Below are 57,671 nucleotides of genomic sequence, written 5' to 3'. Positions count from 1 at the left end.
TTCACCGATTACCTGCTGGACTACACCGGTGGATACCAGGATGGTGGATACGGAGGCACGAGCTGCACTTCAGAGGAGGCACCCTGTACCGTTGACGGCAGCCGGATCGTCGCGCTGGCCATTTATCCGGAACCCGTCGACGGTGGCTTCAACGAAACCATCGAGATCGACTACCTGAGTTTCGGGGTCCCGCTAAATGCGGATGCCGGCCCGACCGGTGTGATCGATTACCGCGATGACCTGGACGGAGCGACCGACCAGTTCGTCGGCCAAGCAGCCGGCCTAACGTACTCGGTAACGGACGGCGTACTGGAAATCGTCGGTGACGGATCGGCTATGACCTACCAGACCGTCCTTTACAACGTACGGACCGCCGACGGGGATCCCCCAACCGCCGACGTGCTGAACTCCGACAACATGCTCTACGTGCGTGCACGGACGGCAAGTGGAGACGTCGCCAACGTGCGCATCGACCTGATCGACCAAAACAACTACCATACTACTCTGGCGGGACGGACCGCCAGTGTCGAGGGAAGCGACTACCAGATTTACCAGTTCGATTACGAGGACGGTTATCGGGATGGCGGTTACGGTGGCACGACCTGCACCCAGGAAACGCAGCCCTGTCCGGTTGACGGTCAACGGATTTCGAGCCTGGCTATCTATGTTGATCCAACCACCGGTGGGTTCAACGATACGCTGTTTGTCGACTGGCTGAGTTTCGGGAGCGAGCTGTCTACTTCCGTAACGGAGTCCCCATCCCTGACCGGAGTGAAAGTGTACCCCAATCCAGCGCGCGACCAGCTCAACGTCGACTACCATCAACTGCAGGCCGGCGAAGTACACGTCGAACTGGTCGATGGCCTGGGCCGCACCGTGCGCCAGAAGCAAAGCGGATGGCAAGCGGCCGGAAGGCAGACTATTCCCCTCGAGGTGGTTGACCTGAATGCGGGTATTTATTATTTGCTGTTGCGCACGGCGGGAGAGCGTAGGTTCTCCAGCCTCCCGGTAATCATACGGTAAGTCGAGGCGGGCAGGTGGCCGGTCGAATGGAAGCACCTAAGACAACCGATTGTAAAATAATTGCTTACATATTAAACAATTTGCTTACATACGTTGTTATATTAGTGTATTTTGATTTGATAACAAGCGGGAAATAATATTTAGCATATACCACTAGTACCGCACTAAGACATACCTAAAAATGAATAACCTGATTTTAAGCTCGACCTCGATCACCGGAACCAACGTCACCAACCAAAAAGGTGAAAGTCTCGGTGAGATAAAAGACCTCATGATTGATACCGAAACCGGTACCGTAAATTACGCGGTACTCTCATTCGGTGGCTTCCTGGGACTAGGCGATAAATACTTCGCCATCCCGTTCGAAGCATTCAGCGTGAATACCACCACCGAAAAGTTCGTCCTGAACGTCAACAAAGACCGACTGGAGAACGCACCCGGATTTGACAAGAATAGTTGGCCCAAAACCAGCGATCACCAATACTGGGAAAGCCTGTACAAGCACTATGGCGTAGAACGCCGCTCTTACGTAGCGCAGCGCCAGACCGCCTAACATTCGGCTGAGTGGACTTCCACTAACCTAAACCCCTCAAATAGCCCCTTCCGACACTTGTCGGACGGGGCTTTTTCTATTTGACGGCCCACACGACAGGCTGTTACCGCCGCGGTGCGAACTATGGCATGCGCGTCCTCCGCATCTGCGATAGGAAGCAGTAATTGGTTGGATCGCGACGGTGCGCAGGTAAAGAAGATTGTCAGGAGAGCGATCATGGTCGAATACCTCATACCCAATTAACCATGCCTCCGTTTTTAGCCGCAACCTAATGGGGGGCAGTCCGTTAGAAAGAAAACACATGTTCGGACTATTTAAGAAGGACCCCATCAAGCAACTTGAGAAAGAGTACAGCCGCCTGCTGGAGGAGGCCATGGCCCTACAACGAGGAGGTGATATCAAAGGTTACGCAGCTAAATCCGCCGAAGCCGAGGCCGTGATGGATCGTATACTCGAAATGAGAAAAGACGGGAAAGGCTAATGGCGCACAAGAAAGCGAACTTACCTACCAAGATCTGCGCGGTGTGCGGACGTCCATTTACCTGGCGCAAGAAGTGGGCCGCGGTGTGGTCGGATGTACGCTACTGTTCCGAGCGGTGTCGCCTTAACAAACCCCGCGACTAGCGGGTCAACGCTACTTTATGTACAACCGACCACACGAGATAGACCGGCCGGTGGACGAAAGTGAAGACAACTTCGCCTTTCACCCCAAGAACATTTACCTGTCGCTGCTACTATTTTCCCTTAGCATGTTGTTCCTGGCCATGACGGCGGCCTTCGTGTATACGCGTATACAAAGCAACCTGCCGCCGATTCAGTTGCCATTGCTCTTCTTGTTGAATACCGTCATACTGCTCGGTAGCAGTTATACCATGGTACGCGCGAAACAGGCTTATCGGGCAGACGATACCCATGGGTACCAACGCATGCTGTGGTACACCCTTTACCTGTCGCTCTTCTTCATGGTGATGCAGGGAATAGCCTGGTATCAGTTGTTTAGCCAGCAGATATACATCACCAGCGACAACTCCGCCGGCTACCTTTATGTAATATCGGCACTCCACTTCGCGCACGTGATCGGTGGTCTGCCTTTTTTGGGCCTGTTTTTATACCGGGCCCGGAAATATATGCGCGAACCCGTCAGTGTCTTGGTTTACTTCAGCGACCCCGATAAACGGCTCAACCTGAGGTTATTGACGATCTACTGGCACTTTCTCGACGCCTTATGGATCTACCTGGTTTTATTCTTTTTGATCAACCAGCTTATCTGGACCTATCTTTGATCTATTAAATAGAATAAGATTATTTATATTAATAAACCAATTAGTCAGTTTCGTCACCCCCTTTTACCGGCCTGTATCTAATACTCTTGTAATCAGCTAATTATAAGATTGGCACGAAGTTTGATTGCTATAGGGCGACAGACAAGAAGACTTTGATTATCCACGAGTTTACTACTCCTTTACATTTTGATTTTGGCTACATTCTGACACTGTGAACATAACACCTTTCCTTAAACACTTGAACCCTGCAAGCACCCGGAGCGAACTCCGGGTGCTTTTTTATTTGGCCTCTCCGCTCCAGCGAAGATAAGCCTTCAAAAAATCCTCTATATCCCCGTTGAGTACGGCGTCCGTCTGACTGGTTTGCCAGTTGGTGCGGTGATCCTTCACCCGACGATCGTCGAGCACGTAGCTCCGTATCTGGCTGCCCCATTCATTGGATGTCTTACCGGCTTCTATCTCATCCTTTGCCGCCCGCTGTGCTTCCAGCTCCCGCTCGTAGAGCCGACTCTTTAGCATATTCAGCGCCCGCTCCCGGTTCTGATGCTGACTGCGCTCTTCCTGACATTCCACCACGATGCCTGTTGGTTCGTGCGTCACGCGCACTGCCGACTCCGTTTTGTTGACGTGCTGACCACCCGCACCGGAGGCCCGGAAGGTATCCCAACGAATATCAGCGGGATTGATCTCCACCTCGATGGTATCATCCACCCGTGGGTGCACGAATACAGAGGCAAAACTCGTCTGCCGCTTGCCCTGCGCATTGAAGGGACTGATGCGAACCAGTCGGTGCACCCCGTTCTCTCCCTTCATCATACCGTAGGCGAAATCACCGATGATTTCCAGGGTAGCCGATTTGATGCCCGCCACGTCGCCCGGCGTTTCGCTGGCCAGGCTCACCTTATAGTCGGCATACTTGTCGGCGTACATGGTATACATACGCATCAGCATCTCGGCCCAGTCGTTACTCTCCGTTCCGCCCGCTCCGGCGTTGATCTCCAGAATACAACCCAGCTCATCCTCCGGGCGGTTTAGCGTAGCCCGGAACTCCGCGTCGTCCAGTACGGCGAGGGTTTCCTCGTAGCGTCCGGCTACTTCTTCCTCGGTTCCTTCCCCTTCTTTCAGAAACTCCTGCAGAATTTCCAGCTCGTCAACTCGATCGGCAACCTTCTGGTACTGGGCGACCCAATTCTTATGGCTCTGTAACTCCTTCATGATCGTTTCGGCGGAGGAGGAGTCGTTCCAGAATTCCGGATCTAGACTACGCTGGGTAAGATCCTCGATTTTGAAGCTGCGCGCCTCTACGTCCAGGTAACCGCGCAGAAGAGAGAGTCGGGATTGAAGGTCTTTGAGTTGATCGTTGGTCATAGTATTCGGTAGGTGGCGGGCGCAAGGAAGCCCGGCCCGCAATTAGCGGACCGGGCTTCCGGAAGATTCGTAGTTGGATTTACTTATTCTTCATGAAGTCATCCAACTTGTCTTTGTGGATCATGACTTCCTTGTAGGAGTAGCTGCCCGTTTCGGGGTTCTTGATGGACTGGACGACTTTTACGTAGTCGCGTCCGGAACCGGCGTTTGCCGCCCGCTGTCCAACGCGTGAGTTCTTTGATACCTTAGCCATAGTTGCTTTCTTTTAGTCGGAAAACGGCCGGGAGCCACCGACGGTTGAGGTGTTTACTTGATTTCCCGGTGCAGCGTCATACGCCGCAGGTTGGGATTGTATTTTTTGAGCTCGAGGCGACCCGGCGTGTTCTTACGGTTCTTCTCGGTGACGTAGCGGCTGGTACCGGCGACGTTGGTCTCTTTCTGTTCGGTGCACTCCAGAATGATCTGGTTGCGGTTTCCTTTGCTCTTCTTAGCCATGGTGACGGAGATTAAAGCTTAATGCCGGTTTCGATGCCCTTGCTTTCCAGCTTCTTGATGAAAGCGTAAACACCCAACTTATTGATGGTACGCATGGCGCTGGTGGATACACGGAGCGTCACGAATTTATCGAGTTCGGGTACGAAAAAGCGCTTCTTCTGAATGTTGGGTACGAAACGGCGCTTGGTTTTCCGGTTAGAGTGGCTAACGTGGTTGCCGCTGACCGGCTTCTTGCCCGTGAGTTTGCAGACTTTAGACATAGCGAAATGGCGTTGCTATCAAAAATACCCACCTGAAACAGGCGGAAAAAAAAAGCAGACCGCAGCCTGCTCTGAAGTTATTGGTGACCGCGTCAGGATTCGAACCTGAAACCTCTTGATTCGTAGTCAAGTGCTCTATCCAGTTGAGCTACGCAGCCATACGCCCCTTTCGGAAGCGGTCGCAAAGGTAAGTATATCTTTTTTAATCGCCAAACCCTTCGCCCATAAAAAGATCTTACGATTGTCTTTCCAGCGCCCAGTTCAGTAGTCCGCCTACGGCATCAATGGCGGTATGCAACAGTATCAGCGGCCACAGCGTGCCGGTGCGGTAGTAGAAAAATCCGAAAAGCAGCGCCATGGCCACGATCTTGATCACCGCCTGGGCACCCTGGTAATAATGCGCCAGGCCGAAGGATACGGCGGGAAACAACAGGGTAACCGCCGCCGCCCAGGGCTCCGAACTGGTGAGCAGCTCGCGCAGATAGGTGATCATGAAGCCGCGGTAGACGATCTCCTCCCCTACCCCGGCGGCCAGGCACAGAAACAAAAAGTGGAGGTACTCCCCGCCGTTTGCCGGCAAAAAACCCAACTCCCTGAATTTTTTCCTGGTTTCGTCCTGGCGTTCTGGGTTCCCGATCTCACCGTACAGGTCCACACCGTACAGTACCAGGAACAGGAAAATAACGCCTACCGCTACCGAATCGTAGGGAAGTTCCCCCCACCCCAGGCCGAATTCGGAGTACGGTCGGCCGGTGAAATACCAGACGATCATCACCAGGGCGGCCAGGCTAAGGAGCAGGCTGCCGTTCGCGTAATACATTCGCACCTTGAGCCCCGACGTCCAGCGAAGGGAGCGCGCGGACGTGCGTTTTCCCGTCGTAACGAAAAGAACCGTAGGGATAATTACCCCGAGTAGAAGGAATACGACATGAAGGGCCAGGGACACGGGGCAAAAATACGTAGCCGGCCTACCTTTATCGCCTTTTTGAACCCAAACACCTGATCTTCCCCTTGCAGGCCGCCGTCCTCTTCAATCTTTTCGAGTTTCGTACCGGCATTTGGCTGACCAAAGCCTACGTCGTCGGGCTAGACGGCGGGGGACGTCCCCGCGTCGTACACACCGCCGCCCGCCAGGGTACCACGGCAGCCTACGGACTGGAAAGCAGCGATGCGCTCGAGGAAGCACTAATCCTGGCCGAGCAGCTACGCGAAAAATCCGTGGCCGAGCATTTTCGGAAGGGGGCAAAGAAGATGCCTACCCTGGCCGGCCTGATTAAGACCGGTAGCAAGGAAAGGGAATCGGTCCTGCGCTACATACACGCCCGTACCGCCGCCTTGCTCGAACGCTGTCGCGCGGAGGAATTTTTTGTCACCGCCAATCTCAATCCCCGCTCCTCTCCCGCTTCCCACCTGCTCTCCTTTGCACCCCAAGCCTGGGAACCGTTATTACAATTCAGTCTGTTACCGGAGAAACTGGAATACCGGCTTCGGCTATCCTCCCCCTCGGGCGAATCCAGAACGATACGCCAACTCGATCCCCGTGTTATTACCAACCGGCCGACGCCGGGATGGATCCTGGTTGACAAGCGCCTGGTGCCCCTGCGCGATCTGAAGGGGGATGCCGTACGGCCCTTCCTGACGCGGGATGTCGTGGACATCAGCCTGGAAAAGATCGGCACCTATATCCGTAAGTTCATCGCGCCGGCGGCCCGCCACCACGAGATTACAGTTGACGGCTTTCCCTACGAAACCGTGACAAAGCCAGACGGCCTGCGCATCGCCGCCCGTCCACATCCCTTTACGGAAGGCTATCTTATTTACGTCTCCATCGTTTACGGTGATCAGTCTTTCCCGTTTGGCGACCCGGAGTCCGTAGGGGTAAGTTATACGCTTCGCGCGCCCTACCGACTAACGAGGACGGTGCGCGATTTTGCCGCGGAAAAAGAGTTACTGCGTCCCCTCACTGACCTGGGGCTATCGCCTACCGAAGGCAACGAAGCCCTGTCGCTTTCTGCCCGCCCGGGTACCTATGAAAACCTGGCCTGGCTCCTGCGGGAAGCAGCATCCCTGCGTAACGCCGGTTTTGACATTCTGACGCCCGAAGACGCCGGTCAGCGCTTTACCGAAGTTGAGGGCACCTTGACGGTTTCCGCCGAGGAACGTGGGGACTGGCTAGACCTGCGCGGCACGGTGATCGTAGGCGATGAAACGATCCCCTTTCCGTCCCTGGTCCGCTACCTGCAGCGGGGGGAACGTCGCTACCCCCTATCCGATGGGACGATATTCCTGATTCCGGAGGACTGGTTTACGACCTACGGTCCCAGCTTCGAACTGGCCCGCATCGATAAGCAGGGCGTGCGCATGGCCCGTAGCCAGGCGCCCCTGCTCCAGCGGTCAAAGATTAAGGTCGACGAAAAAGAAATTACGCCTCCCGATCCCACCGGACCGATTCCCCCTACCGACCTGCGCGCGGACCTGCGGGGCTACCAATTGGACGGCGTACGCTGGCTCGTCCAGCATTACCACGAACGCCTGGGGGCTTGCCTGGCCGACGATATGGGTTTGGGAAAGACCCTCCAGACGATTGCCGTGCTTCTTTATGCCAAAAACCGGCTGGGCGAGACGGAGCGGCCGGACGGACAGCAAATGGACCTCTTCGGCGGAGCGGGGGCCGACGAGTCGTTTCTTCGCCCGTTGCGCGCCCTGATTGTCTTACCCGCCTCCCTTGTATACAACTGGGAAGCGGAGATCCGTCGGTTTGCCCCCACGCTTTCCGTACAGGCAAATGTGGGCACCCGGCGGCTACGGGACGCCCGCGTGCTGAGTCGGTTTGACGTTGTCATCACCACCTACCAGACGGCCCTGCGCGACAAAGACATACTATCCAGAATAGACCTGGAATACATCGTCCTGGACGAAAGTCAGCAGATCAAGAACCGGCAGAGCAAAGTCTTTCGGGCGCTCAGCGGCCTGGATGCCCGGCACCGGGTAAGCCTGTCGGGGACCCCGATCGAAAACTCCCTGAGCGACCTCTGGTCGCAAATGCAGTTCATCAACCCCGGATTGCTACGGGGATTTGCCTTCTTCAAGAAGAACTTCATGGTACCGATTGAGGTACACGACGACGAGTTGCGCAAGCAACAACTTCGTGAGTTGGTGGCTCCGTACTTGCTGCGGCGGACTAAGGCGGAGGTAGCGCCGGATCTGCCGGATCTTGATATTCAATTATGCTACTGCACCATGACCAAGGCGCAGCACCGGCTGTACGAACAGGAGCGCTCGGCGGCCCGCAATGCTTTGCTCGGCACCGCATCCGGAGAGGAAAATGCGAGCTACAAGTTGTTGGTGATCCAGGCACTTACCCGGCTCCGCCAGATTGCCAATCACCCCGTTCTGGCCGAACCGGATTACGATAAAGACAGCGGCAAACTGGAAGAAGTGCTGGAACAGTGGGAGACTATCCGGAGATCGGGCCATAAGGTGCTCGTCTTCAGCAGCATGGTGGGTTACCTGGAGTTGTTTCGCAATCACGTGGAAAGGGAAGGGCACCAATATGCGTGGCTGACCGGTGCCGTCAATAGTCGACAGCGGGCCCGGGAAGTGGAGCGTTTTCAGACCGAACCCGGGGTAGGCACCTTCTTCATCAGCATCAAGGCGGGGGGGACCGGGCTCAACCTCACCGCGGCGGACTATGTCTTCATCCTTGACCCCTGGTGGAACCCGACAACGGAAGCTCAGGCGATCGCCCGCGCCCACCGCATCGGACGCAGCGGCAAGGTGATTGCCCGCAAGTTCCTGACCCGCGGCACCCTGGAAGAAAAGATATACCAACTGCAGCTCCGAAAACGGCAGCTGGCCGAGGATATCATCGGCAGCGGAGAGGCGCTGGACCTGGATCGGGGCGAGATCGCCTTCCTCCTCGGAGGGGAAGAAGGCTAATCCCTACCTTGTGGGCATGAACGAGCAGGAGTTGATTTCAGACGAGGAACCGGAGAACGACGAACCACCCGTCCTGGGCAGCTGGAAAAATTTTTATACGGTTGTCCTGGTTCTACACCTGATGCTGCTGATTGCCTTTTACCTTTTTTCCCGTGCCTACACCGTTTAAGACGAACGCTCACCCCTTCGTAACCCAAGCTGATCTATGAAGACACTTGACTGGTTGGTCATGATCGGCACCCTTGCCGCGATCGTGAGTTACGGAGTTTACATGACCCGTAAGGTCGATAACGTAAAAAGCTACCTGCTCGGCGACCGGGATTTAAAATGGTGGACCATCGGGCTGTCGGTGATGGCCACGCAGGCCAGTGCCGTGACTTTTCTAAGTACCCCCGGCCAGGCCTATAACGATGGCCTCGGCTTTGCCCAGTTTTACTTTGGCTTACCGATTGCGATGGTGGTGCTTTGCATCTTCGTACTGCCCATCTATTACCGGCTGAAGGTCTATACCGCCTACGAATACCTGGAAGGGCGATTCGACTTACGGGTGCGAACGCTGACCGCTTTGCTGTTTCTGCTGCAGCGGGGGCTTGCGGCGGGCATCACCATATATGCACCGGCAATCGTGCTATCCACGATCCTGAACTGGCCGCTTAGCGTCACGATACTGGTGATCGGGGCCGTCGTGATCTTTTACACGGTGGTCGGGGGCACCAAGGCCGTCTCCGTCACGCAGAAACAACAGATGATCGTCATTCTCTGTGGCATGTTCATCGCGGGCGTGGTGGTGGTCCTCAAGCTGCCCGAGGGGATCGGGTTCAGTGACGCCATCGGCGTGGCGGGGCACCTCGGTAAGCTTCAGGTCGTCGACTTGGAATTCGACCTGAACGACCGGTACAACATCTGGTCGGCCCTCCTGGGCGGAACCTTTCTATTCCTATCGTACTTCGGTACGGACCAGTCGCAGGTCCAGCGCTATTTAAGCGGAAAAAGCCTGGCCGAAAGTCGATTGGGCCTGCTCTTCAACGGCATCTTCAAAGTTCCGATGCAGTTCCTGGTTCTCATGGTCGGCATCCTGGTGTTTGTATTCTTCCTCTTCCAGGCGCCGCCCGTTCACTTCAACTCGGCGAACCTCGATAAGCTCCGGGCATCCGAATACCAACCCCAACTCGAAGAGCTGGAGGCCGAATACAGCATTATCGGTGAGGAAAACCGCGTAGCCAGCGTAGCCATGGCCGAAGCCCTGCGTCGTGAGGACGAGCCCGCCATTGCCGAGGCCCGTACCGAGGTGGAGCGTACGCTACGGGAAAGGGACAATATCGCAACGGCCGTCGATTCGTTGATCACGCAATACGATCCCGAGCTGATCACCGAAGACCGCGACTACGTCTTCATCACCTTCATCACCAAGTACCTGCCGGTCGGGCTGGTCGGGTTATTGCTCGCGGTCATCTTTTCCGCCGCTATGTCCAGCACGAGTTCGGAGCTGAACGCCCTGGCAACCACCAGTGTGGTGGATATCTACCGCCGGTCGTTGGTCACCGATCGGGATGACGCCCATTACCTGTCCGCCAGTAAGTGGTTTACGGTCGGCTGGGGCATGATCGCTCTGGGTTTCGCCGCCGTGGCTAACCTGTTCGACAACCTCATCCAGGCCGTCAACATTATCGGCTCCCTGTTCTACGGGGCCATCCTGGGTATCTTCGTCGTGGCCTTTTTCTATAAACGGGTAGGTGGACGGGCCGTCTTCAACGGCGCCCTGCTCGGACAGCTCTTCGTCACCATCACCTTCGTCCTTAGTTGGATCGGGGTGATCGATCTGGCATTCCTTTGGTTAAATTTGATCGGCTGTGTACTTACGGTCGTCTTCGCGCTGCTTCTCGAGAATACGAATAAGGCCGCTACCTTGACGGACCCAAAGAAAACCATGCAATAACCGGCACCTCCATGAAACCACACTGGCTCGTAGGTTTGGCTCTGTTACCCGTGGGGTATGTTGCTCGGAAATTCCGCAACGACCCCCAGTTCGGGGCATCACTGGCGGAGATGAAAAAGGATGACTACCAGGGTACCGCGGCCTGGAAAATGGGGCGCTTCCGCAATCTGGACAAAACCAAGCTACGGGAGGACATGCGCAGCCTCCTCGGTGATTTGTACGGATACCTAAAGGCAAAAAACACCCAGCCTACCACCCCCCTGCCCGTGGCCGTTGCGGAAAAGACCAGCACCCCCGATCCGGATCAGGACTATGTCACCTGGTACGGGCATTCGGCCCTTCGGCTGGAAACGGCCGGCCGCACGGTACTCATCGACCCGATGCTCGGTGAATGGGTGGCCCCCGTTCCCTTCTTAGGGCACCGCTTCCCCTACAAGGATTACCACCCGCTGCAGGGCATCGGCAACATCGATCTTATGCTGTTCTCCCACGATCATTACGACCACCTGGACTACGATACCCTGATGGCCGTAAAGGATCGCACGGCTGCCTACCTGGTCCCCCTCGGCATCGGCGCTCACCTGAGGAGTTGGGGGATCGATTCGGAGAAGATAACGGAGATCGACTGGTGGGAAACGGTCAACATAGCCGGCCTGGAGATCACCGCCACGCCCGCCCGCCACTTCAGCGGCCGTAGCCCTTCCACCCGGAACAAGACACTGTGGTGCGGCTTCTTCATCCGCACCGCCCACCATAAAATCTACTTCGGTGGGGATAGCGGCTACGGTCGGCACTTTAAGCAAATTGGCGAACGGCTGGGCCCCTTCGATCTGACGATGCTCGATTCCGGCCAGTACCACGATCACTGGAAGAACGTCCACATGCAACCCGAGGAAGCCCTCACGGCTAATCAAGATCTGGGCGGCAAACAATTACTCCCCATTCACTGGGGCGGCTTCAGCCTATCGGATCACCCCTGGTACGATCCCGTGGAACGCATCATGGCCGCCGACACGGAGCAGTGCGTGCTCACCCCACTGATCGGCCAGCGTTTTGCCGTCGGCGACGGGACCGACTGCCGGGACCGCTGGTGGGACCGCAGCGGGCTGACCCGCGAGGAGTAAACTTCGGGCCGTTCGGATGTTTACTACCTTTGCGGGGTAAACGCCAAGAATATGTTTGACAACCTAAGTGACCGCCTGGAAGGGGCCTTCAAATCGTTGACCGGAGACAACAAGATTACCGAGATCAACGTGGCCACCAGCCTTAAGGAGATTCGTCGCGCGCTGGTAGCGGCCGACGTCAACTATAAGATTGCCAAGGAATTCACCGACAAGGTGAAAGAAAAAGCGCTGGGTACGGAAAACGTCCTGCGCGCCGTCAAGCCCGGCCAGCTGATGGTCAAAATCGTACAGGACGAACTGACCGAACTGATGGGCGGGCAGTCCGTCGGGATCAATGCCAAGGGCGATCCGGCCGTCATTTTGATCGCGGGCCTGCAGGGTTCGGGAAAAACCACCTTCAGCGGAAAGCTGGCTAAATTCCTCAAGGAAAAGAAAAAGGATAAGGTACTGCTCACGGCCTGTGACGTGTACCGCCCCGCCGCCATCGATCAGTTGACCGTGCTTGCCGGTCAGGTCGGCGCCGAGATCTACAAGGAACCGGAGAATAAGAACCCGGTAGAGATCGCCCTCAATGCCATCGACTACGCCAAGCAGAATAAGTTCGACGTCGTCATCGTCGATACCGCCGGTCGCCTTTCGGTGGATGCAAAGATGATGCAGGAGATCAGCGACGTCCGCCAGGCCATCAGCCCCAACGAGACGCTCTTCGTCGTCGACTCCATGACCGGTCAGGACGCGGTGAATACCGCCAAGGTCTTCAACGAGCGCATCGACTACGACGGTGTCGTCCTTACCAAACTGGACGGCGACACCCGCGGCGGTGCGGCCCTTTCGGTCAAGTACACCGTCGGCAAACCCATCAAATTCGTCAGCACCGGCGAGAAGATGGAGGCCCTCGACGTCTTCCACCCCGACCGGATGGCGCAGCGGATCCTCGGCATGGGTGATATCATCTCTTTCGTGGAACGGGCCCAGGACCAGTTCGACGAGGAGGAGGCCAAGCGCCTCGAGAAGAAGATGAAGAAGAATAAATTCGACTTCAACGACTTCCTCAGCCAGCTGGCCCAGCTGAAGAAAATGGGGGACATGAAAAGCCTTTTGAACATGATTCCCGGCATGTCCAAGGCGATGAAAAATATTGATATCGACGATACCGCCTTCACCCGCGTGGAAGCTATCATCTATAGCATGACTCCGGAGGAGCGACGTAGCCCCGAACTTCTGAACCTGAGTCGTAAGAAGCGCATCGCGCGCGGTTGCGGACAGGGGATGGATGACGTCAATCGCTTCATCAAGCAGTTCGACCAGATGCGTAAGATGATGCACAAGCTGTCCAACAACCCGATGATGGCCCAGATGGCCGGCAATTTCAAGGGAAAAAGGTAATCAGCTAATCACTCCCTGCGTGTCTACTGCAGTTGCCTGACATGGGGTAACGAAAAAACAATAGCATTTTTTAGGGTGACCAATAGAGCCTTTAGGGCCACGGAACCGGCGCGGATAGCTTACCAACTCAATTCGTTAAAAACCTTTTAACGATCGCGTAATAATCCTTGCGGTACGCCCGTTTTTAAGGTGAGTTCAATGATAAATTGGAATCCAGCTACATAATCTTCATGTATGTAGTTATCGTGTTTTGTTCATAGTGTCTCTCTAGCGTCGGTGCTCGGTCCTGTTTTTGGAAATGATTTAGGCTTATTTGGACCCGAGCACCGACTCCACTATCACACGAAAAAAAAGCTAACCGGGGCTTATGTGTCCTGGCACCAGTTCTCCATGTCCTCTGGAGCGTGGATGACTATACTCGTGGATACGAATGCATCTTTATTCGTTCCCGAAAAAAAATCTAATCAGCGGAAAACCGTTCAGACGGCCATTCCGTAGATGTGTTGTGTTTTTGTTCAATAGTGTCTCTCTCTAGCGTCGGCGCTCGTTTCGGTTCAGGAAAGTGTTTAAGAATCATCCCGAATCGAGTGCCGACCCACTATTCCCCCCCTTCCCCCTTTTAGCGGTATCGTCCACCATCTATCCATGGGTAGAAAGCTATTCCGTGTGATGATTGGAAAGACCAGTATTAAAGCGGAGGATTACCGAGGGAATCGTCCCTTTAGGGGGAAATTAGAATATTTATGCACCCTACGTACGAATCTGCAATTGCCATTCGTTCATCTACGAAAGACCCGCTATTCACATAGCGCAGCAACGATCTAACCCTCCTTTATTTATTCCACGTTCAAGTTGTTTCGGCGAAAAGATCGCCATTGCATCGGCTTTCTTACCTGGCCTGGAATTTTTTCGGGTATGGTAAGATTGCCGCATGTTTAGTCCGCCGCCCATAGGGCACCAATCCCTTGCTCCCACAATTTTTGGTTGAAGGCCGGAATCCGGTCCCGTAGCAAGCTCCTCCCCTTCTCCTTGAGCGATGACCATTCCTGATTCAGCGTTTCCATCCGTTCCCGCGTAGGGTCGTTTACGCGGGGAATACTGCTTTCCGCATGATTCAAGGCGAAGAGATAGTTCGCCGTGAACCGGTTGGGGAAGTTCTCGACGTCATCGTAGGCCTTGGATTTGCGCTGAATCATCAAGTCGTCCCAGCCGTTGATGTCGGCCCGCAACTGGCGCGCCTCAGCGAGCAGCTCCGTATGCCCGTCCGCTTCGAGTCGTTTCAGCAGACCGTCGAGCTGGCCTTTGACGGCCTGAAGGTCATTCACCATCCGGTGCATCTCGTTCAGACTGGATTCAGCCGCCATCATGAAGTCATCGTAATCAGTGTAATCTTCCCCCGTCAATTTGTAGGTCGGGTTTTCCTGCACCGTTACGTCGGTGCTTTCGCTGACCGATCCGGACTGTAAGGTTGCGGTATAACGGCCCGGTCCGACCCGCCGCCCACGGAAGCTGCCCTCGATATAGGCGGAGGGTGCGCCCACCAGATTATCGTGTCGCAAATTCCAAACGAAGCGGTTGAGGCCGTTTGCGGTGGGCAGGGATGTTGCGGCGGGTGGTCCACCGGCGTAAGTTTCCGTGGCAGTCGGGTCGGAGGAGATCACCCGGACCGTATCTCCTTCCGCGTCGGTAATCGTGAGTGTCACCTCGGCGGAGTCCCGATCGACCGGTAGATTATAGTAAAGCACGGCTCCGCTTGCGGGATTGATGCCCTCCAGAGAGCCTGTCCCGTCAAAAGCGGAAGTACTGCCATCCATCGGACTGCGGTGGCTGCCCAGCACGACCGGAGCCGGGGTATACAATTGCACCATATCCGGCTGCCCGTCGTACTGCCGTACCAGCTCCAGGTCATCCAGGATCCAGAATGCCCGCCCCGATGTCGCTACGATGAGGTCGTCGTGGGCAATCTTCAGATCGGTAATGGGGGTTACGGGCAGGTTGAGGTTAAAGCGTTCCCAGTGATCACCCCCATCGAAGGTGACGAAGGGGCCGGTTTCCGTACCCGCGAAAAGCAAGTCCTCCCTTTCGGTATCCTGCCGAACCACCCGGGTATAGGAACCCTCTGGCAGATCGCCCGTGATCTCCGTCCAACTGCGGCCGTAGTCAGTAGTCCGCATCAGGCGCGGGCGGTGATCGTTGAATTTGTATCGTGTCGTAGCGATGAAGGCGGTACCGGGATCGTGCGGAGAGACCTCGATCGCATTCACCAGGGTTTCCCCCTGGCCGGCCGGCGTCACGTCATTCCAGCTGGCACCGCCATCACGGGTCACCTGGACTTTCCCGTCGTCGGTTCCGACCCAGATCACGCCCGCTTCGTGGGGGGAATCCGTCACGTAACTGATCGTGCCGTAATTTTCCGCGCCAACCGCCTCGTTCGTGTATGGCCCGCCGCCGTTACCTTGTTTATCGTCTTGATTACGGGTCAGGTCAGGACTGACTTCCGTCCAGCTCTTCCCCATGTCCGTGGTTTTCAGCAGCAGCTGTGCGGCGTGGTAAAACGTATTGGGCTCATGGCGAGACCGGATGATGGGCGCGTTCCAGTTAAATCGGTATTTCATGTCCCGGGCTTCCCGGCCGAGGTACTGAATCGGCGCGGCCATGATGTTGGTGCTGGCGTGGGCCTCATTGTCCAGAACTTCGATCGTACCCAGATAGCTTCCTCCGAGTACGAAGCGCGGATCGTCGGGGTCGAAGGCCAGGAAGGCGCTTTCGCCTCCGGCCGAGGCCGTCCAGTCGCTCTGCCCGATTCCGGAGCTGCCCGGCGACATGCTGGCGATAGCCACCGAGGTGTTATCCTGCTGTCCGCCGTAGATCCGGTACGGATATTGATTATCTACGTTGATGCGGTAAAACTGACCGGTGGGCATATTATCCTGGGTTGACCAGCTATCCCCGTAGTTAAAACTGATGGCCGCCCCCCCGTCGTTGGCGATGCAGAGGTTCTTCGGGTTCTCGGGATTGATCCAGAGATCGTGGTAGTCGCCGTGCGTGCCGCTTAGTGACTCCCAGCTTTTCCCGCCGTCGATCGACCGCAGGGCGCCGGCGCTGAGCACGTACACGACATTCTCGTTGGTCGGATCGACGAACAGCTCGGTGTAGTACCAGGCCCGCTGGGTAAGCCGGTTGTCGTCACTTACGCGCGACCAACTGTCTCCCCCGTCATTACTGACAAAGAGTCCACCCTTATCTGCATTGGAGTCGCCTTCGATGAGGGCGTATACTTTGTCCGTATTCGACTGGGCAACGGCGATGGCCATCTTACCCATTTCCTCCGGCAAGCCTTCGGTCATTTCCTCCCAGGAGTCGCCGCCGTCAATCGATTTGTAGAGCCCGCTGCCGGGGCCGCCACTTACTACCTGCCATGGCAATCGCTGGTGGTGCCACATGGCGGCGTAGAGCTCCCGGGGGTTCGAGCGATTCATGCTCAGTTCCACGGCACCGGTTAGGTCATTTACGTAGAGCAGGCGCTCCCAGCTTTCTCCCCCGTCCGTACTACGGTATACGCCGCGCTCTTCGTTCGGCCCGTACAGTTGCCCCTGCGCGGCGACGTATACGACATCCGGATCGTCAGGATGAATCAGAATGCGCGAGATGTGCTGGGTTTCCTTCAGCCCCAGGTGACGCCAACTCTTTCCGCCGTCGGTACTCTTATACACGCCGTCACCGTGGGAGGTCATGACCCCGCGGGGAGCATGCTCGCCCATACCGACGTACACCACCTGTGGATTACTACGAGCCACGGCCACTGCTCCTACCGAGCCGGTTCCGAAGTACCCATCAGAGATGTTTTCCCAGTGCTGTCCCGCATCGGTGGTTTTCCATACCCCGCCCCCGGTGGTACCCATGTAGTAGGTCAGGGGATCGCCCACTACACCGCTGGCGGTGACGGAACGGCCGCCACGAAAAGGGCCGATGTTACGATATTTGAGGGGTTCAAGAAAATCGGTTAACTCGGAACTGTCCGCGGGGGCCTGGGCCCAGGCCCAGGAGCAGAGAAGGAGCAGGCCGATGGTTGAATAGGTTTTCATCTGGAAGGATTGAGCCCCCAAGGTAGTAACTGACCAAAATTTCCTGCAACCCCGTTTCATTACGCTCCGCCCAGCCATCGTCACGACCCGGAATTGCCACGGCATTTTGCACCGTACAGCAGGTAGGATCAGCATACCTCGTTTCGGGGCTATTGAATGGCACCCTATTCAGCCTCTGATGCCCCGGGCAGCCCGTTGTAGACCGGTCGATAGGAGGTATTCTATCACCGAATACCGTGCATTGCTTAAGCAGCTTGGCCGAGGCTTAGCGACCGGAAAGAACGACTCATAGATGAATCATTTGGTAGAGGCGGAATAGAGACGAGTTGAGGGAAAAATTCGAAACACGCATTCCGCCGTTGCTTCAATACCGAAAAATGACAACCCGCGGATTATGCATTAAAAACACCGCCTAATCAAAATTAATCACAACGTTAAAGTCTGAAGATGGCATACCAGGATTTCCTAATTTCTCAACTTTCGGGATACCTTGTGAAGGCTAGGATAATACGGTGATACCTAATGCTCTTTTGTCTTTAGGTATCCGCTGATAAGCTCATGTATCCATAGCTTCCGCTTACCTCCCCACTGACATGACCCACATAACCGCAATATGCGTCCGCTTGGCCTAATCATTTTAAGTGGACTACTCGCTGTCCTGGTAGTATCCTGTGATCCGGATACCACCGAACCGCAGCCCCCCGCCCGGCTCGTCGGAGAATGGAAGATGGTATCTTCTACCGGGCTGATCACCTACCTTTCCCAGGATTCGGCCGAAGCTTCCCGTTTTATCGATACGCGAATGATCGAGCCATCGAATTACCGGCTAAGCTTTCACGAAAATCCCCAAGAAGTCACTTCCCTCGGCGCTACCACCCTGGAACGGAGCTACAGGAACGGCGGCGAACGGGACACCTTAATCAACGCCGGAAACATCAATGGCCTAGTCAGCTGGGAACTCGCGGGGTCGACCCTCACCCTTACCGACGAACAAGGCTATCGCCAGGCGTCCACCGTCGTCACCCTGAACGACAGTGAATTGGCGATTTCATACGATGTCATCGATTCCTTCTACATGCCCTATTACCTGACCCGCAGTCAGGCCACTCAGATTTATCAGCGTAGGTGACCCTTCCCTTCCGATCGGCCGCTTCTATGCATTTCATTCTTTTTACCCGCTCACCCCCTTACACTATGCGCACACTTGTATACCTCCTTTTTTGTCTTCCCATCCTCCTCACCTCCTGCGACAAGGACGAGGTCAGCACCTATAACGGCGACATCGTCGGAACCTGGAAGATGGAAGCCGGATCGGGAGCCGGACAAATCACCACTTCCTTCGGCGGCAGTGAATTCAATTCCGATTTGACCCTGCTGATGGTTCAGCCTACCACCTACGAAATCGAGTTCACCTCCAGCAAACAGTTCAACGTAAGCGGTTCGATGAATATGGAAATGACCTTCGATATGCTCGGTCAGACGACCTCCCAGGTGGTGAACATGGCCGATATATTCTCCAACGGAACCTTTGAGGTCACCGGCGACAAGATGGTGCTGACCGCTAACCAGGGAGAGGAGCGCCAGGAAGTGACCATCGTCTCCCTCACGGATACCAATCTGCAGATCGAAGCCAGAGGAGCCGTCACCCGGTCCGTTGGCGGAGCAACTTCGGTGACCGATCAGGTAATCGACTACTTTTTCGTACGGGTAAACTAGCCCGGTCGGGAACCGAGGTCGGGCCGTAATTCCCTGCTATCGCGCGGCGGTTGATATATTGGGCGGCAGGCTATACCCACCATCCATGATCCTCGACGCCCACCAACATTTCTGGAACTACGACCCGGTACGCGATGCCTGGATCGACGAATCCATGCAGGCTATCCGACGCGATTTCCTTCCGCCGGATCTGCAGCCATTGCTGGACGCCAACGACGTTGACGGATGCATTGCCGTCCAGGCCGATCAGTCGTACGAAGAAACGGACTTCCTGCTTGGGTTGGCCGGACAGTATGCCTTCATCCACGGGGTGGTCGGCTGGGCGGACCTGCGCAGCGATAGCCTGGCCGATGAACTGAGTAAGTACGAGAAGGCGGAAAAACTGGTCGGCCTGCGCCACGTCGTGCAGGCCGAGCCGCCCGAATTCATGGACGGGGAAGCCTTTCGCCGGGGAATAGCCAAACTCCGGTCGTTTGACCTCACCTACGATATTCTCATCCACCACGATCAACTGGCGGAAAGCGTTCGACTCGTCGGTGCTTTCCCGGACCAGTCCTTCGTCATCGATCACCTGGCCAAGCCCGTGATTGCCGGCCAGCCCGACCGGCAGTGGGTCAGCCAGATCCGGGCCGTGGCGCGCCACGAGAACGTGTGGTGCAAGCTTTCCGGCATGGTAACGGAAGTTCCGGGCCGGGATTGGACGCCGCAGCTGCTCCGGCCCTACGTCCGGGAAGTGTTAGAGGCTTTCGGACCGCGACGGGTCATGTACGGCTCCGATTGGCCGGTGTGCCTCGTTGCGGCCTCCTACGCCGCGCAAATGGACGCCCTGAAGGAAGCTTGCGCGGACTTGTCCGATGACGAGCAGCGCGCGATTTTCGGGGAAAATGCCGCGGAGTTTTACGGTATCCCTGCACGGTCTGTAGATTGAGCGGCTCAGAGAAAGCTATGAACCGACTATCCGCACTGCTCCCCACCGCCGCCTCGATCGTTGTGATCGGCATTTTATCCTGCGCTCCGCCGCCCCCTGAGCCCCCCGAGCCCTTCGGGGCTTTGCCCACGGAGACGCAGATGGAGTGGCTGGCCATGGAAACCAATGCCTTCATCCACTTCACCACGAATACCTTCACCAACCTGGAATGGGGCTTCGGTGACGAAAGTCCCGAAATCTTCGCCCCCACCGAGCTCGATACCGATCAGTGGATGAGCGTCCTGAGCGAAGTAGGGTTTATGGGGGTGGTCCTGACCGGCAAGCACCACGACGGCTTCGTACTCTGGCCCAGCGCATATACCGACCACTCGGTGGAGCAATCCCCCTGGATGGATGGCGAGGGCGATCTGGTGGGCATGGTCGAGGAAAGCGCGCGCGCCCACGATATGAAGTTCGGCATCTACCTCTCCCCCTGGGACCGCAACCGGGAGGACTACGGCGACAGCACCTACATCACGTACTACCGTAATCAACTACGGGAGGTATTCGAGAACTACGGGCCGATCTTCGAAATGTGGTTTGACGGGGCCAACGGCGGTGACGGCTACTACGGCGGCGCCAATGAGAAGCGGGCCATCAACGGCCGCTATTACTACGACTGGCCCACTACGCTGGGGATGGTCCGCGACCTGCAGCCCGATCCTTCAACCATCATTTTCAGTGACGCGGGGCCCGATATTCGCTGGGTGGGCAACGAGCGGGGCTTCGTGGGCGACCCGAACTGGAACACCATCGATACCGATACCCTCTACGCCGGGAAAGCCGGAATCGAAGACCTGCTGAACCACGGGACGCCGGGTGCCAAATCCTTTATTCCCGCCGAGGTCGACGTTTCCATCCGCCCGGGCTGGTTCTACCACCCCGAGGAGGACGATCGCGTGAAGACGCCCGAGGAGCTATTCGAGATTTACCTGACCTCCGTGGGGCGAGGGTCGGTACTGCTACTGAACGTACCGCCCGATCGCCGCGGACTTATCCACGAAAACGACGTTGCTACCCTGCGACGCTGGCGGGAACTGATCGACTCAACCTTCGCCAATGACCTGGCAGCCGACGCCATCGCCCTGGCGGATCACCACCGCGGTAACCACGAGGCTTACGCCGCAGCCAACCTGCTGGACGGTGACCCCGAGACGTACTGGACCACCGACGATACCACCACCACGGGCCGCATTACCGTCAACCTCCTGGAACCCAAATCCGTATCCTACGTCCACCTCCAGGAGCATCTTCCGCTCGGACAGCGCGTGGCCGGCTTCCGGGTACTGGCGATGGTCGATGGCCGGGAGCAGGTGATCGGGGAAGGGAAAACGATCGGCTACCAGCGAATTCTCCCCGTAGAACCGGTGACCGTCAACGAATTGGTTATCGAGATCACCGAAGCGCTGGCACCACCTATCCTGACCCGCCTGTCCGTATATTGAACGAACGCAGGGCGGCGGAGCGCAGGTAGAAAGCTTAAACGGAAATACCCTAGCTTTGCGCCACGTTAGACCAGCACGGCGTCCGTATCCTATTGTTTACGGCCCACAGCTTTACACCCCTCGAAGACTTACGCAATGAGCAACAAATTAGGTTTACCGCTTGAAGACAGCCCCTACCGGCTGGATGATAATCCACCTATCTTCATCCTCGGCTGTCCACGTAGCGGCACCACCTTCCTCAGCCAGTGCGTTGGCGGCATTAAGGGGGTGGAAGAGTACGTCGGTGTACTGGCACCACCCCGGATGATGCACCTGGTAGGCAGTATGTCGGAAGACGGGGAACGCTTCAACAATCCCAACCAGGCCGCGGTCAAGACCCTGATGCAATCCATCCGCGATATTTTCTGGCAGTCGTTCTGGCGCCGGCGCTACTACCGTGGCGAACGGCTGAAGAACGTGTACGAGCGGAATAACACCATCGGCGAGTTCCTCAAACCGCCGAGCATGGACAACGCCATCTTCTGCTATAAGGAACCCTTCCTCTGTTTCGCCGCCGAAGCATTCGCCGCCGAATTCCAGAATGCACGCTTCATCCACATCATCCGGGACGGCCGCGACAACGCCGACTCCATGGTCCGCCGCTACCCGGATGCGCTGACCGATCGTATCCTTAAATCGCCCGAGCTGGCCGAGAATAAGGTGTCCGAAGTCGGTGTGTACGACATGGTCGACGGGACCATCGTTCCCTGGTGGGTACCGGATGCCGACCGCGAAACCTTCATTAGTGCCGACCCCTACATCCGCTACGTCATCATGTGGCGGGAGATGGTCCTGCGCGCACGCTGCCTGGCCCCCCTGGGCCCGGACCGCTACCTGGAGGTCAAGTACGAAGACTTCGTGAGTAACCCCATCGAGGAAGCGGAAAAGATCCTGGGATTCCTGGGCAATTCCATGTCCCCTACCCTGCGCAAGCGGCTTGGCAAGGCGCGTACGGGTTCCATCAGCATTGCCAAGCAGAACCAGGGAGATGCGAAATACCAGGCGGCTACCGATGCCGCGGAGGACTTACTGCGGGAGATCGGTTACGCCGTATAGCACTAATCAACGCCCCTGTCTTCGGTCAGCCGCACCGCGGATGCCAGCCCCGGCACGGGTAGCTCGGTAATGGCGGCTGCCACGGTGCGCGCGTTCAGTTCCGCTCCGAAGCAGGTCGTGTGGGTGTGATCTTCCCCGAAGTATCCGGCCCACAACCGTTCCTCTCCGATGCGGTCGTACACTTTCGCCACGCGCTCGTTGAGATCGATGAAGTAGGCCCCCTCCTCGCGGGCAACTGTTTCCGCCCATCCGCCGTAGCCGTTCGCGGCTCTTTCCACCCGACCATTGTGCCACTTGTTCCGCGGCACCATCGAGCAGATGATTGGGGTAACCCCGATCGCGCGGGCGTCGCGCACGTATTGCCGCAGGTACCAGCCGTAGGTATGTACGGTATCCGGCTTCCCAGTTGAGGCGCGGATTTCAATGGCGGTATCCGGACCGGTGCCGGGCAGGCTACCGCGTTCTTTCTGGTCGAATACGGGGCCACCGTCGTTGTGCCCGAACTGGATGAGCAGGAAGTCGCCCTCTTCCAGGCCGGAGAGCGCGTCGGCCCACAAACCTTCCTTGTAGTAGGTTTTGCTACTCCGGCCACCCCGGGCGGCATTAACGATTTCTACCGAGGAAGAATCGAAATAGGGACTGAGCACCTCGCCCCAGCCACACAGATCGGTGTCTTTGGCGCCATTCTTTACCGTGGAGTCACCAATCAGCAGCAGCTTGCTCGTCCGGTTCTTTTTGCGGACGGGGAAGTACGGGGAAGGCCGGTGTTGGGCTTCCGCCAGCGCGGCCAGCTCAGTCGTCAGGTCGGGCAAGTCGGCCGCCAGATCGTTTGCTTCGCCCGGATCGTTGTCCAGCCGGTAAAGCTCCCAATCGCGCTCCGGAGCGGTACGGATGGTCTTGTGCGGTCCCCGGCGGATAGCCTGCTGGTACCCACCCTCGTGAAATTCCCAGTAGAAGGTGCGGTCCATCTCCGACCGTCCGTCGGTATCCCCCGTAATAACCGGCCAAACGTTGCTCCCGTCGACACGCTCGGTGGGATCGACGTTCGCTACGGCACAGAGCGTCGGGAGTACGTCCGCGAAGGTCCAGGGGACGTCGCTTACCTCACCCGCGGGTACGTGTCCCGGAAAGCGAACGATCATGGGCGTCCGTAGTCCCCCTTCGTACATATCCCGCTTGTGCCCGCGCAGGGGGCCGGAGCTGTCGAAGCGGCCTTCCCACCGCTGGGCGGCGCCGTTGTCGGAACAGAAAAAGACGATTGTCCTGTCCGTTAGTCCGTTTGCTTCGAGTCGATCAAGCACCTTCCCCACGTCCCGGTCCAGTCGTTCCACCATGGCGGCGTAGACCCGCTCGTCGGGCGTCCAGGATAGTGAGTCCGCGAACCGGCCGAGGGTATCGATCTCGTAGTCGTCGTGGGGGAGTGTGTAGGGCAGGTACAGGAAAAAGGGTTCCTGCCGGTGCTCGTCCACGAAGCGCAGGGTCTCTTCCAGGAAATGATCCTGTACATAATCCCGCTTGCGGTGGCCCGCGTTGTCCGGAAAATCGATGCGCTCGTTGTTCCGCCAAACGTAATCGGGAAAGTAGGTATGCGCCCGACGCTGGTTAAGAAAGCCGTAGAAGTAGTCGAAGCCCTGGCGATCGGGCAGCCCTTCCGTCGCGGGTTCGCCCAGCCCCCACTTCCCGATCATACCGGTGGCGTAGCCGGCTTCCTGCAGTAAGCTCGCCACGGTCGTGTCGGTGGTCCGAAGCGGAATACGCCCTGCGGCCCCTCCCAACCCTACTACCCCGCCGACGCCATTATTCCCGCGTACGGTCGTGTGTCCCGTGTGCTGTCCGGTCATCAGTACCGAGCGGGAGGGAGCGCAGACCGTGGAGCCGGCGTAGACCTGGGTAAAGCGCGTACCCTGCATGGCGAGTCGGTCCAGATTTGGGGTCCGGATCACCGTCTGCCCGTAGGATCCCAGGTCGGCGTAGCCCAGGTCGTCGGCCATGATGAAGACGATGTTGGGGCGGTCGGTCAACTGCCCCAACACCAGTGTCGTCCAGGCGAGGCAAACCAATAGCGTGGTGTACCGTCGCACTATTCCCATTCCTCGGCGGCTTCCAGCGCGGCGAGATCGGGCCGCTTCGCCGCGATTTCCAGCGATTCCTGGTAAAGCGCATTCAGGTCACCCAGTTCCTGCCCGGAGCCCTCGCGAATGAAGACGGGGGTTTTATGGGCCGGTGCGTCGACGGTGACGTACTGGCCGCCTTCCATCACGTTTTCCGGGTTCCAGGCATCGATCCATCGTTCGCCGGCGGGCAGGTAGAGTCGGTGCTCGTCCACGCCGCTTTCCCAGACTACGGAGACCAGAAAGTCGGGCCCGAAGAGGTAGGTCTGCCAGTCTTCCCAGGCTTCTTCTTGATCGGGGTATTCCAGGAACAGGGGGCGGGCGATGGGCGTACCGGTCTCGCGGGCAAGTTCGGCCTGGTCGCTCACGTAGTCGACCAGTTCCATGCGGAGTTTTGAATACAAGCGCCAGGTGGCGATGAGGTCTTCGTCGTAGATGGGGTCCTCCGGGTTATTCCAGAGTCCCTCGTTGTTGGTCGGGCCAATTTCCATAATCGGCGAGAAGCAACCGAGCCCCAGCCAACGCTTGGTGGTCTCCTGGGTAAAGTCACCCCAGTATCCGCCGATGTCGGACCCCCAGACCGGGTAGCCCATCACGGCGCAGCGCTGCAGGGCGATGACGGCCGAGCGCAGGCCCTCTGGCTTGCCGTTGGTATCACCGGCCCACATGCTGCCGAAGCGGGCACTGCCCGTATACTGGGCGCGGGGGAACAGGACGAAATCATCCCCCAGTACCGGCTCCACCGCTTTGTAAGTGGCCTCTACGTACTGCCGCGGGTAGTCGTTGAAGTTCTCGCGGTAGGTTGTACCCGCCGAGGTGGTCAGGTGCAGGGAGTCCTGCAATTTCTCTCCGTCGGCCCGATCCAGCTTGAAGCCTTTGACGCCCATGCGCGCCAGTTTGCCGGGGCCGTTTTCCGCCCACCATTGTACGGCTTCGGGGTTGGTGAAGTCCATGAGTACCTGGCGGGAATCCTTCCAGCGGTTACTCTGCAGGTCGAAGTCATTCTCCTCGGCGTAGTCCGCCATGTCGCCCATGACGAAGGGCCCGATCCACAGCATCAGTTCCGCACCGTGATCGTTCAGCCAGGAAATCATCTTTTCGGGCTGCGGGAGTCGCTCCGTGTCAAAATCGTAATCGTCGAACCCCCGGACGCCGGGTCCCCACGGCCGGTCGATCCAGACGGCCGTAAAGGGAATATCGAAGGCTTCCATCATGAGCACGTCTTCCACGATGTCGGTGTTGTAGGGCGCCGTTTTTGGGGTGCCGTCGAAGTAGGTCGCCTCGTTGAAGTGCTCGTCGCGCCACCGCCACGGACCGAGTGCCCAATCGGGCGGCACCAGGGAAGGACCGGTTTCGAGGGCGTGCTGCTGTACGATCTCCTTTACGCCCTTTCCCAGGTAGAGCTTGTACGCCAGCTCGGGTCCCTCGAAGGAAACCTGTACGGTATTGGGATGCTCTTTGGCAAAGTCAAACACACCGGGCCAGGTGCCCTCGGCAAAGAAACCGTAGCTGGCCGATGAAATATAGAAGGGCGCGTAGGCCGATACGGTAGGCTTTAGGTGCATTTCCACGCGTTCGCCGCGCAGGTTCAGGCCGGTAGTGATGCCGTCCTTCCAGGATTCGTCCTGATCGCCGTCGACCACCCGCTCGAAGATGCCGGTGAAGTACTCGTCGCTATCGGCCGCGAAATTGACGTGCCAGTGATTGTGCCCCTCCAGCTCGCTGTCGGTGGTAAGTCGGAGGCCAAGGTCTTCCCCGTTTCCGGAGTTGATGGCGAGCGTCACCTCACCGGCGTCCGTCGTCCAGGTGTAGGTATAGTCGGTGCCGTCCTGTTCGGAACTCGATGGTTGGCCGCTTACCCAGGTTGTCGTGCCATCGCGCTCGAAGCCGATGCTCCCCACGCTCGCGGAGGGAGCATGAAGAATTACGGAGTCACCCGCCGGATTGGCAATGGCCAGGCGGGGATATCCGTTCGCGTCGAGCGACATCCCGACCGGATCGCCTTCCCCGTCGGGGACGTTGGTCGCGCAGCCCGTCAGACCGGCCAGCAATAGAAAAATTATGAAGGAGGAGACTAAGGATTTCATAGATAGATATTTGGAATATTCGGAGAGGCGGGGTCACTTAACTGCGCTGTTTAAGCTTGTAAATTTCGCTACCGGCGAGTAGGAAAGCCCCGAGCCCGTAGTCCTCAAAATCGGGGATCTTATCGTAGCTCAGGGGTTGGCCGTCCTTCGGTTCCTTGCCGGTACTCTGGACGTAACCGAGGAAGCCGTTGTCGTGCAGCGCCTCGTCGACCATCGCATTCCAGGCCCTGGCCAGGGGGGGCATGTACTTTTTCCGGTCCAGCAGCTTGTGGTTGATGCCCCAGGCCATCCCGTAGGCGAACATGGCCGTACCCGAGGTTTCCTTTCCCCCGTAGTGGTTCGGGTCGTGGAGGCTGACGTTCCAGAAACCGTCTTCCCGTTGCACCTTCAGAACGGCGTCCATCATATCGCGGAAGTCGGCAATGTACTCCTCGCGGTGGGGATCGTCTTCGGGCAGGATCTCCAGTACGCGGGCCAGCGCCATGATCACCCAGCCGTTGCCGCGCGACCAGTAGCTGTCTTCCCCGTTGGGTTCGGTATAGGGCGGGTCGAAGTCGGCGTCCCGCCACCAGAGGTGATCCTCGGGGTTGTACAGCCCATTTTCACCGTGCTCGTTCTTCGTGAACGCGTACATCTCGTACATCCGCTCGAAGTAGCTTGGGTCGTCGTACAGCACCCCCAGCTGAGCGAATACCGGCATGCCCATCTGAATGGCATCGATCCAGTCCCAGTCGTCGATCTTGTCCGTGGCCATCATGCTGTCGATGGACGCCTTGATGTACTCGATGCGCTCGGGCTGCGGGTCGATCTCGTAGAGTTCGATGTAGGTCTGTCCGGCGGCTTGATTATCCGCGTTGCGCGTATAGGTGTTTCCGTCGCGCAGGTTCCACTCGTGGAAGTCGGCCCAGTCCGTGGCGTACTGATAATATTCGGGCTGGGGATCAATGTCGTGCAGCGCCATCAGCCCCTGGTAGTAGACGGCACGGGTCCAGATGTTGCTCGCGCGCGATTGATTGGTCACGATGCGCTTACCGGTGTCCGGCCACTTTTCCATGAAGTAGGCGTTGGCTTGCCGCATATCGGCCAGCGTCTCGTCTGGTTCGGGTAAGTCGGCCGGCCGGTGGCAAGCCAGGAACAGCAGGGGTAGTAAGAAAAGGATGTGTTTCATGATTTTTGCAAGATGATTCTTGATTGACAGGGGCCGATTAGACTCGGAAATTTCATTTAGGGTCTTACCAGGGTTGCGGCGAGCAGCCCGATAACCACGTCGTTGGCCAGCGTCCGCAGCGTAAGCGATTGAAGTTCCTTTCCGGGGTCCAGCGGCAGATCGAGCACGGTAGCCGCCCCACCGTCGATACCGGTAGTGGAAAATCCCTTGATATCGATGTAGGCCGGATGTTCCGGAACGGAACCGTCCTTCAGGTGCACCCGTGGCGGACGGGCGCCATCGGCGTAAAAAGCGTAGCCGTCGAGGTAGTAATCCTGCTCGATGGGCACCCAGTTGTCGGGGTTACGGAGCGTTAGTTGACTGTTGGTGCCGTCGGTGTACCGTACTTCCACCACGCCGTTGTCCAGCCGGCTCTGCATCGGGTTGGTCGACCCCGCCATCAGCAGATAAAGGTGTTCGGCCTTGCCGGCAAGCGGTACCGCCAGCGTGTCGGGGAAGCGGTCCCACCGGGAGGTAAAGGCGATGTTGTTGACGCCCGGCTCCCCGGCGAGTTGGAAGCCCAGCCCGGAGGGCATCTCATACACCCGATCCGATCCGGCGGCCGCCCAGAGCCCCGACGGATCGATGTTCATCTCCACGTTCGGGTAGCACCAGTTCCCGATCCCGGTGACCGGCAACTGAACGGTTGGTGAGCTGGGGCGCGGCGTATAGTACTGGGCCTCGAAAATTTTCCCTAGGGGGGCGTTCAGGTAGGTTTGCAGGTCGATAAAATCCGTCTGCTGCCCCTCCGCAATTTGACCGGACCAGTCGGTATGCTGCGCCGCTACTGTAGTTCCTTCCCGGCTCGTCAGGGATAACCGGCTAGTACCGTAGCCTACTGCCTGTTGGTCGGGTATACGGATCTGGCTTTCTTCCCCCGCCGCTAATTCCCGGCTTGCCAGGATCTCGGATTGCCCGCCGCCCGCGTACACGTCGACCGCCTGCGGCTGACCGGTATTGTTGCGCACGCGCCAGGTATTTTCTTTTGCGTCGAAGCGCAGGTAGAATGCCGGTACCACGGAGACGGAAACCGCTGACCACCATGTACCCTTCCCCTGGCGTAGCCGAACGAAAAAGGTATGCGCTCCGGTGTTGTCGGAGGCTGTCCCCCGTAGTCCGTTGCCCGTGAGCCGTACCGTATCCCACACCCCCTGCGGATCATGGATGTCCAGTAGCGACAGATCAGATTGAGCCCATTCGTAGTTCTCCCCGCTCACCAGTTCACCGGGGTAGTTGAGCGTTTGCCATTCTTTCTCACCGTACTGAATTTGCAGGGTGTCGGCGCCACCCGCCGGAGCGGTGATGCGAATCTTTGGCTGGCCGATAGCCTCCTCCAGGAAGGACCAGCTCACCGGCTCTCCGTTCAGGCGCACCGCCTTAATCGCTTTGCGGGGCGCTATGCGCAAGTCCCACTCCTTCAAACCGGACAGCCGGGAGGTCAATACGTAGGAAGCTTCCGCTCCGTCCTCGGTGAAGGCCAGGTCGATGTCCGGCAGGGAAATGGAAGCACGGTCCCACTCGGCGGGGAAGCCGGGTTCGACGATCATTTTCCCGTTGAGCATGTCGGGGCGTATCCCGAATAAGCCTTCCACTAAGGTGCGGGCGACCATCGCGATCGGATCGGCGAAGTCGCGGTACAGCTCGCCGCGGATGGCATCGTAAAAGGAAAGCTGCTGGATGGATCCGGGAGAAGCCCCCAGGTACATGCTCTCCATCAGCGCGCTCTTCCACAGTCGGTAAGCATCATCCGGCCGGTTTGCCTGCCAGTAGGCCAGCGAGGTATGCATGACTTCGGCCAGGGCCACGTTATTTACCGACCAGGTATAGGGAAGCCAGTTGGTCGTCGAGATAGTGTACAGGCTGGTGTCGGCCAGGCCCTCGGCCCGGATCGGAATGCGCGGTATTTCCCGTCCCACGTAGTCGGTCAGCTGGTAGGCCTGAAAGGGATCGGGGACCTCGCTGTCCAGGGCATGGTACACCGTCCAGACGGCGGGCGACGTATGCCGCAGCTGTAGACCGAGCAGGTCCTGGTACTCGGCGAAGGTGCCGCGTTCCGGCAGCCAGAGTTGCTTGTTCAGGGCGGCCAGGATACGCCTGGCTTCCCGCCGGTAGGGTTCCGGGTCCTTGCCCAGCCGCTCCGCCAGTTCGGCCGCGCGGGTGTTGGCGTAGTAGTGATAGGAAGAGGCGTGGGTAACGCCACCGCCGCTGTACTGCACCGCGTCACTGGCCCAGATGCTGCAGTAGGCATCGTAGAGGTGGTCGCCGTCGGCGTCGAAGTTGCGTTTTTCCCAGGCCAGATGCCGCTCGATGACGGGCCACATTCGCCGGGCCATCTCCAAGTCACCCGTCCAGTCCAGGTGCCGGAGCAGCGCGTCGATGTACACCTGATTCATATCGTAGTGGTGCGCCCGCAGCCGCTCACCTCCCGGGTAGCGGGAAATGTAGCCCTCCGTAAAGACGGCCGTCCCAATCTCTTCTACCTGCCGGGCGAAGTTCCGGGAAGTATCCGGCACCACGGGCCCAGTGGCCGGCTCGGTGAGCTGCGATTTGGCGTAGGCGGAAAAGTGGGTTCGGCCCCGGTCGTGCCAGCCCAGCGGATCGGCGACGTAGGCCCCGCGCCAGCCCACCAGTTGTTGCCGCCAGGCAATCGCCCCGTGGTGGTAGGCCGGGTCTTCCCAGATGCCGTCGGCCGCCACGGCCAGAGCTCCGCCGAGGGTATTGATGTAAGGATCCGGAGTGGTCACCCGGACCCGGTTAACCAGCTCCAGGCGTTGCTTGTCCGCCCGAGCAAACAGGGACGGTAGCCGGGCCTGGTCGATGGTTCCCCCCGTGGCTCCCATGACGACTACGCCGTACTGCCAATCCGTAGCGAGCGCGGTTTTCGCGGTAAGCACGGGGTGGTCCCCCGGCGTGGCGTTTTGCAATTTCCTAGGACTCTCCTGGTGGGAGGCGTCAGCCAGGTGGAGGGCAGATCGTTTTGGAAAGTTTCCCCGCAGTTGTTTGCCTTCTACCTGCGCGCCGTCGCCCTTCTGGCCGTACGTTAGGGTGAAGGCGCTCCCGTCGATGGTGAATTTATTGCCGGTTGCGTGCTCCGGCGTGAGGTAGAATACCGACTCGGGATCGGCACCGATGTCCCCTTCCCGGCTGAAACGTTCGTCCGAGGCGCCGCCGAAGGCCAGGAGCAGATCGGCATCCCGTGAGCCGGCCGAGGCTCGGAAGCGGTACACCATGCCGTCCGTATCGCGCAGGGCCAGTACCTCCAGTTCCAGGGTATCGGCGCCCAGCAGGGGGTCCGTGATCGTGTAGCGCATCTTGCCCGGATCGTACACCGCGCGTATGCTTTGGGCTTCGATCAGCCAGCGGCTGTCGTCCCGCTTCACCAGACCGAAGCGCAGCGTGCCGGCGAGCCGGGGCCGGTAGAGGGCGAATTCGGGTAGGTCGCCCGCCTCTACGCGGAAGCCGCTCGGACCGCCGTATAGGGCGCGGTTGAAGCGACGCTCCCCATTCTCGATGACAAAGGTGCCGCCCTCCGGAGCGTAGCGTACGCTGCGGGGGATGCCGTGCCAGTAGGCGGACGAGTCCACCTGCGCGGGAAGCGCGGTAAAGCAGCCGAGGGTCAGCAGCAAGCTTAAAACGAAGGTATGTGCGGATACGTGAGGCAAATTGCTCGAAGTAGGTTTTAGTAGTTGGTGAAATCGCGACCGGGGGTCAGCGTGACCGGCCCCACCAGGCCGGAAGGCACCGGCTCCCACGCGCTGGCGTCGAAGATGCCCATCGGGCCCCGGTTTTCCGCGCGGCGGGCGGGGAAGTTGGTGTTGTAGAAGCGCTTCCAGAATACCCCGCGGCGATCGAGATCGATGATGCGGTTGATCATCCGGTTCGATACCTCGATCGACAGCACGTTCTGCTCCTGTAGCCGGTCGGCGGGAATCTCCACTTCGTAGCTCGGTCCCACCAGGGTGGCGAGGGAGTCACCGTTGAGGTGGACGCTAGCGGTTTCGAATACCTCCCCCAGATCCAGTAGGTAGCTTTCGGCCTCCTCGTCCGGTCGGTTGAAGCGGACGGTATAGCGTCCGGTACCCGCGAAGGTCCGGTACGAATCCGCTCCGAGATCGGTCCATGACCGCGGCTCTTTCAGATCGGTGGAGGGGGGTAGTTCCGGTCCTCCGGTGATGAATTCCAACTTCCACTCCCCGTCCAGATTGCGGGTAGGCCCGGCAGCCTGAAAGTAGGGCCACTTCTCGCCGCTCATGCCTTCCGGGCTTACCCAGACGAAAGTCGATGCTCCCGCCGGCAGGTGTAGCCATACGTTCATCGGTCCACTATGGCTAGTCTGGATCCGACCCATTCCGCGCCGCCCGGTCATGGGATCCAGGATGGCCGCCGCTTCTCCCTCCGCCCGCAGGGACACCCAACCGTCCGTTGCGGAGGAAGTCGGATTCAGGATGAAGTAAAGGGTTCCGGACGCATACGCACGGCGTTGGTAATGCAGCCCCTTCTGAACGAGCGTCTCGGCCTCAATTTCACCGGCTTCCAGCGCGGCGGTAACCTCGCTTCCCGCGAGAAGGCGACCGGCCCCGTAGGCGGCTTCCATACCCTGGGAGGTCCGGTTCCAGTCCAGTTGCCCGTACAGCTCCGCGAGTTCGGCTTCCTGCTTTTCGTACGCATGTAGTCCGGGAACCGACTTCGGCAGTTGGCCCTGAAAGATGATCGTAGCCCCCGCTTCCGCCAGGTCGAATACCTTCCGCACACTAGCGAGGGGCATGTAAGTAGTCCGGGGTACCACGATCGTGCGGTAGGAGGCCCCACCGGTCTGGAGGCCGTCGGAATAGGTAACCCCATCTAATTGGCGGTCGGAAAGGAAGTCGAAGGCAAATCCCGCATCGAGCAGTTCCTCGCCGAGTTGGCCTACTTCCGAATTATCCAGATCCCCCCCGTGGCCGTCGAAGTGTTGCAGCAGTTCCGACCCGGGCGTGGCGTAACGGTCGTAGATGGGGAAGTAGAGCAGGATGTCGTTGTCGGGCTGCCCGGACTGCAACAGGCTCTGGGTACGGGCCACGTAATCGTTGAACGCCTTGAGGTCCCGCCACATCGGGTTGCGATCGTTCGCGTGGAAGGCGGCGTAGAAGAGCCGACCGGGATAGGCGTCATCGTCGGGCGAATACGCATTGCCGTGGTAGACCACGTGGTTGACGCCGTTCACGAAGTAGCGATCCAGGTTCTCCTTGAGATCCGCCCAATTGGATTCAAAATGCTCGCCCAGCCAGGTGCCCGCTTCGGCGCTGACCAGCGGCTTGCCGGTGACGTGGGCGGCCGAGGTCGCGAATTTGATGCGCAAAGGTTGCGTTCCCTCGGTCTCCGGGATGTCGGAGGCGGCGTACAAATCCAGGATGGCGGCGGGTGAGCCGTGCGCCTGGTTGCGGATGTCGGCGTCGTGGGTATCCGCCCACTCGTCCCAGCTCCGGGTAAAGGTTTCCAGCAGGAGGTCGGAGAAGGTTTCCCGCACGTCGGTCAGTACCCGGGCGTGGAGATCATTTTGCTCGTCGAAGAGTACGGGGAGCTGCTCGCGTAGGTCGTAGCCGCGCTTCTCCCGGAAAGCGGAGAATAATTCCGGCGTCCAGTTGGCCTGGCCGTTCGCGTCGTCTACCTCGTAGCTGTCGTTAAAAAAGGCACGCAGGGCGCCAATGTCTTCCCCGGCAAAGGCTTCGTCAAAACGCTTGAGGTAGTGCTTGATCGCCGGTGTCGAGAAGTGGTCGATCACGATGCCTTCCCCGCCGGGAGCGGCTCGTTCCACCATTTTGCCGTGCTGTCCGGCGAAGAGCGCTATGACCTTCCAGTTGCCGGCGGGGGCCGTCCACGCCAGTTCCCCTTCGTCGCTTACCCGATCGGTCAGGTTTTCCGTCTTCCCGTCAGGTCCGTAAGCCATTACGGTTACCTGCGAGAGGGAGCGCGCGAAACGGATCTGATCGATCGCCAGTGCCTGTAAATCTTCCGATTGCAGAAAGTCCGGTGTGAGCTTTTTATCATCCGCTTGCATGGCCTCCCGTACCGCTTCTCCGCTGATGTCGGCGTAGTCTTGGCCGGTTTCCTCCGCCAGGCGGTAAGCCGCTAGTACCGGACTGCCGGCCCGACGCTCGATGGGCTCCTGCTCGTAGACGATCTTTTCCGTGATGGTTTCGCCTTCCTTCAATTCGTAGGTCCGGTGGGCGAGGTACTTGGCTCCGTCCGCTTCGTCAACCCACGGGCCGCCGAACGGCCAACCGGTTCCCGTAGCCATGTCCACCTGCATGCCCAGGCGATCGGCTTCTTGCAGGGTATGGACCAGCAGGCCGACCCATTCCGCCGAGAGGTATTCCACGAACTCATCTTCCTCTCCGATCACGCCGAAGATGGGCGTGAGTTCAACACCGCCGAAGCCGGCTTCGGCCAGGGTCTCCAGTTCGGAGGTGATACCGGCTTCGGTGACCGCGCTGCCGTGCCACCACCAGCGGGTCCACGCTTTCGTTTCGGCATCTACTTCCGGCCATTCGGGAAGGTCAGCCTGGGCGGATACACCACAGGAAAGGAGGAAGAGTAAGTAAAAGAGATTCTTCATAGTGTTGATACTGGTCCGCCTCACCGGCGACCGTGGGTCGGACCGGTAAAGTCGTCGGTGCGGAAGGGGGAAGCGGGCACGCCGCTGTCGTTGGTCAGGTTGGGGTTCGCCGGGTTTCGGTTGAAGGCATAGCGGACGGCAACGGGCCGGTCCACGGATGCGGAGCGGACAACGACTTTATCCTTCCCAACGATGTTAGCCTCCGCCCAGGTCCATTCTCCATCCTGACCGGCAACCGCGAATTCCGCCGGTGCTTCCCCGTCCCGGGTAGTCAGCCCATCCCCTACCCGGTCGAAGTAGAGAATGGCTTTGCTGTTTTTGAACTTTACGCGTTCGAAGCGGGGTCCGCCGGCCAATTCGTCGGCACCGTATACCTGCGCCAGGGCCCACCTAGCCAATCGCGACCCGACGTCTTTCTTGTTGGTTGGGTGAATGTCGTTGGCCTCGCCGACGTCGATGGTGACGATCAGTCCCGTGTTGTCCACGGATTCCGCTACGCGTCGCTGCCGGTCGCGCAGGTGACTCCAGGCTTCATCTTCCGGTTGCTCGGATACCGCCCGGAAATTGGGGAGCTGTACGATGGCGAAGGGGAAATCCCCCTGTCCCCACTCATCCCGCCAGGAACGGATCATCGTCGTAAGTAGTCCTTCGTATTGCTCGGCACGCTCTTCGTTGGATTCTCCCTGGTACCAAAGAGCACCCCGAATGGCGAAGGGAGTCAACGGCTCGATCATATTCCCGTAGATGGACCCGGCGATGCGGTAATCGCGTAGCGCATCCGGCACCCGGGGCGGGCGGGGCAGCTTGTCGCCGCTCTCCTCGGCGGCCGCGCGGGCGGTTTTGTACTCGGCAACCTGACGGTCGAACTCAGCCTGCACCGCGGGGCGTTCGGCCGCCCAGATTTCTTCGCGGGCGATGGTGGGCGCCAACGCCGTATCCGCGGCCAGGTAGCTCCGGGGCGTCCAGGCTTCGGCTTGCGAACCTCCGTAGGATGAGTTGATCAAACCGATGGGTATCCCGAGCCGCCGGTAGAGATCCAGTCCGAAAAAGTAGCCTACCCCGGAAAATTGAGGTACGGTTTCCGGAGAGCACCTCACCCAGTTGGCCAGTTTACCCTCTTCGCGACCGAAGGCCACCGAGCGGCTGACGTTGAACAGCCGGATCTCGGGATAATCGGCCGCGGCAATGGCTTCTTCTCCGCCCGCCGATTCCAGTAGCCGCCATTGCATATTTGACTGACCGGTACACAACCACACTTCACCGACTAATACATCATCGAGGGTAAGGGTACCGTCTCCGGTAATCGTTAACGTTGCCGGGTCGGCGGAGGCTTCCATGGGAGCAAGACTCACCCGCCACTGTCCGGTTTTATCGGTCTCTGCCTGTACTTCCTGGCTGGCGAAGGAGACGGTAATACGCGATCCAGGCGCGGCTTGCCCCCATACCGGAACGGATTGCTCCCGCTGGAGCACCATATGGTCGGTGAATAGGTCGGGCAGCCGGATCTCAGCCGCCAGGCCCGTGGCCAGCAGCGTCAACCAACACAAGCAAGCAAATCGATAATATATTTTCATGGTCAGGAGCGTAGGTAAAGAATTGTCCGCCATCCTACCCAGGGGCAGGCTGGCGGACGCCTCATCCATATCGGTCTAAAGGGGGAACTGGGATATTACGAGCTTAGTAGCCTGGATTCTGTTCGTACAATCCTTGCTTCACATCTAATTGCTGTTGCGGTACCGGGTAGATAATGTCATCCACCGTTACCGTTTGCATTTTGTTGTTGACATCTTCCGTGGCGATGAAGGCGTTCATTACGTCGATGACCGTCCCGGTACGGACGAGGTCGTCCCAACGCAGGTTCTCACCGGCAAATTCACGTCGCCGTTCTTCGAGCAGCATGTCCAGATTAACATTGGATACGTCGTCCAGCCCGGCACGGCGACGGACCGCGTTGACGGCTTCGTCCACGTCCGACTGAGATCCCGAAGCACCCTGCAGGGTACATTCAGCCCGCAGCAACAATACGTCGGTGTAACGCATGATCGGGTAGTTCAGCGACCAGTCGAAGCGGTCGCCGCCGGCCATATCCTCATCCGTGTATTTGTCGAAGAACTGCGCGTCCACCTCCTCGCCGTTATCGTTGATGTAATTAAGCTTAAAGGTGTGCTCGACCCGCAGGTCACCTTCCGGGTAGCTATTCAGCAGATCTTCGGAAATCCGTTTGGCACCGTCTCCGGGATTGCCACCCGGGAAGGGAAGATATACGCGGGCCCACCCTTCGTCGTAGTACTCCGTCGGGTAGTACCCGCCGGCACCAACCCCACCGCCAATGAACTGCACGTCCCACACAATCTCGGAATTACCCTCATTGGTGTAGCTGAAAATGGCTCCGTAATCGTCCAGCATGGCAAATTGATTGCTGTTGATGATATCGTCCAGCATGGAAGCCGCCATATCGTATTCCCCCGAAGCCAGACACGGACCGTCGGGGTGCAGCTGCGGTCCGGACCGGGTCAGGTATACCCGCGCCAGAATAGCCTTGGCCGCCAGCGACGTAGCGCGGCCCCGATCGCTACCGGAGTAGCTGTCCGGTAAGTTGTTCATCGCGAACTCCAGGTCGGAAAGGATGAGTGCGTACACATCCTCAACAGGGGCCCGTGCGATTTCCAGTGCTTCGTCGGGGGAAACAAAGGTTTCTATAAGGGGAACGCGCCCGTACCACTTGACGAGGTCGAAGTAGAAGAAGGCCCGCAGAAACTTGGCTTCCGCCTCGAAGCGGGTGGCCAGATCGGCATCCCCGATAACACCGGCGTTTTCAGCCAGTTGGTCGAGCACGGTGTTGGCGCGCATGATCGCATTGAAGTTGAGATTCCAGGCGCGGTCGACCGTACCCAGCGTAGCGATAGTGGGCTCGAAATTATTAATGGCGTTCCAGTCCCGGACCCCGGCATCTCCCGGAGAGTAGATATTATCGGACCTGCTCTCATCCAGGATGACGTACAGCGCCGGATAATCCCCACCGCCGGAGACACCGAGGCTGGCGTAAACCCCGCTCACCGCCTGCTGGAAGTCGCCGGCGCTGCTAAAGAAGCCATTGCTGCCGACTTCGGAAATAGGAGTGAGATTGAGATCGTCCTCGCAGGCGGAAAACCAGCAAAAGGTCAGTAGAAGTATAAGTAGTTTTTGCATGTCGTTCGATCTTGGAATTAGAAGCTGAGGTTGAGGCCGAAAACGATGGACTTGGATAGCGGGAAGGCCCCGTAATCGTCACCGTCACTATTGACGGCCTCCGGGTTGTAGCCGCCGTCGTACTTGTCACCACCGAAGTAGTTCTCGATATTGGTGTACAGGCGGGCATTGCTGATGCCCCGCACATTGATGAGGCTTCCGAGGTCATAGCCCAAGGTGATGTTACGCACGCGCCAGTAGTCGCTGGGATAGAGCCAGTCGGTATTCTTGATACGTCCGAAGGAAGAGTATGCCTTCCCGCGCTCGCCGGCGCCCGGATCCTCTGCGCTGCGCCACCGGTCGCGATGCAGTCCCAGCGTATTTTCCACGAATCCCATACCGGTACGGTCCAGTCCCCGGCCGAAAGTCGAGTATATCTTACCGCCCCACTGGCCCTGTACGAGTACGCTCAGGTCAAAACCCTTCCAGCGGAAGGTATTGGTGACTCCCCAGACGTAGTCCGGATTCGGGTGGCCCGAAAGAACCCGGTCATCGGGGGTGATGACCCCGTCACCGTCGGCGTCGACGTAGCGCGGGTCACCCTCCTCCTGGTTACCGTAGAGCGCAACACCCGATTCGATATCCGACCGGCTCAGGATGCCGTCCTGCTGGACGACGTAGAGGCTGTACATAGGCTGTCCAACCATCAGGATATTGTGGTTGATATCGAAGGCGCCGCCCAGGATCGGGGCGTTCTCGGGACCTAGCTGAACCACCTCATTGTTGTTGTGGCTGAAATTCAGGTTCGTCGTCCAGCGGAATTCACCGGTCAGGTTCTGGGTCTGGAGTTCAAATTCCCAACCGCGGTTCAACACTTCGCCAATATTCGTCAGCGCGGAGCCGAAGCCCACGGCCGTAGGGATCGGAATACTCAGCAGCAGGTCTGAATTTCGCTTGGTATAGACGTCGAATGAGGTATAGATCCGGTTTTCGAAGAAGCCGAGATCCACGCCCACGTTCACCGTCTCGGAGGTCTCCCAGCTGAGGGAAGAATTGGCGAAGTTGGTCGGAACTTGCCCCGCCGCCAGCGATCCTCCGAAACTGTAGTTGTCAAATCCGAGGATGGAGACGTGGGAATAGTTACCGATACCGTTGTTGCCGGATATTCCCCAGCTGCCACGCAGCTTCAGGGTGTTGATCGTGGATACATTCTGCATGAACGACTCTTCCGATACCCGCCATCCCAGGGACACGGAAGGGAAAGTTCCCCACTTGGTCTCGGGGCCAAAACGGGAGGAGCCGTCCCGGCGAAGGGAACCGGTGATGAGGTAGCGATCGCTCAGGTTATACTGTACGCGACCGAAGAAGCTGATCAGGGTGTTTTCTGTCTCGGCCGTGAAGGTGCTGTTCGGGTTGATGTTGGCCGCATTCAGGGTGGTGATGACTTCTGAATTAAAGCCGCCCGCAGTGCGGATCGCAAAATTGTCAAACTTGGTTGCGTTGTAGGAGGTACCCAGCACCGCAGAAATATTGTGAATGGACCCGAATGTGCGGTCCAGGGACACGGTGTTCTCGTTAACGAAGGTCTGACGACGGTAGCCGGAAAAGTCTCCGCCCGCCGTCCGGTTCCGCGTTACAAAAGCCGGGGTGTAGCGTTTTTGTGTCTGATCGGCATTATCCAGGTTGAAGGAAGAGCGCAGACGGACACCGTCCAGCAAGCGGTACTCGGCAAACAGCGTACTGATCGTCCGGAAGATCTTGCTTTCCCCGATGGAGTTTTCCACTACCCGTACCGGGCTCGAGCGGGAAGTTCCCCAGTTGTACAGGCCGAAGTCGCCGGTATTGTAATTGAGTCCTACGGAATCGTCTACCACCGGGGCCATGCCGGCGGCAATGTGCATCTGTTGGTCTTTGCCCTCTACCCCCGGATCGTTCGCGATGGAGTAGGACGGTGAGACGTTAAGGCCCAGCGTCAGCCGATCGCTGGCCGATACCTCCAGATTCGCGCGGGCAGAATACTGCTTGTATCCGACACCGATGGCTATACCCTCCGAATCGAGGTAATCCCCCGATACGTAGTACCGAACGATATCGTTGCCTCCGCGCGCGGAGAGGGTATGGTTTTGCACCACTCCGGTACGGAACAGTTCGTCCTGCCAGTCCACGAACTGTAGGCCGGGGTAACCGGGCTGGTCCCAGCGGGGATCTTTGATCAGGTTATTGTTAAACCCGCCGATGATGGCTTCCCGTTCCGCGGCCGTCTGGTCGGCTGTACGCCCCTCACCGGAATTCACCCAGTTGTGGTCGATCACTTCCGAAGCCCGGTCGATCCATTCTTCGGCGCTGAGCACGTCCAGTTTCTTAGCCGTTTTATTCCAGCCGTAGCTGGTATTCAGCGAGATTTGAGCTTTGCCCTGACCGCCCTTCTTAGTCGTGATCAGTACTACGCCGTTCGAAGCGCGGGAACCGTATATCGCGGCGGCGGCGGCATCCTTAAGCACTTCGATCGAGGCAATATCGTTCGGGCTGATGTTGTCCAGCGGATTGCCCTGACCGAAGCCCCCGCCACTACTTTGCCCTGCTGTTTCGAGCGGGAAGCCGTCGACCACGTACAGTGGCTCGTTGTTGGCGCCGATCGATCCCGTACCCCGTATCTGGATACTGAACCCGGCGCCCGGTAAGCCGCTGGTCTGCTGCACCCGCACGCCGGCCATCTGCCCCACCAGCGCCTGATCGACCCGGGCGATCGGTCGTTCGTCCAGATTCTCTGCATCAAAACTCGCGATGGCTCCGGTCACGTCGGCCTTCTTCTGCGTACCGTAGCCGATCACGACCACCTCGTTGAGTAGCGCACCGTTCGCCATACTAACCTCCACGTTCGATACCCCGGCGATGGAGACGGTTTCCGTTGTGTAGCCGGTATAGGAAATGTCAAGTGATTCGGCTCCTTCGGGTACTTCCAGCGAGAACGTACCATCTAGATCGGTTACGGTGCCCATTCCCGACTCCCCTGCTACGGTCACACTCGCGCCGATCAGCGGCTCTTTTGTTTCGGCATCGGTTACCGAACCCGTCACCGTTCGTTGTGCCCACGCTGCCGTGGTGCTTAAAAATAACAAGCACAGCAAAATCGCTCTGCCGCCGGCGTTCCGGCCGTCTATTTTCAGTTTCATATTACGTGAGTTGGTTACGGAGCACGAATATTAACGTTAACCCCGTGCATGATCAGAATAAAATTCGCCCTCAAGGTAGGTTAGCAAATCTTCTTAACTGTTCTGCACTGTTCCGAAAACTAAATCCTGGCATCCATTTTCAGCTATAACCATCCCCTTTGTGAAGCAAGTCCACAATTGAGAGAAGGGCCTCTACCCCACCCCAATCGGCATAATCGGGCGGCGAGCTCAGGTAGAATATTCGTGGCAAAAGGAAGGCCACCACTTCTCATGTTTCCATTACCCCGAAAGAAGAAAGCGGAGTCGGAAACGGTAACAATTACAGGGAATTCCGGAGCTGAATGTGGAATGGATTTGCCATATGCCCTCCGTTGCCATCGCGGATACACTCGGCGGCCTTGCGCCCGAGAACACCGAAATCGGTCGAAATCGTAGTGATGCCGTCCAGCAGGATTTCCTTTAGCGGCGTTTCGTTGTAGCTGATGATTCCGATATCCCGACCTACCTGAAGGGTATCCGCCTTCGCCCGTTTGATCAGGGTCACCAGATCGTCTTCCATCAGGTTGATGAATGCATCGCCCTTCTGGATCGCATCCTTCCGAATATCACTGACCAGTGTATTCGAGAAGGCATACTCGGCACAAAATTTAAAGAACCCGTCCTTGATAGAGCTCGGATGGTAGGTGTAGTCCGGAAAGATCAATTTTAGACGCTGGTACCGGGATAGATTGTCTTTGAGCTCGGTCAGCGCGTGGTAGATATCCCGTTCGAAGTCCTGGTATATCGTAGCGAATTCTCCCTCGATACCATCCATCTTTTTGTCCAGGATGATCAGCTTCTCGGGAGGAATGGTGCGGATCACATTCAGCGCGTGCTCCCCCCCCTCCAGGAAATGTGAAATGAGGACAAAGTGGGTATAGTCTTCGTGCAAGCAATTCGAGATGATGTTCTTGAAGAGCTTGAAGTCATTGTTGTAGATGTAAAAATTGATCGTGGCACCGTCTCCAAGGGTTTCCGAGAAGGCATCGTAGATCAGCTTTTTGTGCCCGCTGAGCTTGTTGAATAGCAGCAGGATACGCGGCCGCTTTTTACCCGGTTTTACCTTGACGTAGTACCCTTTGCCGGGCACGCTCTCGATCACCTGTTCCTTTTTGAGCAGGTCGTAGGCGCGCACGACGGTATCCCGCGATATGTCGTGCTCGATCAGCAACCGGTTGACCGAAGGGAGTTTATCGCCGACGACCAGCCGCCCGTCTTCGATAGCGTGCGCAATCGTATTGACGAGTTGCATGTACTTGGGCGTCTTTGAGTAATCATCCAGTACAATGAGGAGTCGGTCGCGCTTTCGGTTCACACCCATGACCCGGCAACTTTACGCGATGAGATAATGGGGGAACTGGAGCACCTGAACATAGCCGAATGGATTACAGGCGATAAGGTATGCTGTCCGATTTTCGCTCGGCTTGCGCTTATTCACATGCTTTATCCAGGTTTTCACAATTCCGGCTAGGAACAACTGGGATCGGCAAATTGGCTGGCCTTTCGCCTAGTAGCCGCGCGCTAAGTCGACCTGGTAATCGAGTTCCCGTCCGGCCTTAAAATGTTCCAGGTTGTCGAGAAAGCGATCGACGATTCGGCGGTGTTCATCCTGCGCTCCGCCGCCGCTATGCTGTGTCAAAATGGTCCGCGGGGCCTGCCAAAGCGGGTCACCCGGGGGCAGCGGTTCATGGCGAGTGACATCCAGTACGGCGCCTCCGAGTTCATCCGCACGCAGGCGCTCGATCAGCGCGGCCTCATCGACCAGGCTGCCGCGCCCGACGTTGACAAATATGCACGTCGACGACATGCGCTGAATCCTGGCGGCGTCAAACATACCCTTTGTAACCTCCGTATCCGGCAGCGCGGCCATCACAACGTCGGCTTCGGGCAACCGGTCGTCCAATTCGCCGAGGGTATAGAAGTCGGCCCTGGATCGATTGCCCATGGTCTCTACCCGGCAGTTGAAGCCGGCCAGCAGCTTTCGGAAGCTTCCCCCGATGGATCCGGGGCCCAGGATCAGTACCCGCTTTCCGGTCAGCGTTCCGAGCTGCGAACGGACGGCCGCTCCCCGCCACTTGGCCTCCTGCCGGTCGGTTACAAAAGTGGGGATGAAGCGGAGGAGTGAAAGGACCCCGGCCAGCGCCGTCTCCGCTACCGGGATCCCAAATATCTCCGCGCAGTTCGTGATGGTGAAGGGCAGCTCCTGCCCGGCCCAGCCGGTGTACTGCCCGAACCCGGCGGAAGATAGTTGCAACCACCGCAGCGAGGAACTGTCGCGGATCCACGCGGGGGGTGGGTTACCGAGGATGATTTCCGCTTGTCTACATTGGCTTTCCCGCTCGTCTTCTGCTAGTTCGTCCCCAAACCGGAGCTGGTCGTCGTTGACTTGGTTGCGCAGGTAAGTCGCTTCTTCCTCCGGAAGCCCGAGATGTACGTAGATCATGCCGTAATAATAAAACGCCCCGCCGGAATGTCCGGCGGGGCGTTACTAATCTGATTGTGAATCGGTTATTCCGCGGGTTCTTCGGAAGCCAGTTCGGCTTCTTCGGCGGCGCGGGCGGCGGCTTCTTCCTCGGCGAAGGCGGCCTGACGGGCCTCCCAGGCTTCCTGCTGTTCCTTGGTGGTAACGAACAGGCGATCGTAGCGACGCATACCGGTACCGGCGGGGATCCGCTTACCGACAATAACGTTCTCCTTAAGTCCTTCGAGGTAGTCACGCTTGGCGGCGATGGCAGCGGTGGAGAGGACCTTGGTCGTCTCCTGGAAGGAGGCGGCACTGATCCAGCTCGGCGTACCGAGGCTCGACTTGGTGATACCCTGCAGCAGCGGGAAGCTGGTAGCAGCCTGCGCGTCGCGGAAGGCTACGCTCTTGAGATCGTTCCGCTTCAGGTAGCTGTTCTCCTCACGTACCTGACGCATGGTGACGATCTGTCCTTCCTTGAGCTTCTCGCTTTCTCCGGCGTCGGTGATGACCTTCTTATCGAAGATCCAGTCGTTCTGCTCGAAGAATTCGTAGCGCTCGACGGCTTCTCCTTCGAGGAAGCTGGTATCGCCGCTGTCCACGATCTGCACGCGACGCATCATCTGACGGACGATGGCTTCGATGTGCTTGTTGTTGATCGTGATACCCTGCGAACGGTAGACTTCCTGTACGCCGTTGACCAGGTGGGTCTGTACGGCGAAGGGGCCTTTGATGTCGAGAATATCGCGGGGAGCGATGGCACCGTCGGAGAGCGGCATACCGGCCCGAACGAAATCCTGGTCCTGGACCAGAATGTGCTTGCTCAGGTTGATCAGGTACTTGCGCTTTTGTCCGTCCTTCGCCTCGACGATCAACTCACGGTTACCGCGCTTGATCTTCTTGCTGAAGGTGACTACGCCGTCGATCTCGGATACTACAGCCGGGTTGCTGGGGTTACGCGCTTCGAAAAGCTCCGTTACCCGTGGCAGACCACCGGTGATATCCGCGATCTTACCCAGCTTCCGGGGGATCTTGACAATTTTCTCACCAACGACTACGTCGGCACCGTCTTCGATGCTGATGTAGGCACCTACCGGCAGGTTGTAGCTCCGCAGTTCCTCACCGTCCTTGCTCAGGATGGCGATGGTCGGGATCTTCTTCCGGTCACGGGTTTCGATGACCACCTTCTCTTCGAAGCCGGTCTGGTCGTCCCGCTCGGTGCGGAAGGTAACGCCCTCCTCGATGTCCGAGAAGCGGGCCGTACCCTTGAATTCAGAGATGATCACCGCGTTGTAGGGGTCCCATTCAACGATGACGTGGCCTTTTTTGATGGTGTCGCCATCCTTCACGTGGATCGTACCACCGTAGGGGAGGTGGTGCGTAGCGTAAACCTTGCTGGTCTCCGGATCGACGATCTTGATCTCACCGGAACGGGACAGCACAACGTCTTGCTTGTCGCCCATATCGTTCTCGGCGGTCACGATGCGGACGCCGTCAAAGACAACCTTACCGTTGAACTTAGAGGTCAGCTCGCTTTCCTGCCGGGTAACGGAAGCAATACCACCGACGTGAAACGTCCGGAGGGTAAGCTGCGTACCTGGCTCACCGATCGACTGAGCGGCGATGATACCGACGGCATCACCGATCTCCGCCTGACGGCCCGTGGCGAGGTTCTTACCGTAGCACTTGGCACAGACACCCCGCTTGACCTCACAGGTCAGGACGGAACGAATGGTCACCTCTTCGATGCCTTCGTCGTCGATGTATTTGGCGGCGCGGTCACTGATATATTCGTCGGCCTTCACGATCACCTCGTCCGTTACCGGGTGGGTGATTTCATGCAGGGCGAAGCGACCGGCGATCCGGCTGCTCAGACTTTCGACTACTTTATCATTCTCCTTCAGCGCCGAGGTGTCGATACCGCGGAGGGTTTCACAGTCATTTTCCATGACCACTACATCCTGGGCGACGTCTACCAGACGGCGGGTCAGGTAACCGGCGTCAGCCGTTTTCAGCGCCGTATCGGCTAGACCCTTACGGGCACCGTGCGTAGAGATGAAGTACTCGAGTACCGACAGTCCGTCTACGAAGTTGGACAGGATCGGGTTCTCGATAACGGCCGGGCCGCTATCGTTCGATTTCTTCGGCTTGGCCATCAATCCACGCAGACCACACAACTGCTTGATCTGCTGGGTCGAACCACGAGCACCGCTATCCAACATCATATAGACCGAGTTAAAGCCCTGCTTGTGCGTGGCCAACTCCTGCATGAGGGTGTTGGTGATCTGGTTGTCAGCGTATGTCCACTTGTCGATGATCTGGTTGTACCGCTCGTTATTGGTAATCAGACCCATGTTAAAGTTGTCCATCACGTCGTCCACTTCGGAACGCGCCTGGTCGAGGACATCCTGCTTGACCGAGGGAGAGATGAGGTCACCGAGGTTGAAGGACAGTCCGCCCTTGAACGCCCAGGTGAAGCCCATATCCTTGATCTTGTCGAGGAAGGTGGCCGTGACGGCGAAGTTGGAACGCTCCAGGATATCGGCGATAACCAGTTTGAGGTTCTTCTTCGTCAGCAGTACGTTCTGGAAAGGCATGCCTTCCGGTACGGCGGAGTTGAACATCACGCGACCGGTGGTGGTCTCGATGAGCTGCTGCTTCAGGCTGCCATCCTCCTGTTCCATCGGAACGCGGCAGTGGATGACGGCGTGCAGGTCCACTTTGCCTTCGTTGTAGCCGATCATCACCTCCTCGGCGCTGTAGAACTTGCGGCCTTCACCCTTCACCTTGATGTCGCCTTCACTGCGACGCTGCTTGGTGATGTAGTACAGACCGAGTACCATATCCTGGCTGGGCAGGGTTACGGGGGTACCGTTCTGGGGGTTGAGCATGTTGTGGGCCGACAGCATCAGCACCTGAGCTTCCAGGATAGCGGCCTGGCTGAGGGGCACGTGAACGGCCATCTGGTCACCGTCGAAGTCGGCGTTGAAGGCCGAACAGACGAGCGGGTGCAGCTGGATCGCCTTACCCTCGATCAGTTTAGGCTGGAAGGCCTGGATCGACAAACGGTGAAGCGTCGGAGCCCGGTTGAGCAGGACGGGGTGACCGCGGAGGATGTTCTCCAGGATTTCCCAGATTACGGGTTCTTTGCGGTCGACAAGCTTCTTGGCCGACTTTACCGTCTTCACGATGCCGCGCTCGATGAGCTTACGGATGATGAACGGCTTGAAGAGCTCGGCGGCCATACCCTTCGGCAGACCACACTCGTGCAATTTCAGCGTAGGTCCTACGACGATAACCGAACGACCGGAGTAGTCGACACGCTTACCGAGCAGGTTCTGACGGAAACGACCCTGCTTACCTTTCAGGATGTCGGAAAGTGACTTCAGTGCACGTCCACCCTCGGCCTTTACGGCGTTGGACTTTCGGCTGTTGTCAAAGAGACTGTCGACGGCCTCCTGCAGCATCCGCTTCTCGTTCCGCAGGATAACTTCGGGAGCCTTGATCTCGAGCAGGCGCTTCAGACGGTTGTTCCGGATGATAACGCGACGGTAGAGGTCGTTGAGGTCGGAAGACGCGAATCGGCCGCCGTCCAGGGGTACCAGCGGACGCAGTTCCGGGGGAACGACGGGCAGGTACTGGATGATGGTCCATTCCGGCTTGTTGGTTACGTTTTCCTGGGCGTCGCGGAAAGCTTCCACTACGCGAAGACGCTTAAGGGCCTCGCTCTTCCGCTGCTGGCTCGTTTCAGTGTTGGCCTGGTGACGCAGCTGGAAGCTTAGCTCGTCCAGTTTGAGTCCTTCGAGCAGATCACGGATAGCATCGGCACCCATTTTGGCGACGAACTTATCGGGGTGACCATCTTCGAGCTGCTGGTTTTCGGCGGGCAGGGTCTCGAGGATATCGAGGTACTGCTCTTCCGTCAGCAGGGTCTTGTGCATGATCTCCTCACTCTCCCGGATACCGGGGTTGATGACCACGTAGCGCTCGTAATAAATAATGCTTTCCAGGTGCTTCGAGCTGAAGCCCAGGAGGTAAGCGATCTTGTTAGGCAGCGACTTAAAGAACCAGATGTGTACGACCGGAACGACGAGCCGGATATGGCCCATACGCTCGCGACGTACCTTCTTTTCCGTTACTTCGACCCCACAGCGATCACAGACAATGCCCTTGTAGCGGATACGCTTGTACTTACCACAGTAGCACTCGTAATCCTTTACCGGGCCGAAGATCCGCTCACAGAAAAGACCGTCACGCTCCGGCTTATAGCTCCGGTAGTTGATGGTCTCGGGCTTCAGCACCTCACCGTAGCTGCGCTCCAGAATATCATCCGGGCTAGACAGGCTAATGGTGATCGCGTCGAAGTCCTGCTTCTGGAGGTTATTAGTCTTCTTAAAAGCCATAGTTTATTTTATAGGGTAGTTTGGGCGGCGGAGCGCAGGTAGAAACCTCATTCCGTCGGCAAACTTGATTTTATAGATGTCCCTATCCCGCTTTCGGAACAGGGGGAAGCTTGTCCGCCGGCGGAACGCTGTTGCGATCTCGCCGGCGGACAAGCGTCCTGACCTAGTCGAACTTGACGTCCAGGGCCAGACCACGGAGCTCGTGGACCAGTACATTGAACGACTCGGGGATATTCGGCTCGGGCAGGTTGTCGCCCTTGACGATGGCCTCGTAAGCCTTGGCACGTCCCTGAATATCGTCCGACTTGATCGTAAGCAGCTCCTGCAGGATGTTGGAGGCACCGAAGGCTTCGAGCGCCCACACCTCCATCTCGCCGAAGCGCTGACCACCGAACTGCGCTTTACCACCCAGCGGCTGCTGCGTAATGAGCGAGTAAGGTCCGATCGAACGAGCGTGCATCTTATCGTCCACCATGTGGCTCAGCTTCAGCATGTAGATCACACCGACCGTAGCCTGCTGGTGGAAGCGGTCACCCGTTTCACCGTCGTAGAGGTAGGCCTGGCCCAGGCTGGGCAGGCTGGCCTTCTGGATGTACTCCTCGATTTCGTCCTGGCTGGCACCATCGAAGATGGGCGTAGCGAACTTCATGCCGAGTTTTTCTCCGGCCCATCCGAGAACGGTCTCGAAGATCTGCCCCAGGTTCATCCGGGACGGTACACCGAGCGGGTTCAGGATGATGTCAACCGGCGTTCCGTCTTCGAGGAACGGCATGTCCTCATCGCGAACGATGCGGCTAACGATACCCTTGTTACCGTGGCGACCGGCAAGCTTGTCACCCACTTTCAGCTTCCGCTTCTTGGCGAGGTAGACCTTGGCGAGCTTCAGTACACCGGCGGGCAGTTCGTCTCCTACACTGATGTTGAAGGTTTCGCGCTTGTAGCGACCGACTTCCTCGTTCACCTTGATGCTGAAGTTGTGCAGCAGGCGGGCAATGAGGAGGTTCAGATCGTCGCTGGTCGTCCAACCGCTGTAGTCGATCGTGGTATAATCGACCTCGCGCAGCAGGCTCTGAGTGAATTTCTCGCCCTTCGGCACGACGCTTTCACCGTAGATGGTATTAACGCCCTGGCTGGCGCGACCGCGAACGAGTTTGTCCAGCTTGTCGACCAGGATGGTCTTCAGGTTATTGAGATTCACCTTGTGCTCGTCCTCCAGATTCTGGAGTTCGATCTTTTCAGCGTCCTTCTGCGACTGCTCCTTCTTGGTGCGGCTGAAGAGGTCCTTGCCGATAACCACACCCTTCAGGGAGGGGCTGGCCTTCAGCGAGGCATCCTTCACGTCACCGGCTTTATCACCGAAGATGGCGCGGAGTAGTTTCTCTTCCGGAGTCGGATCGCTCTCGCCCTTAGGCGTGATCTTACCGATGAGGATGTCACCCTCCTTGACCCAGGCCCCGACGCGGATGATACCGTTCTCGTCGAGGTCCTTCGTAGCTTCTTCGCTCACGTTAGGGATATCGTTGGTCAGTTCCTCCTCGCCCAGCTTGGTATCGCGAACGTCCAGCTCGAAGTGCTCGATGTGGAGGCTGGTGAAGATATCTTCCCGGACAACGCGCTGGCTCAGCACGATAGCATCCTCGAAGTTGTAACCTTTCCAGGGCATGAAAGCCACCTTCAGGTTCTGTCCGAGGGCCAGTTCGCCCTTCTCGGTCGCGTAACCGTCACAGAGGATATCGCCTTTACGCACCTTCTGTCCACGACGGACGATCGGCTTCAGGTTGATACAGGTACCCTGGTTGGTCCGCAGGAACTTGGTCAGGCGGTAGGTTTTCGTGTCGTCATCGAAGGAAACCTGACGGTCTTCGTCGGTACGCTCGTAGCGAACGATGATCTCGTTGGCGTCTACGTACTCTACGGTACCGGCTCCTTCGGCGTTGATGAGCATGCGGCTGTCCCGGGCAACTTTCCCTTCCAGGCCGGTACCCACGATGGGGCTGGTCGGCTTGAGCAGGGGTACAGCCTGGCGCTGCATGTTCGAGCCCATCAGGGCGCGGTTGGCGTCATCGTTCTCCAGGAAGGGGATCATGGAGGCCGATACACCAACAATTTGGTTAGGAGCTACGTCCATGAATTCGATCTCGGACGGTTCCAGTACCGGGAAGTCTCCGTGGTCACGGGCTTTCACGCGGTCACCGGTAAAGGCACCCTTCTCGTCGATGGTGGCATTGGCCTGGGCGATCTTCTTAAAGTCTTCGCCCTCGGCGCTCAGGTAAATCGGATCACCGTCCATCACTACCTGGCTGTCCGCTACCGCCCGGTAAGGCGTTTCGAGGAAGCCCATCTTGTTCACCTTGGCGTGTACGCAGAGGGTAGAGATCAGACCGATATTCGGTCCCTCCGGCGTCTCAATCGTACAAAGGCGACCGTAGTGGCTGTAGTGGACGTCCCGTACCTCGAAGCCGGCACGCTCCCGACTCAGACCTCCAGGTCCGAGAGCGGAGATCCGCCGCTTGTGGGTAATTTCCGAAAGCGGGTTCGTCTGGTCGAGGAACTGGCTCAATTGGCTCGTACCGAAGAAGGAGTTGATCACGCTGGACAGGGTCCGGGCATTGATCAGGTCGATCGGCGTGAAGACCTCGTTGTCACGTACGTTCATCCGCTCACGGATCGTACGGGCCATACGGGCCAGACCTACACCGAATTGAGCGTAGAGTTGCTCCCCTACCGTCCGTACACGGCGGTTGCTGAGGTGATCGATATCGTCGATCTCCGCACGCTGGTTCATCAAACCGACCAGGTACTTGACGATCGCGATGATGTCCTCTTTGGTGAGAACGAGCGTCTCGTCATCCGTACCGGCGTTGAGCTTGCGGTTGATCTTGTACCGTCCTACTTCACCGAGGTTGTACCGCTTGTCGCTGAAGAACAGCTTGTCGATAATACCGCGGGCGGTTTCTTCGTCGGGTGGATCGCTACCACGTAGTTGGCGGTAGATATACTGTACCGCTTCGATCTCACTGCTGGAAGGATCCTTCTGCAGGGTGTTGTAGATGATGCTGTAGTCCATCGAAACATCCTCCTTCTGCAGGATGATGTTCTCAATGCCGTCGGCGGCCAGAATGTCTTCGATATTATCCTCGGTCAACACGGTGTCGCGCTCCAGGATGATCTCATTCCGCTCCAGGATCACCAGCTCGCCGGTGTCCTCGTCGACGAAGTCTTCCGTCCAGGCACGCAGTACACGGGCGGCGAGCTTGCGACCGATGGCGGCGGTAAGCGCCTCACGGGTGTTAGCAACCTCGTCGGCCAGGTCGAACAGGTCGAGAATCGACTTATCCGAGTCATAACCAATCGCACGCAGCAGCGTGGTAACGGGGAATTTCTTTTTACGGTCGATGTACGTGTACATCACTGTGTTGATATCGGTAGCGAATTCCATCCACGCCCCTTTGAAGGGAATGACGCGGGCCGAGTAGATGGCCGTGCCATTGGGGTGGAAATTCTGACCGAAGAACACACCGGGGCTCCGGTGAAGCTGGGAAACAATAACACGCTCGGCACCATTGATGACGAACGTACCCTTACCGGTCATGTAGGGGATATTACCCAGAAAGACGTCCTGCACGATGGTTTTGAAGTCCACGTGCTCCTCGTCGTTACAGGATAGCCGAAGCTTGGCCTTCAACGGGACGCTGTAGGTCAACCCACGCTGCATACACTCTTCAATTGTGTACCGGGGGGGGTCAACGAAATAATCCAGGAACTCCAGATTGAAGATGTTCCTGGTATCAGAAATAGGGAAATTCTCCTGGAAAACCCGGTACAGACCTTCGTGGGCCCGGTTCTCGGGGGTCGTTTCGAGCTGGAAGAACTCCTGAAAAGATTTTAGTTGTATTTCTAAGAGATCGGGAGAATGATCGGTTAGCTTAATCTTGCCGAAGCTCACCCGTTGCTCCTCGGCATTAAGAATTTGGCCGTTTGACGTCATTAGCATTCCTTGGTTTAACCGGTCGCTGGCCTTCCGCGGTGGCAGTGGGACCGGATGATATATTATATAAGCCGGACGAAAGTACCGGCAGTATGGGGCATCGCGAAGTATGTCAACACAACTACCCCTGCTTAAGTTTCACCCGCAGGTGATTTCTTATATGCGAATGGCCCAGCTGGACCGTTGTCCGCTAAGGCTAATAAAATAAGGAAGAAGCGCGGGACGGTAACACAGCGTCACCGCCCCACACTCATATCCTCTGATGGAGGGAGACTGAATTACTTCAGTGCAACCGTAGCACCAGCCTCCTCGAGGGCGGCCTTGATGCTCTCGGCTTCGGCCTTCTCAACACCGGACTTGATCGTGGCTGGAGCACCGTCGACCATTTCCTTTGCGTCTTTCAGACCAAGACCCAGCAGGGTCTTAACCTCCTTCACGACTTTCAGCTTGCTGCCACCGGCAGATTCCAGAACGACGTCAAACTCGGTTTGCTCGGCTGCGGCACCGCCGGCAGCTTCGCCACCTCCACCACCAGCTACCGCTACTGCGGCGGCTGCGGGCTCGATGCCATGTTCGTCTTTCAAAATCTGCAGGAGCTCGGTAACGTCCTTGATAGTCAGTTCTACGAGCGAGTCGGCAATTGCTTTTACGTCTGCCATAATAAAAAAGTATTTAAAAGTGATTACGATAAGAGTATCGCGTATCAGCTTGGAAGCCAGTTAGTTAGTAATAGAGCGCGGTATTGGTACAGTACGGTGTTACCGTACTTCCAACTACCGTGCTTTTTAAGCCTGTTCGCGTTCCTCGAGCGTTTTGAGGGCGCCGGCAAGCTTGGATCCCTGTCCTTTCAGGCCGCTGAGCAGATTCTGCATCGGGCTCTGGAGAAGGGTGAGGATGTCGGCCAGCACCTCATCGCGAGACTTGAGTTTCGCAAGGGCGTCGAGCTGGTCGTCGCCGCTGTAGATGGAGGTAGCAATGTAAGCCGCCTTCAGGATGGGGCGTTCGCCCTTTTCCTCGCGGAATTCCTTGATGGCCTTGGCCGGAGCATTTCCTACTTCGCTGAACATGATGGCCGTGGGGCCTTTCAGTGCGTCGAAGAGGGGTGCGTAATTATTTTCCTCGGGAAGTTGCTCGAGGGCCTTACGGGCAAGGGTATTCTTTACCACCTGCATGCTTACGCCTTTGCTGAAGCAAATTCCGCGGAGCTTGTTGACCTGCTCTACGGAAAGCGTAGAGGCATCGGCGATATAGAAGTACTCGTTGTTAGCGAACCGTTCCTTTAGGGATTCAATGGCCGCCGCTTTATCTGTCTTATTCATGATTATTCGTTTGGACGGTTAGGCGATGGTCTTCGGATCGACCTTGATGCCGGGGCTCATCGTGGACGCTACGGTGACGGATTTCATATAGTTACCCTTGGCGCTGCTCGGCTTCATCCGAACGAGGGTACCCAGCAATTCATCGGCGTTGGCCTTCAGTTGCTCAGGAGAGAACTCTACCCGGCCAATGCTACTGTGAATGATACCGAATTTGTCTACCCGGAAGGCGATCTTACCGCCCTTCACGTCGGAAACCGCTTTGCCTACTTCCATGGTGACCGTACCGGTCTTCGGGTTGGGCATGAGACCGCGTGGACCGAGAACCCGGCCCAGACGACCAACTTTGGCCATGGTCTGCGGCATAGCCACAACTACGTCGAAGTCAGTCCAGCCATCATTTACCCGGGCTACCAGGTCGTCAAGACCGGCGTAATCAGCGCCCGCGTCGAGTGCTTCCTTTTCCTTATCGGGAGTTACGAATGCCAGTACCCGCTTGGTCTTACCGGTACCATGGGGCAGCGTGACGGTGCCGCGGAGGGCCTGGTCAGCTTTACGGGGATCGATCCCCAGACGTACGTGGACGTCAACCGATGCATTGAACTTCGCGGTATTGACCTCTTTGACGAGCGTCATCGCCTCCTCGAGGCTGTACTGCTTGGTTGCATCGACTTTCTCAGTGGCGGCTTTGCGCGCCTTACTAAGTTTAGCCATTATGAAAAAATTTTGAGGTTTATAGCGCATGCCGGTCGGCATGCTCCCTACTTGATTAAATGAGTTTTGAACGGGAGCCTGTTTTAGGCTTCCCAGGGCGGGGTTCCTTCTACGGTGATTCCCATGGAACGAGCCGTACCCGCTACCATCTTCATACCGCTTTCGACGGTGAAGGCGTTGAGGTCGGGCATCTTGTTCTCGGCAATCGCGCGTACCTGGTCCCAGCTCACTTTGCCTACTTTGATCCGGTTGGATTCCTTAGAACCGCCCTTTAGCTTGGCAGCTTCCATGAGCTGAACCGCCGCGGGGGGCGTCTTGATGACGAAGTCGAACGACTTGTCCTTGTAGACGGTGATTACTACCGGGAGGATCTTACCCTGGTTATCCTGCGTAGCGGCGTTGAAGCGCTTACAGAACTCCATGATGTTGACACCCTTGGCACCAAGTGCCGGACCGACTGGAGGAGCCGGGTTGGCCGCGCCACCGCGGACCTGTAGTTTGATAAAGGTTTCTACTTCCTTAGCCATGCTGACTTATTTGTGTCGTACTAGCGGAACCCCTGATTCAGTTAAGGATCCCTCCGACGATTGGAATGATGTTATTCGTTAGGATTGCTTTTCGACCTGCATGAAGTTCAATTCCACTTCTGTGCCCCGGCCAAAGATTTTGACAATCACCTTTAGTTTTTTCTTCTCTTCGTTCACCTCCTGAATATCACCTACGAATTCGTTGAACGGCCCGTCAATGATCTTTACGGTTTCTCCTTCGATGAATGGTTCGATCATCGTATCACCGGCTTCCAGGCTTTCGTCGACCTTACCCAAGAGGCGGTTAGCCTCCGATTCCCGCATCGGAACGGGTTCACTCTTTCCGAGGAAGTGGATCACGTTAGGCAGACTGGTGATGGCATCGACCACCTCGGCGTTCAACGCGTAAGGATCGGCCTCGACCAGAATGTAACCCGGCAGGATATTACGGTCGGAGATGACCTTCTTCCCGCTGCGGATCTTGTATACTTTCTCGGTTGGCACGACGATCTTGGTGACGTGGCTACCCCAGTCATTGCGCTCGATCTCTTTTTCGATGCGCTCCTTGATCTTTTTTTCCTTGCCGCTGATTACTCGCAGCGAGTACCATTTGTTGTCTGCCATGTTGTATACGAAGTATGCTTAGCCCGCGCTGTAGATGAAGTCTACGACGTTCTTCCACACGAAGTCCATCATCAGGATCAGCAGTGCGAAGACCGCAGAGCCGATCAGTACCAGGACGGTATTGGTCTGGAGCGTGGAGTACGGTGGCCAGGTCACGTTGTGCACCAGCTCATTGTAGCTTTCCCGTAAGTATAGTCCTAGCTTATCCATGAGAAAGGAGAGGGTTATAATGTGAAGGGAAAACGTACCCTCCGATAAAATTGCACGGGTGGAGAGACTCGAACTCCCAGCCCCTGGTTTTGGAGACCAGTGCTCTGCCAATTGAGCTACACCCGTGTGTAACATTCAGTGGGTTTTGTAGCCCCTGGTTTCGCTGCGCGGCTTCCTTCGGAGGTTGGAGACCAGTGCTCTGTCACCTCGAAGAAGCTGCGTAGCAAATTGAGCTACACCCGTTTGGGAAGTCTAAAGTTTAAAGGAAGAAGGACAAAATAAAAAGGTGCTGCAGAGCAGATTCAGACCCTTGTACGCTGTACTCCATCATTCAGACTTCGCACTTAAAATTCATCGTTTCTAAATGAGAAAGTTAAGCACCCTCATTCGGGCGCTTAACTTCCACATTGACGAGTAAATCCGTGGGCCGAAGCCCGTAGGATACTACTCGAGGATTTCAGTTACCTGACCGGCGCCTACGGTACGTCCACCTTCGCGGATAGCGAAGCGGAGGCCTTTCTCCATGGCGATGGTGTTCAGGAGCTTTACTTCCAGGGTGACGTTGTCACCGGGCATTACCATCTCTACGTTCTCGGGCAGGCTGATGTCGCCGGTTACGTCGGTGGTACGGAAGTAGAACTGCGGACGGTAGCCGTTGAAGAAGGGCTTGTGACGGCCACCTTCTTCTTTCGACAGTACGTAAACCTCACACTTGAAGTGGCTGTGGGGCTTAACGCTACCGGGCTTACAAATGACCATACCGCGCTTGATGGCTTCCTTGTCGATACCGCGAAGCAGCAGACCGGCGTTGTCACCAGCTTCACCGCGATCGAGCAGTTTGCGGAACATCTCTACACCAGTGATGGTGGAGGTCAGTGGCTTGGCTTCGGAGGCTTGCATACCCAGGATCTCTACGCTGTCACCTACGTTGATGACACCCCGCTCGATACGACCGGTAGCAACAGTACCGCGACCGGTGATGGAGAAGACGTCCTCAACGGGCATCAGGAAGGGCTGGTCGACCAGACGCTCGGGCTCGGGGATATCGCTATCCACCGCGGCCATAAGGTCGATGATCTGCTGCTTACCTTCGGCGTCTCCTTCGAGCGCCTTCAGGGCAGAACCGATGATGATGCTGGCGTTGTCGCCGTCGTACTCGTACTGGCTCAGCAGTTCGCGTACTTCCATCTCAACGAGCTCAAGCATTTCTTCGTCGTCGACGAGGTCAGCTTTGTTCATGAAGACCACGATATTAGGTACACCTACCTGGCGGGCCAGCAGGATGTGCTCACGGGTCTGAGGCATGGGGCCGTCAGTAGCGGCTACTACGAGGATAGCACCGTCCATCTGGGCAGCACCCGTTACCATGTTCTTTACATAGTCGGCGTGACCTGGGCAGTCAACGTGAGCGTAGTGGCGGTTAGCCGTTTCGTACTCAACGTGGGCGGTGTTAATGGTAATACCACGCTCTCTCTCTTCGGGAGCGGAGTCGATGGTATCGTAGTCCATCTTCTTCGAGCCGCCACTCTCCGAAAGAACGGTAGTGATAGCTGCGGTAAGAGTGGTCTTGCCGTGGTCTACGTGACCAATGGTACCCACGTTGACGTGGGGTTTGTTTCTTTCAAATTTTTCCTTAGCCATCTTAGGATAACCTATTTAAAAATTAAAAAATGGTGCTTATTCAGGGTGCCGGCCGCAACCCCGGCCGCCCCTATCTCCATACCCGAGGGAACGAAGAAGTATTACCCTTGAGCCAACGGTGAGATTTGAACTCACGACCCCTTCCTTACCATGGAAGTGCTCTACCCCTGAGCTACGTCGGCAACACGGTTGTTGTTAAATAAAGTTGCAGAACACTGCCGTTGCAGTGCTCCGTTTGGAGCGGAAGACGAGATGAGCTTCGCTGCTCTCCCTTCGGTCGGGTCAAACCCGCGACCCTCAGCTTGGTGCGTTTTGTGGGGTTGGGGCCCCACAAATAAGCCGCTCTACCAACTGAGCTACTCAAATTAATCTCCGGACCCACCATCGTGGACCCTTTGGAGCGGAAGACGAGATGAGCTACGCTGCTCTCCCTTCGGTCGGGTCAAACCCGCGACCCTCAGCTTGGTGCGTTTTGTGAGGTCGGGGCCCCACAAATAAGCCGCTCTACCAACTGAGCTACTCAAATTAATCTCCGGACCCACCATCGTGGACCCTTTGGAGCGGAAGACGAGATGAGCTACGCTGCTCTCCCTTCGGTCGGGTCGAACCCGCGACCCTCAGCTTGGTGCGTTTTGTGGGGTTGGGGCCCCACAAATAAGCCGCTCTACCAACTGAGCTACTCAAATTAATCTCCGGACCCACCATCGTGGACCCTTTGGAGCGGAAGACGAG

General features: G+C 57.6%; 40 protein-coding genes and 3 tRNA genes (1 of these 43 running past the window's edge). 15 read left to right on the top strand and 28 right to left on the bottom strand.

The genetic code is table 11. The annotated features are described in order from the left end of the window. The 5 genes from DRW39_RS00210 to DRW39_RS00190 all read left to right on the top strand — a co-directional run. On the top strand, positions 1-1,023 hold the end of the coding sequence (locus DRW39_RS00210) for a cellulase family glycosylhydrolase (protein ID WP_116104986.1). 1,584 nt of this gene lie to the left of the window's left edge; 1,023 of the gene's 2,607 nt are visible here — the last part of the coding sequence; the start codon falls outside the window, past its left edge; the stop codon is at positions 1,021-1,023. Positions 1,024-1,204: 181 nt separating this feature from the next. Beyond that, the gene (locus DRW39_RS00205) at positions 1,205-1,576 is read left to right on the top strand and encodes a PRC-barrel domain-containing protein (RefSeq protein WP_116104985.1); all 372 of its coding nucleotides are present in this window, start codon (positions 1,205-1,207) and stop codon (positions 1,574-1,576) included. A gap of 301 nt (positions 1,577-1,877) precedes the next feature. Continuing rightward, the gene (locus DRW39_RS00200; protein WP_116105782.1) at positions 1,878-2,057 is read left to right on the top strand and encodes a DUF6435 family protein; all 180 of its coding nucleotides are present in this window, start codon (positions 1,878-1,880) and stop codon (positions 2,055-2,057) included. After that, positions 2,057-2,200 carry a DUF2256 domain-containing protein gene (locus DRW39_RS00195; RefSeq protein WP_116104984.1) on the top strand — a complete coding sequence of 48 codons (144 nt, stop codon included), beginning with the start codon at positions 2,057-2,059 and terminating at the stop codon, positions 2,198-2,200. Before DRW39_RS00200 ends, DRW39_RS00195 begins: the two co-directional genes overlap by 1 nt. A 17-nt stretch (positions 2,201-2,217) precedes the next feature. Next, positions 2,218-2,859, top strand: a complete 642-nt coding sequence (locus DRW39_RS00190; protein WP_116104983.1) for a heme-copper oxidase subunit III — start codon at positions 2,218-2,220, stop codon at positions 2,857-2,859. Between the two features lie 279 nt (positions 2,860-3,138). Here the strand turns inward: DRW39_RS00190 and prfB are convergent, their stop codons facing one another. The 6 genes from prfB to DRW39_RS00160 form a co-directional block, all read right to left on the bottom strand. Continuing rightward, positions 3,139-4,227: a peptide chain release factor 2 gene (gene prfB, locus DRW39_RS00185; protein WP_116104982.1), complete on the bottom strand. Its 1,089-nt coding sequence runs from the start codon at positions 4,225-4,227 to the stop codon at positions 3,139-3,141. Between the two features lie 79 nt (positions 4,228-4,306). Further along, positions 4,307-4,480, bottom strand: coding sequence for a DUF4295 family protein (locus DRW39_RS00180; RefSeq protein WP_116104981.1), 174 nt, complete (start codon positions 4,478-4,480; stop codon positions 4,307-4,309). Between the two features lie 53 nt (positions 4,481-4,533). Further along, positions 4,534-4,722, bottom strand: a complete 189-nt coding sequence (gene rpmG / locus DRW39_RS00175) for a 50S ribosomal protein L33 (RefSeq protein ID WP_104420391.1) — start codon at positions 4,720-4,722, stop codon at positions 4,534-4,536. An 11-nt stretch (positions 4,723-4,733) separates the two neighbouring features. Beyond that, a complete protein-coding gene (gene rpmB, locus DRW39_RS00170) occupies positions 4,734-4,982 on the bottom strand; it encodes a 50S ribosomal protein L28 (protein WP_116104980.1) in 249 nt (82 codons plus the stop codon). 81 nt (positions 4,983-5,063) lie between these two features. Further along, positions 5,064-5,140: transfer RNA gene (locus DRW39_RS00165), tRNA-Arg, on the bottom strand. 77 nt (positions 5,141-5,217) lie between these two features. Further along, on the bottom strand, positions 5,218-5,928 hold the full coding sequence (locus tag DRW39_RS00160; protein ID WP_116104979.1) for a CPBP family intramembrane glutamic endopeptidase: 711 nt from the start codon (positions 5,926-5,928) through the stop codon (positions 5,218-5,220). Positions 5,929-5,993: 65 nt separating this feature from the next. Here DRW39_RS00160 and DRW39_RS00155 point away from each other — a divergent pair, with 65 nt between their 5' ends. The 5 genes from DRW39_RS00155 to ffh are packed head-to-tail and all read left to right on the top strand — an operon-like array spanning position 5,994 to position 13,367. Continuing rightward, positions 5,994-8,921: a DEAD/DEAH box helicase gene (locus tag DRW39_RS00155; protein ID WP_116104978.1), complete on the top strand. Its 2,928-nt coding sequence runs from the start codon at positions 5,994-5,996 to the stop codon at positions 8,919-8,921. Positions 8,922-8,937: 16 nt separating this feature from the next. After that, complete coding sequence (locus tag DRW39_RS22455) at positions 8,938-9,090, top strand: hypothetical protein (protein WP_198664729.1); 153 nt, start codon at positions 8,938-8,940, stop codon at positions 9,088-9,090. Between the two features lie 36 nt (positions 9,091-9,126). Continuing rightward, entirely contained in the window at positions 9,127-10,857 is a 1,731-nt protein-coding gene (locus tag DRW39_RS00150; protein ID WP_116104977.1) for a sodium:solute symporter, read from the top strand. Between the two features lie 11 nt (positions 10,858-10,868). Further along, positions 10,869-11,981, top strand: a complete 1,113-nt coding sequence (locus DRW39_RS00145; protein ID WP_116104976.1) for an MBL fold metallo-hydrolase — start codon at positions 10,869-10,871, stop codon at positions 11,979-11,981. A 51-nt stretch (positions 11,982-12,032) separates the two neighbouring features. Further along, positions 12,033-13,367 (top strand): signal recognition particle protein, encoded by a 1,335-nt coding sequence (gene ffh / locus DRW39_RS00140; protein WP_116104975.1) that lies wholly within the window; start codon positions 12,033-12,035, stop codon positions 13,365-13,367. Between the two features lie 935 nt (positions 13,368-14,302). On the opposite strand, the gene DRW39_RS00135 is transcribed toward ffh, so the two are convergent. Then, the gene (locus DRW39_RS00135; protein WP_116104974.1) at positions 14,303-17,452 is read right to left on the bottom strand and encodes a WD40/YVTN/BNR-like repeat-containing protein; all 3,150 of its coding nucleotides are present in this window, start codon (positions 17,450-17,452) and stop codon (positions 14,303-14,305) included. 613 nt (positions 17,453-18,065) lie between these two features. Between DRW39_RS00135 and DRW39_RS00130 the strand changes: the two genes are divergently transcribed. The 5 genes from DRW39_RS00130 (at position 18,066) to DRW39_RS00110 (ending at position 22,675) form a co-directional block, all read left to right on the top strand. Continuing rightward, on the top strand, positions 18,066-18,581 hold the full coding sequence (locus DRW39_RS00130) for a hypothetical protein (protein ID WP_116104973.1): 516 nt from the start codon (positions 18,066-18,068) through the stop codon (positions 18,579-18,581). Between the two features lie 65 nt (positions 18,582-18,646). Next, positions 18,647-19,168 (top strand): lipocalin family protein, encoded by a 522-nt coding sequence (locus DRW39_RS00125; protein ID WP_157975829.1) that lies wholly within the window; start codon positions 18,647-18,649, stop codon positions 19,166-19,168. An 85-nt stretch (positions 19,169-19,253) separates the two neighbouring features. Further along, positions 19,254-20,096 (top strand): amidohydrolase family protein, encoded by an 843-nt coding sequence (locus DRW39_RS00120; RefSeq protein WP_116104971.1) that lies wholly within the window; start codon positions 19,254-19,256, stop codon positions 20,094-20,096. Positions 20,097-20,113: 17 nt separating this feature from the next. After that, positions 20,114-21,580: an alpha-L-fucosidase gene (locus DRW39_RS00115; RefSeq protein WP_116104970.1), complete on the top strand. Its 1,467-nt coding sequence runs from the start codon at positions 20,114-20,116 to the stop codon at positions 21,578-21,580. A gap of 135 nt (positions 21,581-21,715) precedes the next feature. After that, entirely contained in the window at positions 21,716-22,675 is a 960-nt protein-coding gene (locus DRW39_RS00110; protein ID WP_116104969.1) for a sulfotransferase family protein, read from the top strand. 2 nt (positions 22,676-22,677) lie between these two features. Here the strand turns inward: DRW39_RS00110 and DRW39_RS00105 are convergent, their stop codons facing one another. From DRW39_RS00105 to DRW39_RS00005, 21 genes are all read right to left on the bottom strand, one after another. Beyond that, on the bottom strand, positions 22,678-24,765 hold the full coding sequence (locus DRW39_RS00105) for a sulfatase-like hydrolase/transferase (RefSeq protein ID WP_116104968.1): 2,088 nt from the start codon (positions 24,763-24,765) through the stop codon (positions 22,678-22,680). Further along, a complete protein-coding gene (locus tag DRW39_RS00100; protein ID WP_116104967.1) occupies positions 24,756-26,873 on the bottom strand; it encodes a TIM-barrel domain-containing protein in 2,118 nt (705 codons plus the stop codon). The genes DRW39_RS00105 and DRW39_RS00100 overlap by 10 nt, the downstream gene beginning before the upstream one ends. Before the next feature lie 37 nt (positions 26,874-26,910). Continuing rightward, positions 26,911-28,041, bottom strand: a complete 1,131-nt coding sequence (locus DRW39_RS00095; RefSeq protein WP_116104966.1) for a glycoside hydrolase family 88 protein — start codon at positions 28,039-28,041, stop codon at positions 26,911-26,913. A gap of 56 nt (positions 28,042-28,097) precedes the next feature. Beyond that, a complete protein-coding gene (locus DRW39_RS00090; RefSeq protein ID WP_157975828.1) occupies positions 28,098-31,706 on the bottom strand; it encodes a DUF4450 domain-containing protein in 3,609 nt (1,202 codons plus the stop codon). Between the two features lie 53 nt (positions 31,707-31,759). Further along, entirely contained in the window at positions 31,760-34,675 is a 2,916-nt protein-coding gene (locus tag DRW39_RS00085; protein ID WP_116104964.1) for a glycosyl hydrolase, read from the bottom strand. A 20-nt stretch (positions 34,676-34,695) separates the two neighbouring features. After that, the gene (locus DRW39_RS00080; RefSeq protein ID WP_198664728.1) at positions 34,696-36,249 is read right to left on the bottom strand and encodes a sialate O-acetylesterase; all 1,554 of its coding nucleotides are present in this window, start codon (positions 36,247-36,249) and stop codon (positions 34,696-34,698) included. Positions 36,250-36,352: 103 nt separating this feature from the next. Then, entirely contained in the window at positions 36,353-37,864 is a 1,512-nt protein-coding gene (locus tag DRW39_RS00075) for a RagB/SusD family nutrient uptake outer membrane protein (RefSeq protein ID WP_116104962.1), read from the bottom strand. Positions 37,865-37,881: 17 nt separating this feature from the next. Continuing rightward, positions 37,882-41,016, bottom strand: coding sequence for a SusC/RagA family TonB-linked outer membrane protein (locus DRW39_RS00070; protein ID WP_116104961.1), 3,135 nt, complete (start codon positions 41,014-41,016; stop codon positions 37,882-37,884). A gap of 319 nt (positions 41,017-41,335) precedes the next feature. Next, a complete protein-coding gene (locus tag DRW39_RS00065) occupies positions 41,336-42,376 on the bottom strand; it encodes a GntR family transcriptional regulator (RefSeq protein WP_116104960.1) in 1,041 nt (346 codons plus the stop codon). Positions 42,377-42,562: 186 nt separating this feature from the next. Further along, positions 42,563-43,498 carry a D-2-hydroxyacid dehydrogenase gene (locus DRW39_RS00060; RefSeq protein WP_116104959.1) on the bottom strand — a complete coding sequence of 312 codons (936 nt, stop codon included), beginning with the start codon at positions 43,496-43,498 and terminating at the stop codon, positions 42,563-42,565. 65 nt (positions 43,499-43,563) lie between these two features. After that, positions 43,564-47,919, bottom strand: coding sequence for a DNA-directed RNA polymerase subunit beta' (rpoC, locus tag DRW39_RS00055; RefSeq protein WP_116104958.1), 4,356 nt, complete (start codon positions 47,917-47,919; stop codon positions 43,564-43,566). A 163-nt stretch (positions 47,920-48,082) separates the two neighbouring features. Beyond that, positions 48,083-51,907 carry a DNA-directed RNA polymerase subunit beta gene (rpoB, locus tag DRW39_RS00050; RefSeq protein WP_116104957.1) on the bottom strand — a complete coding sequence of 1,275 codons (3,825 nt, stop codon included), beginning with the start codon at positions 51,905-51,907 and terminating at the stop codon, positions 48,083-48,085. 278 nt (positions 51,908-52,185) lie between these two features. Continuing rightward, a complete protein-coding gene (gene rplL / locus DRW39_RS00045) occupies positions 52,186-52,566 on the bottom strand; it encodes a 50S ribosomal protein L7/L12 (protein WP_116104956.1) in 381 nt (126 codons plus the stop codon). A gap of 126 nt (positions 52,567-52,692) precedes the next feature. Beyond that, complete coding sequence (rplJ, locus tag DRW39_RS00040) at positions 52,693-53,226, bottom strand: 50S ribosomal protein L10 (RefSeq protein ID WP_116104955.1); 534 nt, start codon at positions 53,224-53,226, stop codon at positions 52,693-52,695. Positions 53,227-53,244: 18 nt separating this feature from the next. Further along, positions 53,245-53,937, bottom strand: coding sequence for a 50S ribosomal protein L1 (gene rplA, locus DRW39_RS00035; protein WP_116104954.1), 693 nt, complete (start codon positions 53,935-53,937; stop codon positions 53,245-53,247). An 83-nt stretch (positions 53,938-54,020) separates the two neighbouring features. After that, a complete protein-coding gene (gene rplK, locus DRW39_RS00030) occupies positions 54,021-54,464 on the bottom strand; it encodes a 50S ribosomal protein L11 (RefSeq protein ID WP_116104953.1) in 444 nt (147 codons plus the stop codon). A gap of 78 nt (positions 54,465-54,542) precedes the next feature. After that, on the bottom strand, positions 54,543-55,088 hold the full coding sequence (gene nusG, locus DRW39_RS00025; RefSeq protein WP_104420361.1) for a transcription termination/antitermination protein NusG: 546 nt from the start codon (positions 55,086-55,088) through the stop codon (positions 54,543-54,545). An 18-nt stretch (positions 55,089-55,106) separates the two neighbouring features. Continuing rightward, the gene (secE, locus tag DRW39_RS00020; RefSeq protein WP_116104952.1) at positions 55,107-55,298 is read right to left on the bottom strand and encodes a preprotein translocase subunit SecE; all 192 of its coding nucleotides are present in this window, start codon (positions 55,296-55,298) and stop codon (positions 55,107-55,109) included. A gap of 53 nt (positions 55,299-55,351) precedes the next feature. Then, positions 55,352-55,424 (bottom strand) — tRNA-Trp (locus tag DRW39_RS00015). 318 nt (positions 55,425-55,742) lie between these two features. Then, positions 55,743-56,939: an elongation factor Tu gene (gene tuf / locus DRW39_RS00010; RefSeq protein ID WP_116104951.1), complete on the bottom strand. Its 1,197-nt coding sequence runs from the start codon at positions 56,937-56,939 to the stop codon at positions 55,743-55,745. 110 nt (positions 56,940-57,049) lie between these two features. Then, positions 57,050-57,121 (bottom strand) — tRNA-Thr (locus tag DRW39_RS00005). Positions 57,122-57,671: the final 550 nt, after the last annotated feature.

Origin of the sequence: Lewinella sp. IMCC34191 (genome assembly GCF_003390935.1) — a bacterium.
Lineage (GTDB): Bacteria > Bacteroidota > Bacteroidia > Chitinophagales > Saprospiraceae > Neolewinella.
The sequence above is the reverse complement of the archived record's forward strand: the minus strand, read 5'-3'. Positions and strand labels throughout refer to the sequence as shown.

Bases quoted from the DNA above. Each gene is read 5' to 3' on its own strand.
- rpoB (WP_116104957.1), bottom strand. From the start codon at position 51,907: ATGACGTCAAACGGCCAAATTCTTAATGCCGAGGAGCAACGGGTGAGC.
- DRW39_RS00115 (WP_116104970.1), top strand. From the start codon at position 20,114: ATGAACCGACTATCCGCACTGCTCCCCACCGCCGCCTCGATCGTTGTG.
- DRW39_RS00150 (WP_116104977.1), top strand. From the start codon at position 9,127: ATGAAGACACTTGACTGGTTGGTCATGATCGGCACCCTTGCCGCGATC.
- DRW39_RS00180 (WP_116104981.1), bottom strand. From the start codon at position 4,480: ATGGCTAAGGTATCAAAGAACTCACGCGTTGGACAGCGGGCGGCAAAC.
- nusG (WP_104420361.1), bottom strand. From the start codon at position 55,088: ATGGCAGACAACAAATGGTACTCGCTGCGAGTAATCAGCGGCAAGGAA.
- rpoC (WP_116104958.1), bottom strand. From the start codon at position 47,919: ATGGCTTTTAAGAAGACTAATAACCTCCAGAAGCAGGACTTCGACGCG.
- DRW39_RS00070 (WP_116104961.1), bottom strand. From the start codon at position 41,016: ATGAAACTGAAAATAGACGGCCGGAACGCCGGCGGCAGAGCGATTTTG.
- DRW39_RS00110 (WP_116104969.1), top strand. From the start codon at position 21,716: ATGAGCAACAAATTAGGTTTACCGCTTGAAGACAGCCCCTACCGGCTG.
- rpmB (WP_116104980.1), bottom strand. From the start codon at position 4,982: ATGTCTAAAGTCTGCAAACTCACGGGCAAGAAGCCGGTCAGCGGCAAC.
- rplJ (WP_116104955.1), bottom strand. From the start codon at position 53,226: ATGAATAAGACAGATAAAGCGGCGGCCATTGAATCCCTAAAGGAACGG.
- DRW39_RS00060 (WP_116104959.1), bottom strand. From the start codon at position 43,498: ATGATCTACGTACATCTCGGGCTTCCGGAGGAAGAAGCGACTTACCTG.
- DRW39_RS00135 (WP_116104974.1), bottom strand. From the start codon at position 17,452: ATGAAAACCTATTCAACCATCGGCCTGCTCCTTCTCTGCTCCTGGGCC.
- DRW39_RS00065 (WP_116104960.1), bottom strand. From the start codon at position 42,376: ATGGGTGTGAACCGAAAGCGCGACCGACTCCTCATTGTACTGGATGAT.
- prfB (WP_116104982.1), bottom strand. From the start codon at position 4,227: ATGACCAACGATCAACTCAAAGACCTTCAATCCCGACTCTCTCTTCTG.
- DRW39_RS00080 (WP_198664728.1), bottom strand. From the start codon at position 36,249: ATGAAAATATATTATCGATTTGCTTGCTTGTGTTGGTTGACGCTGCTG.
- DRW39_RS00120 (WP_116104971.1), top strand. From the start codon at position 19,254: ATGATCCTCGACGCCCACCAACATTTCTGGAACTACGACCCGGTACGC.
- DRW39_RS00130 (WP_116104973.1), top strand. From the start codon at position 18,066: ATGCGTCCGCTTGGCCTAATCATTTTAAGTGGACTACTCGCTGTCCTG.
- tuf (WP_116104951.1), bottom strand. From the start codon at position 56,939: ATGGCTAAGGAAAAATTTGAAAGAAACAAACCCCACGTCAACGTGGGT.
- rplA (WP_116104954.1), bottom strand. From the start codon at position 53,937: ATGGCTAAACTTAGTAAGGCGCGCAAAGCCGCCACTGAGAAAGTCGAT.
- DRW39_RS00105 (WP_116104968.1), bottom strand. From the start codon at position 24,765: ATGGGAATAGTGCGACGGTACACCACGCTATTGGTTTGCCTCGCCTGG.
- DRW39_RS00125 (WP_157975829.1), top strand. From the start codon at position 18,647: ATGCGCACACTTGTATACCTCCTTTTTTGTCTTCCCATCCTCCTCACC.
- ffh (WP_116104975.1), top strand. From the start codon at position 12,033: ATGTTTGACAACCTAAGTGACCGCCTGGAAGGGGCCTTCAAATCGTTG.
- DRW39_RS00085 (WP_116104964.1), bottom strand. From the start codon at position 34,675: ATGAAGAATCTCTTTTACTTACTCTTCCTCCTTTCCTGTGGTGTATCC.
- DRW39_RS00190 (WP_116104983.1), top strand. From the start codon at position 2,218: ATGTACAACCGACCACACGAGATAGACCGGCCGGTGGACGAAAGTGAA.
- rplK (WP_116104953.1), bottom strand. From the start codon at position 54,464: ATGGCTAAGGAAGTAGAAACCTTTATCAAACTACAGGTCCGCGGTGGC.
- DRW39_RS00095 (WP_116104966.1), bottom strand. From the start codon at position 28,041: ATGAAACACATCCTTTTCTTACTACCCCTGCTGTTCCTGGCTTGCCAC.
- DRW39_RS00100 (WP_116104967.1), bottom strand. From the start codon at position 26,873: ATGAAATCCTTAGTCTCCTCCTTCATAATTTTTCTATTGCTGGCCGGT.
- DRW39_RS00075 (WP_116104962.1), bottom strand. From the start codon at position 37,864: ATGCAAAAACTACTTATACTTCTACTGACCTTTTGCTGGTTTTCCGCC.
- DRW39_RS00195 (WP_116104984.1), top strand. From the start codon at position 2,057: ATGGCGCACAAGAAAGCGAACTTACCTACCAAGATCTGCGCGGTGTGC.
- DRW39_RS00200 (WP_116105782.1), top strand. From the start codon at position 1,878: ATGTTCGGACTATTTAAGAAGGACCCCATCAAGCAACTTGAGAAAGAG.
- DRW39_RS00145 (WP_116104976.1), top strand. From the start codon at position 10,869: ATGAAACCACACTGGCTCGTAGGTTTGGCTCTGTTACCCGTGGGGTAT.
- rpmG (WP_104420391.1), bottom strand. From the start codon at position 4,722: ATGGCTAAGAAGAGCAAAGGAAACCGCAACCAGATCATTCTGGAGTGC.
- DRW39_RS22455 (WP_198664729.1), top strand. From the start codon at position 8,938: ATGAACGAGCAGGAGTTGATTTCAGACGAGGAACCGGAGAACGACGAA.
- rplL (WP_116104956.1), bottom strand. From the start codon at position 52,566: ATGGCAGACGTAAAAGCAATTGCCGACTCGCTCGTAGAACTGACTATC.
- secE (WP_116104952.1), bottom strand. From the start codon at position 55,298: ATGGATAAGCTAGGACTATACTTACGGGAAAGCTACAATGAGCTGGTG.
- DRW39_RS00205 (WP_116104985.1), top strand. From the start codon at position 1,205: ATGAATAACCTGATTTTAAGCTCGACCTCGATCACCGGAACCAACGTC.